Genomic DNA, 57,671 nt, shown 5'->3' with positions numbered 1-57,671 from the left:
CAATACTAACATTCCAACTTCCATCAATTGATTTCTGAATCATTTTCCCTATCCATTTATTTACAATAACTCCAAATTTATTATTGTCAATATCAGGTTCCTCAGCATCTATAATTTCTGCAAGTTCGACAATATCTTCATCTTCAACACCAATTTTCTTTAGTTCACTTGTTAGATCCTTCTTTGAATTTTTTTTAATTTTCGGCGAATTTTTTATCTGCACTTTCGTACCTGTATTAAGAACATTACCGTCCCCTTGAATAATCGTATTATTTACTATTGACTTGACTTCGTCTTTTTTCATTTTTAAATCTGAAATTGTAGCTAGATCTCCAAATTTCCCGTCAATTGCTAGCATGAAATCTAGTAATTTGTTTCTAACATTATTAATTATTTCTACAATGGAATTTTTTGACATTTCCTTGTAGACAGAAATGATTTGTAAATAAGGATTACCCATATTCTGCCAATTATCTTCTATTATTGCAGCAATTTCTGCTCGAACTGGAGAAGTAAGAATAGATGATTTTTCAGATTTTATGAGCTTTTCTAGAGAAGAAATACTCATCATAAATTCACTAGTTCTCAATTGACTTTCGAATTCCTCTTCCAATCCAACAGTAGGAATTTGAGTATTCACATACTTCATTCTTCCATTCAAAAAATTACCCTTTAAATCATTGAAAATATTTTTTCTATAATCAGGTAAATCTTCATATTTTTTATATCCTGATAATTCACTGTTTACCCAAGTTAGAAGTTCGCTATTTTGGATTCTGCTTGCAAGGACTTTGGTTTTTAGAAGAGCGGAATTTAATGATTTTTCATCATCAATTAAGTCATTTATTATTTGTTGAACTAATTCCATATTATATTTTCAATTTAGCAAATAAGTGCCTTAATAAATCCCATTATAGAAAACTGTAACAGCCTGCATTTAATCGGGGGAGAATACCAAATATATCACTTTTTCACTTTCTCACACACTTATGCTGGAAAACTGTATGTAGCACACTCATAAATAATTAATTACATTTAAAAGATTATATTTACCGCTTATAAATTTACTATGGAATCTGATTTATTAGATAAAACCGTGAGGGAGTTAATGCATAAATTTGGAGCTGGTAATCATAAACCTGGTTCTGGAAGCGCGGCTGCATTTCAGGGTATGGTCTCCGCAAAATTAATCTCGACTGTTATTAGTTTAACGGCTGAGGAAAAAAGAAGACATATATATGCTAATAATATTTTTGAACTTTTAGATATTCAAAAACAGATAGATTCAAGAATATATCCTTCTCTAGAAGATTTGTTCCAATTCGATTCGGAACAATTTGATAAGACAATTAAGTTAAGAAAGGCTCGAGACAACGAAGAAAATGAAATCAAGAAAAATCAATTAAGAATTGAGGCTCTTAGAGAATTAAAAATTTCTATCTCTATACCCTTTCAAATCGCATCTAATTGTAAAGAACTAGCAGAATACGCAGCAATAGTTTTTGATAAGGGTTTCAAGTCAGCTCGAGGTGATTCACAAGTTGGCTTAAGTGGCTCGATATCTGCTATTTCGGGTTGTATATCTATAATTAGACTAAATGTTTTATCTTTTAATTCGGATGAATATGATTATACAAATTCAGTTGTAAATAAAGTAGATCAATTAGATATTGATTACCAAGAACTTAATAATCTCGCCACTTCAAAAATAGAAGTACTAAAAAATGAATTTAACCAGAAAATACCACTCTTTGAAGGTATAAATTTAATACTTAAAAAGTATCGAAATAGAAGTTATATTGATGTGGAGGAATGTACGAGGGAATTACAAAATTTTATATGGAAAAATAGAAAATTAATATGGAGAAATAATACCCCAAAAAATCACCTTCAAATATTACACCCAGATATAATTTTAAAGCGAGTACTAGGTTATGACTATTTTTCTTCATCAAATTATGGTGTTCTAACAGAAGATGAGGACATTAATGAAGTTGCGGGTTTAATTGACCAGACGAATAAATTAGTAGTTGTTTCTAAAAAATATTCTAATGAAGTTCAGAGATTTACGGCTTCTCACGAGTTAGGTCATGCCCTTATGCATTCACAGCCCATCATGCATCGAGATATTCCTGCAGATTGTTCACAAAATAGAAAAACTCGTAGCATTACAGAAATCCAAGCAGATAAATTTGCCACGAATTTTCTTATGCCTAAAAAATTGGTTATTATGGAATTCGAAAAAATTTTTAAAACGAAATTTCTTAATTTGGATGACGATACTGCATTTAAATTTAGAGGCCGAAGTGTAGCAGGTATGAAAAAAGAATTCAAAAACCTTCACGAATTTTCTCGAATGGTAGTTTCAACAGAATTATTTGACAATGGAGAACATACCTCTCTATCAAATCTTTTTAATGTTTCCACCGAAGCTATGGCTATTAGGATAGAAGAATTAAATTTAATGAAATATTAATTTTCACCTCTAAAACAAACGCTATCCCCCCCAGTACGAAAAACCGTAACAGCGTGCGTTTTAGCCAGAGAGAATATCAAACATAAGGATTTTTCGCTTTTTTTTTAAAAAACCGATCATTGGCATTACAATGTAACAAAAAACAAAGACGCTTTCCACTTAACCTGCTTCAGTAAGGACAAAAGTGCAATATTGGGGTAAGCGACTCCCTCGCCAATAAAGACAATCTGAGAGATTCCCGTCCAGTCAACATGGCATTTTCGTAGGATTCTATATTAAGATCAAATGATTAATTTCTTAACTGTCCCAACAGTTATTTACTCTTCTTAGGTGATGGTGGTGGTTTCGTTTCCACTCTTGAAATTGTTGGTTTAGGTTTATTTGAGCTATTCTTTGATTCGCCCTGTTGTCCATTACTTTTGTTTGGTTGCTTTTTGTCCATTTTCTTTTAAATTTGCTATTTCTATTATTATTTCATGTTTATTTAAAGATAAATATATTTCACTAACTTCATACAGAAATTTAGAATCAGAATAATTGTAAATCGCCACATCTGCAAGTCGGATTTCGGAAACACCGTCATTCTCAGAAAATGATTTTACCCATCCGTGATAAGTAAGTTGATTTTTTATATCTCTTAAATATATAAACTGCACATTTTTGGAGTTGAGAAACATAGAGTAAAGATTTTCATCACCGTATTTTGCCGAAATTCCGAAAAAACCTGCAACCCTATTTATCACTTTTCTATTCTCAATCATTGAAGCTATTAATGCAATTAATATTGAGACGATTGATGCAAAACCTACCTCTTGATATGGAATTAGTGTAGCATTGTTTAAAGTACTCCAAATTGTCAAATCGTGTAAATCAACAAAGTAAAAAAGATTCAATCCGTTTATAATCAACTGTAAAAATAAATATGAAATAATTCCGAAAAGAATTGAATATAGTACAAATCGAAAACTACTCCATTCTTTGTGTAAAATTAACTTACCAAAAATTAAAGTTGCAATTGCCCCAGGAATTAAAATGATTATTAATTTGATAGTTAATTCAGACACTGTTTCGTTTTATTGTTGGATTAATTTCTTTTCAAATATATAACAATCGCAAGCCCAATCATTACTAAAAACCGTAACAACGTGCATTTTAACCGGAGAGATTTTCAGGTAGATTAAAAAACAAAGCCGCTCAAAGCAAGCTATATTAGTTCGGTTTTAAAAAATTATGGATTACAATAGTTACCTTTTTTATATCATGTTTTTGTTATATTCTCTATTTGGTTTTATTAACATTCTTATAAATATCATTGTCAAACCGAAGATAAACTCGACTTCGTGATCGCTCTTGATGTCAATATTGTGCTTTACGTTTTCATTTTGATATTTATTGAAATATTCAATTGTTTTTACAAACGTATTCCGAATTTCGATTCCTATTCCAAGTTGGTCTTGGTACGCTCCAATTCCTCCAAGTTGATTTTCCAAACTTTTATTATTTTTTAGAATGTCTTTAATCAATAATTCCAATGATAACCTCAGATTATCTAAGCAATCCCTGCGATCTTCTCCTTTTTTAAATAAATCCGTAGCTCTTTTAAACCTATCTTTTACTTTGGGAAAGCTGTCAATCCAATAAAAAGTTTCGGATAATAGGTCTTGTGGCAAGTTGTAACTTGGGGAATATGTTCTAAGTGATTCGAAATTTTGATATTGTTCGGAATCATCAAATACGTAGGGAGAATGGGTGTATTTTTGTGCTAATTGAATTTTTTCAAGTTGAGAGTCTTTCCATTTTTCATAAACCATTTTATTCTCTGAGTTTATTTTCTTGATTCCATCTTCCTCATAATAATAAATGGTTTTGTTAATATTTTGTATTAGCAGTTCCGAAAATAATTTTGTTCGAAAGAAGAATATTTCGGAGGAAAGTCGCGCGGAGATTTTTGCTAACTGAATTTCTAATTGAGTAAATCTCGCAGATTGAACAAGGTCTTTTATCGAAATGTTGTACAGAATGCAAAATTCATCAATTTGCTCGGTAGATTTGAAATAGTCAGAATTTGCTTCGAGAATATAATTTCTTATGCTTTCATCGGTGAGAGTTATGGTTATCTCATCTGTTCTTGGATCATTAATCAGAAACTTCCATATCTGAGCAAGCCATTCAGTACAATGAAAATTGGCGGCAAATGCAATTTCTCCAAGTGTATAATCAACAACGTTTAAATAGTATTGCCCTTGAAAAAGTTTTGTTTCCAAATCAGTTTTATTTTCATCTATTTTATGAATGAAATTTTCTTTAATAGTTAAGGGTGCAACAGATGCACTGATAGGAATGAGAGAGATACCTTTGAGGGTGCAAATGACTTCACCTAAATCTGAGATTGTCGTCTCATTGTAGAGGGCTTTAAATCTTATTGATTGTTCATTCAGTAGAAATTTTGCATCTTCTTGCATTTAATTCTATGGAGGTGGGATTGCATTTCTATATACTCAATCTCAAATTGCATATACCGAACTTGTTCCTAATTATATATAAATTCAAATATAAGGTAATCCACGATAACTACATTACAGAAAACCGCAAGTACATGCTTTTTAATAGACCAACCTTCACATAAAGCTGTGGTGCCAAAATGGAGAATACAAAATAAACAATTCTTTCGCTTAATAAATTGTAAGAATCTAATAGACAAATTATCATAATTGAATATCCTCCCCATTTAAAGATTATAAACGACAAAAAAACAAAACAATATTTAGTGGTGGCCCAACATTTTTATTTCTCACCTCATTTTCTGTCGATGTATCTGAAGTATACATCTGCAAAGGCCCAAAAAATAAAAGATAGCATTATAAAAAAAACTGTAGAGGTCTTAAAAATTGTTCGACAGATATTTACTCTGTTTCTTTGAGTGACGCAAAGAAGGGTGGTCGGACACTTTGTGGATGGGAAGATTAGTTATATTAAGTTGAATGCAAGTTTTATATAAACTTTATTTTGGTTGCACATAGTATTTTAATCCTTTAAGGTAGATGGTAGGTAGATAGTGCAGCAAAACATAAACCCTACTTTAATCTTTTGACAAAGAATTAAATTTGGCTGTAATTGTTGAACGTAGTGTAAAGTAGTAATCTCTTTTGACCGTAGTAAGTTTTTCCTCAAGACTTAATGATTCGTCAACAATGTTCAATAATTCCTCTTTACTCTTCAAAACAAATAAATCAAAAAAGTTGATTTCTAATTGTTGACTTATACAATATATTTTATTCCAACTACTTTCATTTTCGAATCGTTCAACCCTTCCTACCATAGTTGGATTTGTACCTATTATTAGGGAAAGTTCATGCTGAGACAAATTTCTCTTTAGTCTAGCCAATCTTATAACACAACCTATTTGAATATTTATAAGATTGAGTTCTATTTCGCTATACTTTGTCATCCAGTAAAATTTGAAAAAAACTTATTATTTGTTCGATACATATTTGTATTGAATAAATATTTTTATTATATTGCACTCAATTATTTAAATTTGCGATTCTTCTAAGAGCAAAACATTAGAAGCTTTCGCTTTGAATCTCGTACTAGAAAACTGGTAATTTTTGTGCAACGAGACGATAAGCAGATTGCTCACGACCCGGGCGTGGGCTCTCTTATTGTTGCACGGTATACCAGTACCTCTAGTACAATAAGTTGAGTTCCGCGCCCACTTTTTTCTATGGGTTTTTAAAACCAGATAGTATTGTGGTGTAGTTTGATTCAACTGCCTTGTTAAGAAGGTAAGACGGTGCAGACAGCGCTGGAAAAATTCATTCCCTTAAAAATCGCAATGCTATGCCTAAGGGTACATCACATCTCAAAAAATTAGCGGAGTATAGATCGTTCTTTGATGCCCTCTATCCACCTCTTTGCCTATTTGCCAATAAGTATCTCAACGATATGGATACTTCTAAAGACATCGTTCAGGAGGTATTTATTAAAATATGGGCGAAGCAGCCAACATTTACACACCACGACACTACCAAAGCCTACTATTATACCACCGTTAAAAACCATTGTCTTAATTACCTAAAAAGCAAGCACTATAAAACTATAGTCAATGCCGCCCCCCTAGACTTGTCCATACAACAGTCCGAGGACTATTTTTTTTCGGAAATGGTTACTGCAGAAACCTATGCCCTACTCTACAAGGCTATAGAAAAGCTACCGAAAAAATCTGCAAAAGTGATTTCGCTCTCGCTAAACAAGTATACCAACAATGAAATTGCCGAAGAACTCAATATCACCCCAAGTACGGTAAGAACTCAAAAAAGCCTGGCCTATCAAAAATTAAAGATCCTACTGGCCCCTTTAAAATATTTATTTTCAATTTTTCCAATTTAATTTTAGACACTTCAACATTTTAATTGTTTTAGAGGTATAAAGATACCACGATGACAATCTACGAACGTCTGTTTGCCTTGGCAAACAAATTGGCCAAAAGCCATTCCATAGGTGAAGAGTCTGCCGCCTTAAAGGAGGTAGATTATTTAAATAAGGAAACCAAGAACCATATTCGGAAAAATCTCTCCGAGCCAGCCGTAGAAGAGCAACTGGGAAAATTGAAAGAAATTGATGTTGAGAATGACTGGGCAAAAGTGGCTGAAAGATTACAAAAACCGTCAAGAACCCTAATGCCAAGACTGTATAGGGCGGCCGCCATTGCCTTATTATTGTTTTCTGTCTCATACCTCACCTACAACAACATTCCAAAAACTGAGCAAGAAGCTCCAGTGCAGCTCGCTATTGAACCAGGAACTGATAAGGCTCTTTTAATTCTAGAAGACGGAACTCAAGTAGTCTTAAGCCCTGAGACTACTTTCAAAAATAAAGTTGCACAAAGTAAGGGGGATAGATTGGAATATAAACAAGAAAACGCTCAGCTACACACCGTATTTAATTATTTGGCCGTGCCGAGAGGAGGGCAATATCAATTAAGACTTGCAGATGGTACTGAAATATGGTTAAATGCGGATACCAAGATAAAATATCCCATCGCCTTTCGGCCTGGTGAAACACGAGCTGTGGAATTGCTATATGGCGAAGCTTATTTGGTTGTTTCCCCCAGTTCTGAACACCAAGGAGATGCCTTTAAAATTATCGCGAAAGGACAAGAAGTAAAAGTGATCGGTACCGCCTTCAATCTGAAAGCATATAACGATGAAGAAAGAATATATACCACCTTGGTGGAAGGAAAGGTGCATATAGCAGCCAAGGATAAACATGCCGAACTACATCCCGGAGAACAATCTGTTTGGGATTATAGCACCAATCAATTGTCAAAGTACTCCGTGGATGTAAATCACGACACTGCATGGATTAGGGGTTATTTTTACTTTGAGGACAAGCCGTTAAGTGAGATTATTCAAGTCTTGTCCCGATGGTATGATGTACAGATTTACTTCGGCTCCCCAGAACTGCAGAAAGTAAAATTCAGCGGACTTTTAAGTAAAAAACAAACAATAGAAGAAATATTGAACGGAATACAAAAAACTAACAGTATAAACGCCTATGAGATAAAGAACAAAACCATAACCATTAGATAAAAAAGAAGGGAGAAGAGCGACTACCTGGAAAGTATAAAACTCAACTCCCTATATAATTGGATTATTAACCAATCAATTTACAAATTTATGAAAATTAAATTAATAACGGTGCTTGCATTTCAAGCGAGGCACCTCCCGAAAATTATCTTAAGAACCATGCTATTCTTAAGCTGTACAGCCATCTTTGGTTTCTCATCAAATTCTCTGAATTCTCAAAATCCAAAAATCACAATTGATCATGACAGGACTGTTAGCATTTATGAGGTCTTTGAAATAATTGGAAAACAGACCGAATGTACCTTCATCTACCAGTCGGATATTTTTAAGGACCTGCCCAAAATAGAGTTAAAAAAGGGCACCATCAAGGTAAGTGAGCTATTAGAGCAATGCCTTCCCCCATCCAAGTTTAATATTACCGCAACCAAAGATAATTACCTGACCATTACCCGCCGAATTAGCAAAGCAATGCCCCAAGGCAAAATACAGGGAGTTGTAACAGACTCCCTAGGTATTGGTTTGGCTGGTGTAAATATTTTGGTGAAAAACACTTCACGAGGGACTCAAAGTGATATGGATGGGCATTATGAAATTAGCGCAAACAATACTGACACAATTGTGTTTAGCTATTTGGGGTATAAACTGCAGGAGCTTGCCGTGGGCAATAAAACCATACTAAATGTTACCATGCTACCTGATGCCACGGCTTTGGACCAGGTGGTTATTAATGCGGGGTATTATAAGGTTACTGATAGGGAAAAGACGGGGAGTATTTCCCGGATTACTGCTGAGGATATTGAGAACCAACCCGTTAATAATCCGCTAGAAGCGATGCAGGGCAGATTATCGGGAGTCGACATTACCCCAACCTCTGGAATTCCGGGCAGTGGTTTCAATGTTCGCATTCGGGGCCAAAACAGTATTATGGCAGGTAACGAACCTCTTTATATTATTGATGGTATTCCATACGATTCACAAACCCTCGGATCAGATCTTTCCTCTGGGGCAATAATTCCTCGGGGAATCATAAGTCCCCTCAATGCCATTAACCCTGCTTCTATTGCATCCATAGAAATATTAAAGGATGCCGATGCAACAGCTATATATGGCTCCCGTGGGGCAAATGGCGTTGTTTTGATAACCACAAAAAAGGGAAAGGCCGGTCGTACACAGTTCTCCTTCGGTAACAGCACTGGCATCGCACACATCACCAAAAAGAGAGCGCTGCTCAAAACAGAGCAATATATTGAAATGCGCCGTGAGGCATTTGCCAATGACGGGATTACAACCTATCCCGAAACGGCATACGATATAAACGGAACCTGGAATATAAATAGATATACCGATTGGCAGGAAGTGCTTATCGGAAATACCGCAAATTCACAAAAAGTACAGGGCTCCATTTCGGGAGGTTCAGAAAGAACATCTTTTTTGCTGGCTGGAATTTACCAAAATGAAACTTCGGTATACCCAGGAAATTTTAATTATGACCGCATCTCATTCAATACAAACATTCAACACAGAAACGCGCGGAATAATTTTAAAATGGATTTTAATGCTGTGTTTTCACTAGAAGACAATCTACTACCCAGCAACGACTTAACATTTAATGCTTTAAAGTTAGCGCCAAATGCTCCCGCCCTTTACGATGAAGATGGCACCCTAAACTGGGAGGACGGTACATGGACCAACCCCGTGGCTCCACTTGAGGGTGAATATAAAAATGATGCCCTGACTCTGTTTTCAAGTCTCGTGCTATCGTATGAAATAACCAGCGGTCTTGAGCTAAAACTAAATTCGGGCTATGGCATCAACCAGCTAAAAGACCATGTAACTTCTCCGCATACTGCATTTAACCCAGCCTATGGTATGACAAGCGCCAATTCCATGGTCACCATAAATGAAGGGAACAAGAATAACTGGATTCTAGAGCCACAACTGCATTGGGAAAGAAAATTTGGAAATGCAAAGTTAAATATACTCTTGGGAAGCACCTTTCAAAAACAACAATACAATAAGCTCGGTATTTACGGCATAGGCTTTCAATCTGATCGTTTTATTAACAACTTAAGTGCCGCTACCACGATCTTGGTTAATAGTGAAGAAAAAACACAGTACAACACCCAATCCTGGTTCGCAAGAATAAACTATGCTCATAAAGACAAAGTTTTCCTGAACCTCACGGGAAGGCGCGATGGATCTAGCCGTTTTGGTCCCGGTAACAAATATGGAAATTTTGGAGCCCTAGGGGCAGCTTATATTTTTTCGGAGGATCTGCAAATTGACTGGCTGAGTTTCGGAAAACTTCGCGGCAGCTATGGCATTACAGGTAATGACAAGATTGGCGATTACCAATATCTACAGACCTATACAATTACCGGTCAATCCTACGATGGTAATATTGGGTTGGAACCATCCAGATTGTACAACCCAAACTTTCAATGGGAACAGAACAACAAAAGTGAACTTGCATTAGAAACTGGCTTTTTTAAAAATAGCGTAATGCTTTCAGTTGCACATTACAACAACCGTTCCTCCAACCAGCTCATAAACTATTCCTTGCCCACCACTACGGGTTTTAAATCCATTTTGGCAAATCTAGATGCGAAAGTCGAAAACAAAGGATGGGAATTTGACCTAAAGACAGTTCCCTTTCAAACAGCAGATTTCAAATGGACCACTTCCCTAAATCTTTCCCTATTAAAAAATAAGCTCCTCGAATTCCCAGGGCTGGAAACCTCTCCCTATTCCCATAAATACGTTATCGGAAGTCCTTTGGCAATCGTAAAACTTTATAAGCTTACGGGCGTAAACCCCCAAACGGGTCTTTTTGAATTTGAGGACTACAATAATGATGGGCAGATAACGGCAAGTGAGGATAGAGAATATATAGCCGATTTTACTCCCAAATATTACGGCGGCTTCTCAAACTCCCTCAGCTATAAAAATTGGGATCTCGACATTTTCTTTCAGTTTGTAAAGAAAAAAGGTTACAATCAATACCGAACTACCGAACCCGCAGGAACCCTATCCAATCAACCCGCAACCGTAATGGATAGATGGCAGCAAGATGGCGATCTTGCGAGTATGCAACGTTTCACCTCTGGAGCTGATCCCGAGGCATTTCTTGCCTATTACCAATTCCTCCAAAGTAGCGGTACTATATCAGACGCGTCTTTTATCCGTTTAAAATCAATGACAGTTGCATATACCCTTAATATGGGTAAGGAGAACAATAGCTCGTGCCGCCTATTTCTTTCAGGTCAAAACCTGCTCACATTCACCAAATTTAAAGGTGGAGATCCTGAACAAATGGATGGCTTCCTCCCGCCTTTAACCCGCTTAACCTTAGGTTTTCTGCTGAACATATAAACTAAAAAAAAAACGAATTATGAAAATAAATACAATTAAAAATAGGGTAACTCCCCTAAAGCTAAAATCGGTTTTTTTGCTCCTGTTTCTCTCTGTGGCCTGCCCCAGCTGTGAGGATTTTTTAGAAGTGGATGATCCCTCTGAACAAATACCTCACGAGGAAGTATTTACCGATGAAGCCACCGCCACAGCAGCAGTAACAGCACTATATGGAAGGTTAAGAGATGAAGTTATGGTCTCTGGTTCCAATACTGGTATGGGCGTACTTATGGGACTTTATGCAGATGAACTAGATTTTTACGGTATGCCTTGGGATACCTCACAAACATTTTACTTCCACCAAGTCCTACCTGCAGATTCTGCTGTGCAGCGCATTTGGGACAATGCCTATAGCCTAATCTATATGTGCAATGCAGCGCTTGAAGGCTTAACTAACGCAGAGCAACTTCCAGTGGAACTTAATCAACAACTAAAGGGTGAGACTCTTTTTATCAGGGCTTTGGTGAATTTTTACCTAGTCAACCTATTTGGCGAGATACCCTATCCCCAGACCACTAATTACCAATTGAATACTCAAATAGAAAAAATATCCATAGCAATGGTCTACGATACCTTATTAGACGACCTGAACCAATCAAAGCTGCTCTTGGGCGAAAATTATCCTACAAGGGAGCGAACACGCGCAAACACTTGGGCGGTCTCTGCCCTGCTCGCTAGGGTTTACCTATACATGGGGCACTGGCAAGAGGCACAAACCGAAAGTAGCAGGATTATTGACCATAGCTCTTTGTTCAATCTGGAAATGGATCTAAACAAAGTGTTTTTAAAGGAAAGCAGCTCTGCCATCCTTCAGCTAAAACCACAAACTCAGGGCTCCAACGCCCTTGAAGGCTCAACTTATATTTTTGTCTCCACTCCCCCACCTTTTGTCGCACTTTCAAACACATTGGTAGCGAGCATGGATCCCAACGATCTCAGAAGAACTAACTGGGTGGGCGAGATCAGCGACGGCTCGCAGACTTGGTACTTTGCCAATAAGTACAAACAGTTTCTCAACACTGGCAGCAGTATGGAATATTCCATTGTATTTCGCTTAGGGGAACAATATCTTATTAGGGCTGAAGCTCGGAACAATCTAAACAACACTTTGGGGGCACAACAGGATCTCAATGCCATTCGTCTGCGCGCAGGGCTGGATAATACACAGGCCAATACGTCCGAACAATTAAAACAGGAAATCTTGAAAGAAAGACGTTTTGAACTGTTTGCGGAACATGGCCATCGGTGGTTTGATATTCGCAGATTTGGGGTGGCAGATCAAATACTAGCCCCAATAAAGACCGGATGGCAAACAACGGACGTATTGCTTCCAATTCCCGAAACGGAACTATTATTGAATCCAAATCTGGAACCTCAGAACCCTGGTTATTAATCCAAAAATTAAGATTCAAATGTGTCACATCAAAATAATATTAAAGACAGTGATCGGAATCCTGTTTTTTGTAGTAACGGTATTGCACGGCCAGCAAAAACAAAATGATCACTACAATGAAAATAATTGGTACAACACCTTTTTAATTAAGGCATCCAACAACGGCCAATGGGCGCACTTTACCAACTCGTATCTCGATGGAAGAGGAGTGGCCTGCGTAAAAAATTTGAAAACCCACGATACTTTCAGTTTTGCTGATGGATATTGGGGAAATTTTAGTAACAATAATGAATGGTTTGCAATTCACTCAGAGTCCAATTCTTTAATCGTTGCCAGTCTGAACGAGGGTCTGACGGATACCATACAGAATGTCAAAATCAATTATTTTTCCTACGATGGTAGGCATTTGATAATACAGTCCACGGAAGATTCCCTCTCTTTTATTGCGCTTGACTCCAAGAAAGTTTATAACGCTGGAAAAAGTAGAATAATTGAAATGAACCCCATAAAAGCCATAATAGCAGCGGTTATTGTATATGACAATAAAGAAGCGCTTCATCTTTATGATATTAAAACATCTAAAAGTTTGGAGATTTTAGGGGAAGAAAATATACGTTTCGAAAAGCTTGCTTGGAACGTCACGGGGGATAAGCTTGCTTTTTTATATAGTAGTGATCAGGAAAAGACCTATAATCTGGGCCTTTTCGACCTTAAAACCCACCAAACCCAATTCTTAAGTGCAGAAGAATATTTATTAAAAAAAGGTGTTTCAATAGCAAACGTCCAGCTTTCCATTTCAGATGTGGGTGACAGGGTGTTTTTTTATGTCAGTCCTGATACAGAGGAGGCAAAGGAACCTGAGGGGGTTGAGATATGGGATACGTTTGAAACTTCATTTTATCCACGGCGGAATTTTTTCAGTTCCGGGAAACTAGGACCATGGTTAACCGTTTGGTACCCCCATAATGGTAAAATAATACCGTTAGGATCAAAGGAAATGCCGCAAGTAGTTTTTAATGCAAATACGGATTATGCCTTAAACTTTGATGCCCTTGCTAGAGAGCCTCAATTTCGCTCAAATACTTTTGTGGATGTCTATACGATTAATCTAAATAACGGTACAAAGGAATTTGTTCTTGCTAACCAATATATTGGGTTGAATTTTATCCATTTCTCTCCAAATGGAAAATATCTTACCTATTTCAAAAAATATGATTGGTGGCTCTATGATATTCAAAAACGAAAGCACATTAATTTAACGAAAGATCTTCCGACCGATTTTTATAATAGTAAATCTCCTAGCACTACTACCCCAGATCCTTATGGGTTAGCGGGCTGGACATCGAATGATGCCGCTCTCTTTCTTTACGACGAATACGATGTGTGGAAAATTAGCACCGACGGTTTAAAAAAAGAAAAAATAACCAAGGGCAGAAATGATATGACCCTATTCAGAATTGTTAAAAGAGCAAATGATAATATGACTAACTATGGTTCAACGGGGTTTAATACTTATAGTATTGATGATAGAAATGGTCTATTGCTCAGCGCCAAAAACCAGAAAAATCTTCAAATGGGATTTTACCATTGGACTAGTAAAAATAGTATGCGCCAAATTACTTGGAAGGATAAACGCCTATCACAATTGTTGCAGGTGGATCAAGACAGTTTTCTGTTTGAAGAGCAGAGTTTTACACAACCTAAGTCAATTGAACTGACGAATCTAAAGACAAAACTCTCGAATACAATCTTTCAAAGTAACTCAGAATGGGACAAGTTCAAGTGGCCACAAAGAAAACTTATTGAATACAATACTGAAATAGCGGATTCGCTAAAAGGGGTCTTAATCTATCCTCTCAATTACGATCCAACCAAAAAATACCCCATGGTGGTACATGTATATGAGGAACAGTCCTCAAACTATCATCGGTTTACACCTCCTACCAATTATAATGAAACTGGGTTCAATTTTATGAATTACGCCCTAGATGGTTATTTCGTGTTACTGCCAGATATTGAGTTCAAAAACAATGCACCTGGCATTTCGGCTACGGTTTGTGTAGAGAAAGCTGTTAAAAAAGCAATAGAAGCAGCCACTATTGATGAAAAAAGAATTGGGCTTATCGGGCATTCCCTAGGTGGTTATGAAGCGGCCTTTATAGTTACCCAAAGCGATATGTTTGCCACGGCGGTATCAGGTTGCGGTATACATAATCTAGTGAGCTATTATTTTGATATATATAAAACCCAGGGGTATTCCGAAATGGCGCGGGTGGAGCAATCAATATTTAGAATGGATAACTCTTACTTTGAAAATCCCGATGCATATTTGGCCAATTCCCCCCTGCAACATGCTAAAAACATTAATACACCACTTTTTATATGGGCAGGCAAGGAAGATTCAAACGTGAATCCCAGCCAAAGCCTGCAAGGATTTCTAGCCTTAAGACGGCTAAGAAAACCAGGAATGCTTTATTACTATGAGAATGAAGGCCATATTTTAAACAAAAACACAAATAAATTAGATCTTTCAAAACGTATAAAAAAGTGGTTTGATTCCTATTTAAAATAAAAAACCCTCCAATACATAAGTGTTCGTATTGGAGAGCCCTTTTAATTAATTGCTCCAATGATACAATTGAGAACCACATTGGGTCTCATTGATCTTGGTACGGGCAACAACACCGTTGGACATACACAGCGGACCTGGAATGTCACTGCAAACGGTTACGTTCTCACATTTTCCGTTCTTAAAAATGTAGCCGCTCAACAATGCATCATCTTCCGATGGCGTTTTAGAGTTGGAGGCAAAAGCAAACACTATTGCCAATAAGAATGCCATCAAGGGCATACCGAATTTTAAAATTTTTGTTTTCATGATATAAATTTTATGTAATTAGCGACCTACTTTTTTCTACAGGTGTTCGGTCTTAGTCCTGATACTGCGCAGTATGTGTTGGATTGTGGCCAGTGCTAAAATACGCTGGCTTCAATCTATATAGCCACAGTTTATCTTCAACAATGGCTATTAATAAATTTTTATGAACCTGAAATTCCGTTAGTTTTTTATCCCGCTGATGGAATAGATAAAAGCTAAAGGCATAACTATGGTTGGTTATATTATATACATCAATGATTGAGGAAGTTTTTAATATTTTGTCATTTTCATAATTACCCAATCGGTCACTATGTATAAGTAAATAATCACCGTTGGTCGAACTTTGCCTGTTTACCATCACTGATTTCCCGCCAAGTCTGAATTCATCACTTTTTGTGAAATGTGCTACATCGAGTATAGGCGTTCCAATTGTGTCAATGGTCTTGCCCGTATTTTTATAATTAAGCATTTTATCAAAAATTTTATAGCGGTTACTATAGAAGTATAGATAGATAAATTTTTCATGATCGGCATTCCAGAGAAGTTTACCATCTGTTTCAAATTTTCCGTTTGTACCTTCACTCAGTGTCATTGTATCCAATTTCAAAGCTTCTTTTTCATATTGTTTATTAAAAAGTCCAAGTGCATTTGATCCTGTATTACTACTTGTTGTGATAAAACCAATTTTCAGGGAATCTGCAACATTATATTGCGTAAAATAAGCTTCTTTGTAGGAAATCGGAATGGCATTCCAGTTTTTAATATCTCCCTGGAATAGGATAGGTACTGTACCATCCCCTAAATAGAAAAAGGGAGGTTTCACGGATATTTTCACGCTTCTATAGGGTAAGTTGGTATTTGATATAGAAACCGTAAAATCTATAATATGATTTAGATTGGTGTCTACCGACTTTAAATAAAGTGGTGCACCATAATTACCCAGATAGATGGTGCTTTTGTTTATTCCCGCAATATAATAGGAGTTAGCTTTGAGGTCATATTCACCAATTTTTTCAAGGATATGTGGTATATACCTTCTCTGAAATGCGTTGTTGCGATGCATCTTTTCTTCCGAAAATAAAAACAATACCCCTACCGTCGCAATTCCTATAATGGTTAGCGATGGGAGTAAGAAAAATGTCCTTTTAATCACTTTTGTCCGATCTAATAGAATGGCTATTGCAGCCAAAATAATAAAGACTATATTAAATATCAGATGCTGAGACCAGCTCAGGTTTTCAAGTACACCACCACAAGAACAGGGTATAAAGTCAGAAAAATTCAGGATTATAAAAATATAGGAGGTGAACATGACCATCAATAAAAATGATCCATACAATGCCATAGTTCTGCAACGAGGTATTATTAATAATAAGGCGATAAGTAATTCTATCCCTGGAACCAACCAAGCAAAAATTACTGCATATGCACTCAGAAGTGGTGACTGTGCCAACTGCAATACAAATGTTTCAGAATCCAAAAGCTTACTAGATGCTGCATATACAAAAAGCAACATATATAGAAATGTGATTATCTTAATTGTAATTAGCTCCGAGACTTTAGTGCGTATCATATCATTTGAATTGATATGATAAAATTCGGTATTAAAATTTGTGCATTTGGCAGTAGTTCTTGCCTGAGAAGTATTACTTTGAAAATCTTATAAAAAAGCTTCTATTTATCATCAGAAGATGACTTTTTTCTAAGTTCTGTTGGGGTATATCCATATTGTTTTTTAAAAGTACGCGAAAAATGGGGTACACTTTTAAATCCAGTCATGTGGGCAATAGTTTTGAAAGATCTATCGCCATATTGCACCAACATCTTGGCCTTTCTTAGGCGTTCGTTCCTTAAAAATCGATAAACACTTATTCCATAAAGTTCCTTAAAACCATATTTTAATTTAAACGTATTTGTGCCTAGTTGGAGAGCAAACTCTTTTAATGATGGAAAATCCTTTTCAAGATTGTTGAGCATCAGATTACCAGCTTCCCTCAATTTTCTAATATCTTCATAACTCAATTGAACTTTTTGTTTACTTGGTTGCGCGGAAGTTTTTTCCAATTGATCTTTAGGAGCATTAGTTGATTGGACGAAACCTTGCTTTAGATCCAATTCCGGATCAAAATTATCTTTGGAATGTTTTACCACTGTTAAGAGCGTATTTCCTTTAGCCCCATTTTTTCCAATAAACGTTGTTATATAACAGGCACTGGGAACCAACAAATCCTCTTTTGTTTTAAAGGTAATGTCTAGTGAGGTGTCATAAAACTCTTTTCTCTGTAATTGCTTCCATGATTTTTGCCACTTCTTCAAGGAAGGGTCGTCCAAAAAATTTTCAAAAGGTTTTCCAATAATATCCTTGCACAGATATGATAAAATTATGCAAGCTCGCTGAGTGACCATTTCAATATAAGCGCGGGAATCAAGAACAAAGCTCATTAAAACTATATGTTTTATTGTTGCGTTCGCATTTACATAACCTTGATGCACCATAGCCGCTTCGAATTCCTCAGCCACCATGTTTAAATTGGCCACTACCGTTTCAACATTATCATTTTTTACAGAACGTTCCACTTTATAAAAAAAGTTTCCGGAACCCATTTCTATAAGCATCTTCTGGATCTGCTTGAACCGTTTTTTTTTAGTTTGGGACATAATTTTATTGTTTTTTGTTATAATATTCAAAGACTCAAAATGAATAATATAAGCGGAGAATATAAATTATCGATATTCATCTAAAAACACTTTTGCCTCTTCAATTGTCAGGAAAGCCCTGGTAGGTACTGGAGGTTTATTTGCTTTAAGATAAAATTTAGTCATAGTGCCTGAAAGCGGATTGTCCACAATAAATGCAACCGCTTTTACGAACAATGAACCTTCTAAGGCCAAATAATCTCTGGCGGATTTATTAATTTCTTTTACACCACGAATATCACATAGTACAGGAAAACTTTCTCCTTTCTGGAGAGTAAGTCGATCCTCCACAATTTTGACTGCCGCCTCTATATCTATTGTTACCTGGATATGATATCTTATATAAACGATATTATCGTTCAATCTATAAGAAGCATAGTTATTTTCGATATTATTCAACATAATTCAAAATCAAAAACTGGTTTAATTATATAAATTTACAAAATATTAAATGGACTATTTCATTCTGCAGTTAAAGTGGCTTCGGAATTCATAGTTTTTCTTGCCTATTGAGTAATAACTCTTATCCGTAAAGTATTATAACAACTTTGCATTTTTATATTCCATCAAATGCCGCTAAATTCTATGTTCTAAAACATAGAGACATGGCAAAAATAAAACATCACAATTTTTTGGACACCGTAAATGAGGTATTCACAGATGCCAAAAAAGAAGGCATTATACATTTATATGCGGATGGCGACGAGTTTTCCGGGAGAACCATTGGGGTTAAAAACCGCCAATTATTTCATTTTGGAACTACTGGATATCTAGGGCTTGAACAAGATGTTCGTTTAAAAGAGGCCGCTATCAATGCAATAAGGAAATACGGGACGCAATTTCCATTATCCAAATCCTACATCTCCAACCCACTTTACAAGGAATTAGAGGAGAAGGTTACGCAGATGTACGAAAACCCCATTATCATAACCAAGAATAGCACTTTAGGACATCTGGGGGTAATTCCCAGTGCGGTTAAGGATCAGGATGCTATTATTTTGGACCATCAAGTACATTGGAGCGTACAAAGTGCAGCAAAAGTATTAAAAAACCGAAGTGTGCCGATTGATATGGTGCGACATAATGATCTAAATATGTTGGAGGATAAAATAAAGTCCTATTCCGATAAACGGAAAAAAATCTGGTATATGGCCGATGGGATCTATTCTATGTACGGTGACTTCGCCCCTGTTTCAGAACTCCGAACCCTTAGTCTAAAATACCCCCAATTGAATTTTTACTATGATGATGTCCACGGTATGAGCTGGATAGGAAAAAATGGTACTGGCTATGTTCTGAGCGAGCTAAAGGAACTTTCTGAAAACATTCTCTTGTTCGGAACCTTGAGCAAGACTTTTGGTGCAAGTGGTGCTTTGCTGGCATGTTCCAATAAAAAAATGCACCATGAGTTAAAGACTTTTGGAGGGCCATTGACTTTCTCGGCACAATTGGAACCGGCTTCCGTGGCTGCTGCAACTGCATCTGCAAAGATTCATCTCTCCCCCGAAATATATATTTTACAACAAGAGTTGAGAGAACGAGTGGATTACTTTAATGAACTACTCCAGCAAACAGATCTTCCCTTGGTTGACCAGAACATTTCTCCGGTTTTCTATATAGGAACGGGAACACCTAAAACCGGTTATAATTTTGTAAACCGATTGATGAAAGAAGGCTTTTATGTGAACCTGGGGCTCTTTCCTGCTGTTCCAGTCAAGAATACAGGGGTTCGAATTACAATTTCTCGTCACAATCAAAAAGAGGAAATCAAAGCACTGGTGGAGGCAATGGAATATCATTTCCCAAAAGCCCTTGAGGATACCCACACGAATTCTAGACGGGTTTTTCAGGCATTTAAATTAGATTTAAAACTAAAAACAAAATCGCCTAAAAATGAAATTATAAATTCCAATGTAAACATACAGCTGGAAGATTCTATTTTAAAAATAGATAAACAAATTTGGAACGCTTTGGTTGGTAAAAATGGAATATACGACTGGGAAGGATTAAAGTTTTTGGAGCAAACATTTAGCAATAATAGTTTGAAGGAGCACAATTGGGAATTTAGATATCTTATTATTTATGATCAAGGGAAACGCCCCATTTTGGCAACTTTTTTGACCAACTCCCTTTGGAAGGACGATATGCTTGCCAATGTTGGGGCATCGCAGACCATAGAAGCTCAACGTAAATCCGATCCCTATTATTTAACGTCTAAAGTTTTAAGTATAGGTTCCATTTTTACGGAAGGGGATCATTTATTTCTTGATACCAAACATCCATTAAAAAAAGAGGCTTTAACCGCAATGCTTCAGACTTTGGAGAATATTGAGGAAACCTTAAAATCGAAAATGATTGTGCTACGCGATTTTTCGAATGATCAAACATTGCATTCCTATCTTCAGGGACAGGGTTTTGTCAGGATTAAAATGCCTGACTCTTCAGACATTGATCTAAATGGGATAAAAGATGTTGAAACATTTGTATCTCAGCTTTCTTCAAGAAATAGAAAGCATTTTAGAAAAGAAATTTTGAAGACGGAGCCGTTGCTCAAAATAGTAGTTTTAGACCATTGTACAAAAGATCAATTAAAGCAGATTGAAGAACTGTATTCCAATGTCCATCAAAATAATTTGGGATTGAACACTTTTTCATTTCCGGTAAAACTCTTCGAAAACATATCCTCACACCCCAACTGGGAGTTTATTATAATAAGCTCACTCAAAGATCCCAAAAAATTGATTGGGATTATGCTGTGTTACAAAAATATCCATAGGACCTATATTCCAGCTTATGTAGGAATGAATTATACCTATCTCAACGAATTTCATATTTACAGACAACTCTTATATCAAACTATAAAGAGGGCTATTGAACTGGACTTCCAACATATCGCTTTGGGCCTCACAGCTTCATTTGAAAAGCGAAAATTGGGTGCAAATGTATATGAGAAATTTGCCTATATTCAAACAGCTGATAATTATACATTAGAGCTGATGGGGGTACTGGAATCCAGTTAAGAACGAATAAAAGTTTTATATATGCATGGAATATCAGACGTTCATATCCGAGTTTGAGGCCAAGTTAGAGTCTCTGGAATCTTGTACAGAAGATATTTTATACAGGGCAGAAACCGGTATTTCTTACACAGAAAGATGGATAAAGACACTTCGAGATGAAGTGGCGTTAAACGATTTTAATTCAATTCAGGAGGAGATATTTTTCTTTAAACATATAAAGCCGCAAATCTTCAGCAAACTGATTTATTATGTAAAATTATTTAATATTGAAAGCAAAAGGCCAAGAAGCAGCTCTAAGTTCCAGATCAAATATCTCAACAATCAAATTAACAGGTTACAGGTTTTCTTCAATGATAATCTGGAATTCTACCATTACTACCGACGGGGGGCGACATCACTTGATGAACAATACTTCCTCAGAGGAAAGTCCGATCTTCGGTCGGCTACCGATTTTTTTAATTTTTATGTGGATGAGCAGTTTTCTACCTGCCAGGACGGGACAGTAGCTACCATCATGGCTTATGACATGCTGATTGTGTATTTACAACAGGAAATAGAAAAACTCGAAAACAACAACGACAACCAAAATATTAATTTAATGAAGGATTCATCAAAACTTTTTTGGACAGGCAATAAAACAGAACTGATTGAATTGATTTATGCCTTACAGAGCAGTGGTGCTATTAATAGCGGCACGGCAGATATCAAGGAAATGGCGTCCCTATTTGAACAAATTTTTAATATTGACCTCGGTAATTACTATCACACTTTTATTGAGATAAGGGCAAGAAAAGGCAGCAAGACCAAGTTTATTGATAAGCTAGAAGAGGCATTAACGAGAAGGTTTGAGGAATCCGACGCTTAACCCACCCTCTTCCCAAGTTGGGAAAACAACCTTTACAAAGTTTTCAATTAAATTTAGATCGAATTAATGTCCATGGCTAAATCGATAACCTCCATTTCACGCCAAAACTATCCAAATTTTATTTCCGAAAATCTTTCCCACCTCTGGATTGACTATTGAATTTAATTCAATAAAGACCTCCAAATTTGTAGAACGAAAGTCAAATCGAGTTAGGGACTATCAAATTAAAAGATAATAATTTTTAGTCCCTTTCTTTTAAAACCGTTCTATTATGCCAACAAGTATTATTACCACCGACGATCTTCGAGATTTCAAAATGGAATTGCTCGATGACATTAAAAAAATTCTCAACAAACAAGCTTTCGGCACTTTGAAAAAGTATCTAAAATCTTCTGAGGTTATGGAGATGCTCCGGATAAGTCCAGGCACGCTCCAAAATCTTCGAATAAATGGCACCCTGCCCTATAGCAAAATGGGCGGGATCATTTACTATGATATTGAGGATATCAAAAAAGTGATGACCAAGAATCGTGTTGAATATTCAGAAGAATAATTATGTATGAACTATATAAAACATCTCAATGCTGTGTTTCAGCAGTTTTCAATGGATTCCCGATTGAACCCAACGCACATAAGTCTTTATATGGCCTTGTTTCAATATTGGAATATCAATCGGTTTCCAGATGAGTTTTATATAAACCGGGAAGAGATTATGAAGATGTCCAAAATAGGCTCAAAAGCCACATATCACAGATGTCTAAAAAGTTTGAATACCTGGAAATATATCCGCTATCTACCCTCGCATAATCCATATAAAGGAAGCAAAATCAGGATACCCAAATTTGATACAAGTAGTGAAACAAGCTACGGTACAAATACTAGAACAACTATCGGGACATCTACTGAACAACTAGAGGGACAAGCATTGGTACCTTATACAAACATAAACAAACAAATAACAAACAGAAATAAAGCTAAGCTACCAAAAGATAAAAATGAAGTTTTAATTTTTTTTAAAAAACGAAAATGGCCAGAACTGGAAGGAGAAAAATTCTTCCATCATTATAACGGCATCGGATGGAAAATTGGCGGAAAAATAGAAATCACAGATTGGCATTCAACAGCTGAAAACTGGATGCTAAAATCCAAAGAAATTAAAATGGCAAAAGCAACGTCTCAAAAACGGGACAACCTTAAAACCAGTAAAACCAAAAATTATGGTCAACCCCTCTAAAATAACCGAAGGTGGCATTGAGTATTCGATTGGAAGATTCAATGGGTTTGAAATGTTCTATGATTTTCCGAAGATCTTGATTTATCTGGATGCCAAGGGAAAATTGTTGTTTGGAAAACAGTTCCAAATTTACGAGGACGACAAAGACATCATCTACAAACTCAGCAATTATTTTATAAAGGATACGGAAAAATGCGAAAAGGCAGGAATAGATCCTGACAAAGGGCTTTTGATTTCTGGACCCGTAGGATGTGGCAAAACATCTTTAATGAAATTATTACAATTCATCGTTCCATTGCAGCGCTCCTACTCAGTAATTCCTTGCAGGAATATTGTTTTTGCATTTAATCACCTCGGGTATAAAATCATTGAAGATTATGGAAGTGGTAGTCTTTTCTGTTTTGATGACTTGGGCGTTGAACCCATCGGAAGGCACTACGGACAGGACTGCAATGTGATGGGAGAGATCTTACTTTCGCGATATGAGCTTTTTCTGAAGAGTAAGCTAAAAACGCACGCGACCACCAACCTGAATGCGGAAGAACTGGAGGAACGCTATGGAAACCGAGTACGCAGTAGAATGCGTGAAATGTTTAACCTAATTGCCTTTGATAAAAATGCGAAGGACAAAAGAAAATAAAAACTAAGATTATGAAAATAGCCACCTTTAATGTCCAAAACCTATTTCATAGAGATAGAAGCTTGATTCAAAGAACCGTCGGGAAATGCGTTTCCGATTGGATTATGGAGTTCGACACACTGCTAACTAAAGAAAAATGTTCCACGAATACGGAACGGTTAAAGGAATTATCATTCCTGTTGGATTTTGACAAAACCTATCAAAACCCTTATGTGGTAATGCGAAAGAAGGCTGGAGAACTTTACTTAAAAGGAATGAACTATTCCAAAGAGCTCAAATCAGGAGAACTTACAGATTGGAACGGTTGGATCAAGGTGCGGACTGTACCTATTGATCCAGAATCTACAAACCATAAAGCGATGGTAATTTCGGAAATCAATCCAGATATTTTGGTGATGCAGGAAGTTGAAGATAAAATGTCTTTGGATGAGTTTAATAATTTCATCTTAGCAAAGTTTAGTTGCGAGCCGTTCTCAGAAATTATTCTGATTCCAAATTCTGAAGGAAGAGGCCGCAATCAAGCATTATTATTAAAAAACGGATATCAATTGGAAACCATCAAAATCCATACAATTGATGAAACCGAAACTGCAACACAAGAATTATTGGAATACAAAATTTCAACTCCGAAAGGAAAATGTATCCATTTACTCTCAGCCTATTTCTATGAGAACAAACTCGATAAAGAAAAAGCATTTGAAATAAGAAAAAATCAAGCTTATCAAGTCTCAGTGATATATAAAATGTTACAGATGCAAGCCAAAGCCAATATAGTTATCGCTGGAACTTTGAATGCTCCCTCCTACTGCAACTCCTTGGCTCCTTTACTTCAAGAAACTGATTTAAAAGACATCAGCAAAAACAAAACGTTTAATGTTGATTTTGATGAAGGGAAAGACGCCACTTACTTTCGATTGGGTGCTTACCGAATGGGAGTAAATATTAAGCAAGAAGATTATTTGTTGCTATCTCATGAGCTTTTTTCAAATGTGAAAAGCAGTGGTTTAAACCGGAAAGGAGTTTGGCCAGAGAAGCGGCCTAATTGGAGGATTTATTCAACTATACATAATAAGAACCAGGCGGCTAGTGGGCATCCTGGGGTTTGGGGAAATTTGCAATTTTTGGACAATACTTTATAAAAAACATATCTTTGGAAAGAAAGTTATTAAAAATAAATGTTTTTTACCCATAATTAAAATAATATTGGTTCTATCTTTTATCTATGGTGGTGTTTATTTTTCCCAAAATCCTGGGGAAGAACCATCATTATGGGTTCAGGCCAATGACAATACGCACGAGTTTTATAGTGATTCGGAAACAGCTTTTGTCAAGATGCAGATACTTTTAGAAAAGTCCGTTAAATCAAAAGATGGGAGTGCAGAACTGATTCTATTAAAAAACTACTGTATTTATTATGAGCTAAAAGGGGATTTTAAAAATTTATTACTGGTAGCGGAGCACTATAAAGAAAAGACCGAAGCATATAAGAGTCCCTATAATGAAGCACTCTCTTATATATATATATATATGACTCACTCCTAGGTATTTACTGGCTTAGAAGGCAAGGTAGCGGAGACCCTAAATCAAGGACTCGCCGCTATGGGAAAATCAGATTTAGAATCCCAGCAGAAAATCCTTCTTAAAGGTAAATTTTACACTGAGTTCGCCAATATTCACTATTTAAAAAAGGATCCCAAGGGGCTCGTTTTATGCCGTAACAGCTAGTTTCGTCTTGTTTTGGAATAGAAACGAAGTTCTAAGAAATAAAAATTTACCATATAAATTTTTTGATTTTTAAGAATTTCTACCAATCTAAAATTGCAGCGTTTACTTGCACTTCGCTATCAAATCAATATATGGCTTGTAGTTGAAGATATGTCTTTGGCTTTTTCTCTAAGCTCGTCGTAATAATCTGCTTTTCTATTTGTCCTACAAAGTTATTTAAACTATCACTGAAATATTTGGGAGGAGAATTGAGTATAAGGGCAATATAGCTTAACTATGGTTATGCCTTTTCCTCTGCCGCGAAATGGTAGTTCAATTGATTACATATGCCCCGTATTTTTAACGAAGCCATATTATTTTTGCGCGAAATTAGCTATTAGCTTTTCTTTGTTAAAAAAAGTGCCCAGGCCAAAAGGTTATTAACCAATTTACCTGAGCTTTCTTCTTTTGTTATAATTAATTTAATTCTTCGACTAATTGTGCGACTTGAATATTTGCAATCAGTTTGATATCTTCACCTAACCCCAATCCACCTGTATCAGTGAGTTTATTCCAGGTCATCCCAAATTCTTTTCGATTGACTATTCCAGTTACTTCAAAACCATGTTTTAGGATACCGTGGCCATTATCTTGCGAACCACCATATTCTACATCTAATTTAATTGGTTTCGTGACGTCTTTCATTGTCAAATTGCCAATCATTGAATAATCATTTCCATCTGTTTTTAAAAACGAGGTGGATTCAAAAGTGATATTCGGGTATGCATCTGCTTCAAAAAAATCGCCGCTTTGTAGATGCTCATCACGTTGTGATTGATTAGTGTCAATACTTTTTACATCTATTACAATAGATACTTTTGCATTGTTAAAACCAGTTCCTTCAGTAATAATTTTTCCTTCAAATTTCCTGAACGAACCCGTTACGGTAGAAATAACTAAGTGCTTAATTTTAAATAACACTTCAGAGTGCAGTGGGTCGATTGCCCATGTTGTTGAATTTTTCATGTTTTTTTTAATTTATTTGTAATGTAAAATTAACTAAATTTACTATCTAAAGTATAGTAGTTACCATATGGTAAGTAGTTACCTGTAAGTAAGCACACTAAAAATCAGATAGATATGAGTCAAAAGAAGAAAGCGTGTAAATACAATTTGATGGTTTCGAGAGATACTCTCGAAGTAATCCAGGGGAAATGGAGATTACCAATCATAATTTCATTGATCCATGGCAACAAACGATTTGGAGAAATACAAAGAGACATTTCAGACATTTCTCCAAAAATGCTATCACAGGAATTAAAGGCTTTGGAAATGAATAAAATTATCAATAGAACCCTTTATGATAGTATGCCTGTAACAGTAGAATATTCTTTAACACCACTGGGGTTATCAATGGAAAAAATGTTAGACGAGTTAATAAGTTGGGGCATTCATTTTAGAAATGAGATAATAGGAAAATAAGTTGTTTATTTGAAGGGTTGCAGTGTTTATTCAGGAGGATTCAGATTTGCATAAACGTGTTTGTGTTGAGTAGGAAAAGGGAGTTGAACTTCTTCTCTCACAATACCGTATTCCGAAGAGACTATTCCTCCGTCATCATTGTTTTATTTTTACATTGAACAGCAACCGTCAACTATAACTTTTGATTACAATTTTCTTGTCTTGGGTGGGGGACTCTTCACAAAATATAGTTCTTAGTATTGGAATTGATAAGAACAGAAGTTAATAGTTTCCGAACTTTTTGTTTTACAGAATATATTAATCTTAAGATTGGTAATACGTTATTAGGTGTTGCCCGATGAATTCTTTTGAGAAGTAATGTTAAGATTTCCTATTTGAAAATTACAATTAGCCCCAACCTTGCTAAATTTAAAAAATATGAAAATTTCTAAATTACCTTTTCTGAAGATTTTTAATAATATTCAGTATAACCTTCAACTCAAGCAATAAAGTTTTTAACAAACTCTTCAAACTCTGGAATACTTTATTAAAAAAGTCTTTCATTATCTTTACTCTTTAATGAGATGATTAAGTATTAAGTAAGCATATGAGTCTAAATTTTCAGAATCACATACAAATTGTTTTTCCTCCTTATTACTCAAAAACCCCAATTCTAAAAGTACTGAAGGAAAACAATTAACAGTCTCCCTCAAAACCTGAAAATCAGCAAACTTCACTCCCCTACTCTTAAATCCAAGATTCTCCTTTAACCCCTTTTGAAGATCATAAGCCAGCAATATTGATTCCTGTGAGTATTTGCCTTGTTTCTTAGAAACATAAACTTCTACACCTCTCGCATTTGGATTGTCCGAATGATTGCAATGAAAGGAAATGAAAATATTTGCTTTCAGTTTCTTGGCTAACTTGGTCCTATCCCCCAATGAAATAAGCGTGTCCATATATCGAGTAAGATAAATTTCAAATTGATTATTAAAAGTGGTCTCATTTAGTTCTATGATTTGCTTCGCAATTTTTAGAACTACATCTTTTTCCAGAATACCATTTATACCCACTGCACCAAAATCCTTTCCGCCGTGGCCAGGATCAATTACAATTATCTGCTTTCTAGGCTGGTTTATTTGTGCTAAAACTGGGCTTGGCAATCCAAATAATTCTAAGACTAAAATGATCGAAATTAAAACCTTGAACTGAGTCATAATAACTTCTTGTTTTGAACAAAATTTAAAGATTCATTTCCATTTCTAATAATCTTTCAAAGTTTAACAGCGGTTCACGTTAAAGTTTAAAGATTTTCTTTCCCTCCCTTCTTTTCACAATAGATTTCGCAAAGTTTTAATAACCAACCTATTTTAGGTTTATAAAAATGCACAGTTATGAAAAGATCAACTTTCATTTTAACAGCTCTTTTGTTCACAGTTTCACAAAGCTTCGCACAGATTGGTGGCATCGAGGATTCCGTACAGGATGTTTCCGAAACCATTCGAACCGTTTTTCCTATTATTCTTGGAGTCATCTTTCTCGTTGGATTCCTTTTCAATGCCGGGCATTTTTTCGGCGAGAATGCAGATTTAAAAAAAGGGATTACACGGGTTTTGGTATTCGTACTGATCGCGGGTGCCGTGGTCGGAATCTTTACTTATTTAATTGGAATCGTAGTCTAATGAAACATCTAAGAATAATTTTTAAACACACAGCGGAATATCTATTATGGATGTTCCATCTGTCCTTGAAAAAACAAATATTATAAACAGATGAAACAGTACGAAACCTATAAAAACATCAGGAAACGGGCGGTCATTTTTGGACTGCCCATCTCCCTATTTGCAATAATGATGATTTCTATTATAGCGTCGCTCCTGATTATCATTTTCTCTTTCAGTTTTGGAATTATCATAGGGGTTATCATTTTGAATGTGGGTTTGTTTATAGCACTTATAAAAATCACAAACAATCCGCAATTGTTTCATTTCTCAAAGCCATTCCCTCAAATAATCAGCAACAAGAAACCAACACTTTTCAATTATGAAGAAGATTAATCTGGCCGCATATCATCCAATCGTGGATATTCAAGAGAATGTCATCTTTGCCAATAATGGCAATGTCGTTCTTTGCTATTCTGGTAATCTGCCCGAGATATATTCGCTTTCTGAAAAAGATTTCGAGGATATTCACGGAGCTTGGTTTCAGGCCATCAAATCTCTCCCGACCGGATGTGTAGTCCACAAACAAGATGTCTATCTAAAAAGGAAGTTTTCATCAGAAATTTTGCCGAACAAAACCTTTCTAGAAAAAGCTACACACAATCACTTTAAGGGACGAGAATATATGGAGCATAAATGTTATCTGTTTTATATTCTTACCAAAAACAAGGCGCTCAACAACTCAAAATATATCAACCCATTCAAAAAAGTGACCAAAACCATTGTTCCAGAAATGGACGATACTATGCACAGTTTTCTAGGAGCGGTTAGCGATTCGGTTTCCTTTATAAACAATAGTAGAAAAATGGAATTCACTCCTTTGGATTCAAATGAAATTCAAAGTTTAACGAACGGGTATTTCAATGGATTTAATGAAGGCTTCGACACGGATATCATCCTCGAAAAAAAGGAATTGAACATTGGAGAAAACTATTTTGATGTACTATCCATCAATAGTGAATTATGTTTTGGCGAAAACGTACAGAGCAGCAAAACAAACGAACATTTTACTTCAGACGATTTTGTATTCCACCAAGGCTTTGTTGATGGGCTTGGGCTTACGCTAAACGAAAACCATATCGTAAACCAAATTATCTATTTGGATGACAAACAGAAGTGGCGTAAGATCCTCGACAAGAAAATTGAGGAATTGAACAAAAGTTCCAATTTCGGGTCGCAAAATAAAGTGGTTCTAAAGAAAATCCAATATATCCAGGATCAGATAAATGCTGATGATAATGCCCGTGTGATTCGAGGGCACTTCAATATTATTTATTGGGATAAAGAAGTGAAAAATTTAGAGAAAATCAGTTCCAAAATAAAGACTGAGTTCAAGGAACTGGACATTATCCCCTATTACCCCCGTGGTGAAGAACGCAAGAATTATATCCTCAACAGCTATTGCTGCTTTTCTTCCAATTTTTCAAATGACGATTTATATGTCACAGATTTAAAACACGCTTTGTGCCTATTGGTCAACAATACCAATTATAAATCGGATGGAACGGGGGTTATTTTCAATGATCGGGAGCATAACATTCCAGTTCTTAAAGATGTTTGGGACGATAAAAAGAAACGTATTAAAGCTAGAAACTTCGCCATCTTCGCTCCTACCGGAGAAGGAAAATCCTTTTTGGCCAACAATATCCTGCGGCAATATTTTGAGAGCGGAGTTCGTCTTGTCATAATTGATTTGGGAGGCTCATACACCAAATTTGCAAAACTCTATCCAGAGCAATATACCGTGCTCCGCTATGAAAGTGGAAAGAATTTAGGTATAAATCCTTTTTATATAAGTGATCTCAAAGATTTGACTCCCGAACGTTTGGAAGATCTTTCTGTATTCCTTTTTGAACTATTTGCTTCGGATTTAAAAGTGACCAAAGCGCAATCAGTATCAGTTAAGAAAATTTTACGTCATTATTATAAGCAAATCAAGACCGATCATTCGCTTAGCAGTTTCTATGCTTTTATTGAAGCCAATCAGGATTCACTTTTAAAAAAGTTGAAAATCCATTCTGATTATTTCAACATTACCAATTTTCTCCACATAATGTCAGAATATGTTGGGGATGGCCTATACAGCTTCCTTTTTGAGGTCAGTGAGGATCAAACCTATAAAATTGAGGATAAAAGATTGATTGTCTTTGAACTGGATGAAGTGAAGGACAACAAGGAAATCCTTTCTGTTATGCTGAAACTTATAAAATCAGCCATTCAAAGAACCATTTGGAAGAACCGTGCGGAAAAAGGAATCATTTTATTTGATGAGTTTGCAAAACAGCTCAAATTTGAAAACGTACTGGAAAGCGTAGAATTCTATTACCAAGCTATTAGAAAGCAGAACGGCGCTATTGGAATCATTCTTCAGTCCATTAATCAACTTCCAAACAATTCTACATCAGCAAGTATTTTGGAGAACACACAGGTCATTTATAGCCTTCATAATGAAAAAGGCTACGATGAGCTTCAGAAGCGATTAAATCTCTCTAGCCACGATTTAAATCAGTTGAAATCAATTAAAAACAATCTTTCCGGACCACGAAAGTACACGGAAATGTTTATCAAAATAGGAAAGGAAAGCAACATTTTCAGACTTGAAGTTCCCAAGGAGGTTTATGCGGCCTACTTAACGGATGGGGCTGAAAATGAGGGAATAATGAAGCTTTATGAAAAGCATCACAATATGGAAAAAGCAATCACTGAATATACATCTTAAAAAAACAATTATGAAAACAAAAATTTTAATCCTCTCAATGGCATTACTGTTCAGCCTAAATATAAAGGCTCAAGGAATGCCCGTTTATGACAACACAAGCTTTATAAGCTTGATAAAACAGCTTTTGGAATCTGGCAAACAGACTTCTAATCTCATTAAGACAGTTAAATTTTTAAAAACGCAAAAGGAGAATTTAGAAAAAGTTAACGACGTGGTCAAGCAGCTAAAGGCTGTGCAAGAAATCAATCGAAACAATCAACGATTGATTGACATTGTAAATGACGATCTAAGGGATATTCTGAATTCTCCATTTATCAAACCGGATGAAATTACTCGGATTTCGGATTCCTTCAATTCTATTATCGATACTTCTCTCGACAATCTTGATTTTATAGATCAAATTCTCTCCAGCGATTATATGAAAATGACCGATGCAGAACGAGCAACCATTTTAAAGGATAAGGAAATCCAAACAAAAGAAATGGTGGCTGAAATCACTAAGAAGACCGAACGCTATCAGGATATTATTTCCTTTAGAAAAATGCAGGACAAAGTAAATAACCGAGAAACAGGATATTAAGATGACTGCCGCAATCTCATTGGGAATAGGTTTGGAATACATTGACACGGTTTACCAAACTATACAGAACAGCGACTTTTCACAATACACTATTGGTGGAATGAAAACGCTCGCAGTGCTGTTCTTTCTAATCAATATTCTTAAAAAATATAATGAAGGCGCGGTGGATAAGGATGGATATACTTGGGGACTTAGTCCTGGCGATCTTATTAAAAATTTTGTAATCGTAATCCTGGTTATTTTTTCAACTCAGGTATTGGGGTTCTTTGATGGCATATTGGTAGCTATAGAATCTCAATACCGCAATACGGCTCCTGCGCTCCTCCCGCTCCAAATGCAAGATATTCCATTGGAACAGGATGTGGGCGCATTGGAAGCCGCCAAAAAAGCGATGGCGCTCTTATATGATGCTTTGGTAACTCCACTCTATGGATTTAAAATTTTTGCATTTATCATAAGTCTCTTTCTCTGGATATTAGATATTTTCATTTATCCCCTGTTCTTGGCTGAACGATTCTTTCTTTTGGGAATTATGCGCACATTCTTTCCGCTTGTAATCAGCTTAGCTGTTTTTGAAAAATTCCGCACACTGGCTTACAATTTTTTTAAGCTCTATGCAGCAGTTTATATGTTGGTCCCAGCCTTCTTTCTGGTCAACGTTTTTATCAATGCGATCTATACGGAAATCAATACCAACTTTTGGGTAAATCTTTTTGGGACCGATGTTGGAAGTCGATTTTTTGCACCAGTTGTGGAATTAGGTTCCATAGGGTTTATCGTCTTTCTAAAGTTCAAATTATACAAGCGCGCCACTTCATTCACCCTAAGACTTTTTACCGCTTAAAGCAGATTATAAATTATGAAAACACCATATAAAAATATATACACCGTCCTTAAAACAAATCGTTTCATTGTAATTGCGGTAATAGCTTTCTCATTCCTTTCGAGTGCCATTGCTGTGTATTCAGTTTTTAGTATTAACGATAAAGCTTTAAATAATGCTTTCGCCATAAATACAGATGGATCTGTAATTCCCCTAAAATGGGTTGCTCAAAAAGAAAATCTGAAAGTAGAAGCGTTAGCTCATCTTGAACTGTTCCACTCCTATTTCTACAATATAGATGCTAGCAATTATGAAAAGAATTTAGAGAAAGCGCTATGGTTGGGAAATAGCTCAGTAGATAATCTATACCGACAAAAAAAAGCCGACGGGGTGTATAACAGATTACTTCAATATTCACTAGTTCAGAAGGTATTGAGCATTGAATCACAACTTGACCTGCAGAGCGTTCCCTATGAATTCCAAACCAAGACCATCTTTGAAATTAATCGTGGAACCATCGTGGACAAATATGAATTGATTTCTACAGGTAATTTAATAATTGTAGATCGAAATTTTCCAAAAAACACTCACGGACTTTTGATTACCAATTATTTTGAAAAATCTCTTAAAAAACTGACAAATGAAAATTGAAAAAAATAAAATAGTATTTGGTTCCGTGCTCGCGGTAGTATTGATCTTTATAATTACATATTCAGTAATGGTAATGTCTGGCGACGAAAACGAAGTAGAGAGTCTAACTCAGACTGCCGTACCAGAACTGGATGAAAACCAGAAAGAGTACAAAACTAAACTGGAAGCCATTGATGCCTTAAAAGAAGTTAGAGAACGAAATGCACCGAGTATCTACGATGAAAAGAATATCGATTCCCTAGGTTTTTATGATCCTAATTTTGGTGATAAAGAGAAAATCAGAATTGTAGATAGTATCTACAAGCACAACAAGATCAATTACACCGAAAGTAAGTATGTAGTTCCCGAACGTTACCGTAAAAAGAAAAAGGTTGAAGAAGATTCTCTCCCTACCAAAAAAAAAGTAACTATTGAACTTAAAGAGTTGGGGCTGGAACAGCAATTATTTTTTGCCTCAGATCCAATAGCCAATCCGAAGACAAGTCTTGCAAACACTGACACTGAAATATATGTGGAGGTTGACGGAAACCAAGTAGTGAAAACTAATTATCGCTTACGGATGCGCCTACTTAAAGATGCTCTAATAAATGGAGTAAAAGTTCAAAAAAACACACCAATCTTCGGTTTTATTAGCTTCAAGCCAAATCGTGCAATGATTGAAATCGAAAATATTAATCACCGACCTGTAAAATTAAAGGCATTCGATCTTCAAGACGGAAGTGAAGGAATTTATGTGGAAAACAGTTTCAGAGCGGATGCAACTCGAGAAGTTGTGGATGATGTTGTTGGAGATATCAATATTGCAGGAGTACCACAAGTAAGCGGGATCCAAAAAATATTTCGAAAAAACTATAGAACGGTCAAAGTAACCGTGACCAATAATTACAAACTTATCCTAAAACCAAGCTTATGAAAAATTCAATTCTATTGGCCAGTGTAATTCTTGCCAGCTTCTTCGCAGAGGCTCAAAGCAACTCGTCACTTGACACTATTTTCGCAAACGATCAAAAGAACGTTTCTCTATTTTTTCCCAATCCAATTCGTCAAGGTATAGTAGGTTCGGAGAATTTCGTTTTCACTTACAACCGGGAAAAAGAACAGTACTTTGGGTTGCTACAGGCTAAGCCTGGAAACGCAAGTAGTTTACTCATAGTCAACTCAGATGGTTCGATTTTTTCGTATATTGTAAGTTATAAAGAGCAACTAGAAAAGCTAAACTATTTCGTGCCTCAATCGCAGAGCATTGGTTTTGAACAACCAAAATTTACAGAGAAATCTGATTCTACCAATGTTGCTAATCTGTTCACAGACAAAACGTTTTACTACGAAAGGTTTTGCTCTTTTCTGTTGAACAGAAAACAAAGAATCGGTAGTATTCAAAAACGTAAGAATGGCATTGTTCTAAGTTTGGAAAATATTGTTTTCGATAAGGAAGAGCTTTATTTCGTCATCAAAATTGAAAACAAATCTACGTTGGACTATGATTTGAACTTCTTGGATATTTCGGTACAGACAAGGAAACAGGGTAAAAAGAAGTCATTACAACGAATTTCACAGCTTCCAAATTTTAAATTTAATCTACCGAACAAAGTTGTCAAGAAAGAGATAAAAAGAATGGTTTATGTTCTTCCTAAGTTTTCATTAGGTAATGATAAAATGGTCATTTTAGAACTGAATGAAAAAAATGGGGAGCGAAATCTAAAATTGAAAGTATCAAATAATTTTATCAATAACCCAAATTGAAACTGATATGAAAAATCTAGCCTTAATACTCCTGCTTCTTGTTGGTGCCGCCTGCTCCCAACAAGACCTGTCCCCTACTGAAACTGTCAAGGTTGTTGTGGAAAGTTTTTATAATAAAGACAATCAAAAATTGAGAGAACACACTACTCCTGAAAGTTTTGAATCTTTTTTATCCATACAGGATATAATGACCGCCAACACTTCTGGCAAATCCAATTTTAAAGTTTTACAGGAAAAGGTGGATGGGGATATTGCTTGGGTTCAGTTTTCTACTTCCTATGAGAAAAAGCCTGAGACTTTCAAGCTTATTAAGAAAAATGGCCAATGGAAAGTTGCGGAGAAGGGGTTGCGGGAGAAAGGGTCTTTTTAAAAATAATTTATTTGAAATACTATTAGAGAGTTCAATATAAGATTGTTTTAGATCAAAAGTTGGCTATCAATAAACTTCATTAGATAGATTCTTTATTACCTATTATTTTCAATATAAGTGTGAAGGTGGAATCAATTTGCCTTCAAGTCTTTTTTGGAAAAAATCTTGCTCGGTAATCGTTTTGGAAAGTCTACACATTTTTATGGCGTACTATTTCTTCGAAACGAGTGACTCGAGCTTTACAGGATGATAGCCGCCAATGTTGAGAAGCTAACTAGTCTTGTTGCCATTTTATTATATTGATTATCTGATATGCTTATTCAGTTATTTTATTCATAATTTCTGTTTTAGGAATAATTTCTTCATCATAAGTCAATATTTTCATACGGGAAGAAAGTTCACATAATTCCAAGTTTTCTTCGCCAAAACGAATAATAAATTTAATCTTGTCTTTTGGGATTTTTAGATAATTACATATTTCGTTTAGGGATTCAACAATTTGTAAATCTATTTTATGCATCCAACGAATTATATTTCCTTGTAATGTAACAACATCGTTACCGTGACCAGAAGTCATTCTGCCCATACCGGGGCTAAAATATACTTTTTCTCTTACTTTGGTCATACCGATTGTATAGCCTTTGTTCCATAGCATTTGCCTTTCTTTCGCATTTACCTTTGGATAAATATCTTTCCAATTTTTCATTTCAAAGGGCTTAAGAACTTTAGGGAAATAATCTTGTAAAATTTCAATCCATTTTGTGTCGGCAAAAATACCTGGGGTGTGTTTAGCCAGACCTAAAAATAATATTTGCTCATCATCTATATAAGCAAACAACAATTCATTTCCACGACTCTCAAGTTTTGATTTGCCAACTTTTTTAAGAGATAAATGAAAATGATGAATATTCCATTCATTTAATAAGTGGTCGTGAAATCGAGATTCAAGAAGTTTTTTACTTTGAAATCTATTCAAGTCTCCTCCATTTTTTGCAATGTTAAAAATGGATTCAATTTCTTTTCGTTTTGGATGTGTGAAAAAATCATTCAACAATGGTGGACTCATTATCGCAACTCTTGGCCTTTTATCGATGAGTTTCATACGAACCGTCAAAAAATCAAGAAGTGTATCGGTGAACGATTTTGATGCAGAAATTTTGAAACCTATCTTGGCTGCCTCTCTATGAATTTCTTGCTTAAATTGATTTTCAAAAATGTAGTTGTTCATTTACTTATTTGATAGGGATGTTTTAAATTATCGAATGCTATTTTGCGAAATTCCAAGGTTTCGGGTGTTGGATATTTATTGATGTAATTGTAAAAAGCTATGGCACTTTGTTTCAAAAACCTATTGTATTTTTTCTTTGGAACAAAGTATAATTTTCCTGAAATGTTTGGTTTGAAAATAATTCCTTGAAAAGATAAATGCTCTCCTTTCCATTTGTAGGCTTGAAAAATTGTAGTATTGTATGAGTGAATGTTAGTGACTGGATGGAATCCATCTGCTAAAGCATTCAAATCAGAATTTTTTCTGAATCTTATTTTTTTTCCTTGTTGACTTATATGAAGCAATTTGGTTTCCAAGACCGAAACTGGCAAATGAAAAATCATAAAACCATTCTTCTTTAATTTTCCAAGACTGGTTTTTGATTCCCGAATTACCTTTAGATGGTTGAAATCATAAAGTTTTTCAAACCGATTTATTAACAGGAAAAATCTAAAGGCTGACATTACTAAAATAAAATTATATCTTTTTGCACCACTTTTCTTAATATTATCATCTGTAAAATGGATATTGAATTCCTTACTTTTATTGTTAAATGCAATTGATAAATGAACGTTTTTTTCTGAAGTAGGAATTTGGCAAGTAAATCCTTTCTCATCATTATAATTATATCGAATAAAGAAATTTCTAAAATTTTTATCCATATTCAAAGATATGTTTCTTTGGCAGGTAATCCAAGGCGCAAGCCAACTGCAAGTTGAGCAAGGGTGTCGTGAGTGGTTGCCTATAATGAGTTGTTTAATTTAAGTACTGCATTTCAAATTAATTATGGATTTTATTGTGTGGCGAATGCAAGGCGCTCACGGCTATTTTTAACACAGGGCTGGCGCATTTGTTGAGCAGTTGGCATTTGAAGCAAAATTTTTATGAATTGGACGAATTTTAACGTTTATAGAAATGTGATCAATGTGGTAACTGACTTGAGAGAACTTATCTTTTATGGGCTGGCAAGGTTCGGCTATGCTGCAGCTTAAACTTAATTACTTTAACATTCCAAGATGCGATTACTCAATATATATTCAAATATTAATGCAACTCTATTGGCCATATCATAGCTGAACCTGTGTGTGCAATTGCTCATAAAAGCGGAGTTTAGAACGAAACAAATGAATGAGGGAAGTGCCGTAGATGGGGAATGTCTTGCTTAAACTACTTTATTATAGTTAGGTTTTTAAAAGATAACAACAACTCTACATCGCCATCAATATCATCCCAATCACTGATATTGTCAAGGATTTTTATTATATAGCTATTGTATTTTTCCTTCAACCATCGATTTTTAATTAAAACATCTTTATTTTTAGATCTCAAACCCTCCTCAATAAGTTTTTTAAGATTCGTTAAATAAGGTATTAAATCATAATTGTGTTCATCCAGTTCCTCTACTGTACTTTCAATATAATCGATGTAATAATAACCATCGCTATCCAAATTTAAACAACCCATTAAACTTTCCATCTCCTCTTCAGAGGAATTTATTCGCAAAGGAAAGTTTTTTGCAACTTCCATTACATCAGGATCAAGTATTATACGAGGAAAATTGGCGATTTTAGATTCTAATTTGTATGCACTGACTAATGCTGGTCCAAAAACATACTTATCAGTATGGAGAAGTTTTCCAACGCTAATTCCACCTCGGGTTAAGTATCCTTTATTGGCAAATTCAAAAGCAATATGCAGAAAATCCAAAATTGAATAAAACACTTCGCTACGTTCTTCTATCTTAAATGATACTACAAATGAATCAGAAAATTGCGTTACCATTTTTGAAGTAGAAAGACCGCTGTCATATTCTATTAAAATTGATTCGGCTATATCGATTACCCTTTTTATATTATTAATTTTCTCAACTACATCTTTTTCATCCTCGTCGATCGTAGAATTTATGTGATTACTAAAGCCTAATATATCAATAAAACAACAGATTCGATATTCATAATTCATAAGAAACAGTTTATTTTGTTACCACACTTAACATTTTAGCTATAAGTTCTTTTGGTTTCGGCCTATGGAAAGTGTTATCGATTTTATTGTCGAGGTAATGTGCAAAAGATGCGTAGCTTTCACTTATCATTTCGTCGGCCTGTTGCTGACTTTTGATATTGTGTTGTTTTAAATCCAAGTTTAGATAATTATGGTGGTATTCCAATAAACAAACGTCCAAGTCCAATTTACGTGTTTCAAAAAAATGACTATTATAAATTAACGTATCCATATCAATGATTACCAAATTTTTAATGTTTGCTATATATAAACCTTTTTCCTTAATCTCTAAAAGGGCTTTCGTAAACCATCCATTAATGATTTTATTAATGCCTGGCGTATTGAACATTCTATAGTGTACTACTAATATTGGATAAATTATGGCTTTTTCAGAAGGTGCATTCACATCAAATGCAAGAGATTTTGTCAATATATCTTCGATTGTATCAATCAATTGTAATACTGCTTTTGGCTTGCCGTTCTCATTTTCTACGAAAGTTATTTTAAGCTTTTCCAGTATTTCATTATACTGTGTGGATTGCTTTATTTCTTTGCCCAATAGAACATCCTTTGATTCGAATAAAAAAATCTTTTTACCATTACGAACGTAATAATCTGGTGCACCTTTAAAATTTGCGTCCAACTCTTTTCCAGAACGTTGCATAAATCTATTACCAAATATTTTTTCAAGTGTTTGGCTTAAGAGGTATTGTTCTGAAAATTGAAGGTTTTTTATACCATATAAATTTTTTAGCTGTTGATCTTTTGGAAGCACCTCATTTCTATCCTTAAAACGAAAATAAAGACCCTTATAAATCATTTCTACTGCGAACAATGGATAGATTATTCGGTATTTTCCTTCTTCAAACTTATAAAGTGGATAGCTTCTGGTTTTTGTGAAATCAAAATCGGATAGTCTTTCGGCGTCCTTTTTTATATGTTTTTCGATAAATAAAGAAAGTTCTTCCTGCTTGTCCGCATCAAGATGGATTTCAATATGCGCCTCCTTTTTGGCTGTTAACACAGGATAAATAATCCCTAATAATTTATGAAGATATTCTTTAAAGTCTGCTACTTCATAATAATGGTAAAAAGATTTTAATAAATGGTTACTGCCTTCAAAATTAACCGAAAATTCGAAAAAGCTGTATGCCTTTAGAAATTGACAAAGAAAAACCTTGTTTATTTGATAGTCTGTTATATCAAAACTATGCAGATGGTTTCCAACGAAAAAATTATCAAGTGTGCTATCGATATTATATTCTTCGAAATTTTTGGCTAAAACCTTACCTCGTTCTGTAATAGTTTGTTGGTTGAAAATTGTATAGGCCTTAAAGAAATTAATTTCAATATCTAAAAATTCTTCACTACTGTATTCTTTATTGTCAAATTCAGCAGGATTGTCATAAACATATTCAAAATAAACAAGGCTACTTAGTGGATATACTACTTCGAAAGTATCAATCTCAAAATCATTTTCTTCTGCATAAATTATTATACGTTTATGTACACTTTGGGCAAAGGCATAATTGGCCTGTGAAAAATACTTTGGTAGGAAACCGGACAGACCAGAAAATTCAGAGCCTCTATTCTTTATGCCTAATAAAAAAGACCCCATTAATAAGCGCATATCCTTAGCCAAGTCTTTCAAATAATAATCAATTGGTTTTTGCTCTTCATCCGGAAAGCAGATTTCAAAAGTCAATGGCATCTTAATTGTTACACCCATAATTTTAAACAATTTTATTTCGTGAGTTTCCAGTTTAATAATGTAAATGAGCTTTGATAGAGTAACGTCTATATGATTTTTATCATTACTGGTCAGATTAGATCGTATACTGTTTGCTCATTCTATTGCTACTTTTAGATTTTCCATTTTATCTCTTTTAGCCTTGACCCAATCATCCTCAAAGATTCAAGCACATCCTTTTCATCAGGCAATTCTCCGGTAAGCAAATCCTTAAACGAGCCGGTATAAGTCTTGCTTACAGTATCCCATACTTTCTCCGTTTCACTGAAGAACAACGATTCTGATGGGTGTTTGGACAGCCATTCTTTGTCATTGGGTATCGCTTTATCATCATCTTTTCCAACTTGTATAAGCATCGTTTCAAAATCATCTAATTTTAAAAATGAAGAAATTCTCTTTTCCTGTAGCAATTGATGCAAATCGTAGGTGTGACGGACTTTATTAGCCAAATCGTCCAAAGGGTTTTCAGTATATGAAAACCTGACCAGGCTTATTATCTTTTCGCAAAAAGTACGCTCGATACTGATTACATTTACCTTAAAAGGTTCAAGTTGGTATTCCTTGATAAGATCTGGATTATTGGTTGTGGCAATAAATTCTGTAATCATTGAATGTATTTCGACTTTTTCAGAAGGATGTGAATTACCAAGACTTGAAACTTCCAATACAATTTGGTCCCTCACTTGGCCATACGTTCCTTTAACTCCTACTTTATCATAACCATAGACTATCTTTCTAATTTTTCCACGTTTGTTCTCCAATGGATGATTGGGAATTACCGTCATAACTGTTTCTAAAACACTGGTTACTTTTTTTAGTTTTCGTTTTAAAGAATTATCCGTTTCGTCTTCTTCCTTGATAACCACTATATCAATATCTTCTGAAAAACGGTCGATAATACCGAAGCATTTGGAAAGAGAAGTTCCACCTTTAAAAACTGCGATTTCCTTGGAATTAGCATTCGTAAAGATTTGCTTGAGTGCGAAAGTTACCCAGTAATCTTTTTCGATATAGACTTCGGAAATTTTAAAATGTTGTGCAGTTGCTACGATAGCACCCTCAAAGGCATCTTTATAGTTGTGTAATTTCATTAGGTGATGTTCCAGTTTGAGATAGTAGACAGTGTTTTTTGAGATATTCCAAATTCATAACTGCTTAAATAATTAATGGTTTCTTTTAGGGATTCGCTCAATTGGTCAAGTGAAAGAACTTCAAGAATTGCTCCCAACAAAGCCCTAACCTTTGGTGGGTATGCTTTCGCAAAACTGGTCAGCTTTTCTTTATCTTCATCCGAAAGGTTATCAATCTTTTTCTTTAGAAAATCAATCCCTACCTTTTGATCCATATCTGGAATGTTCTTAAAATCCTTTATTACGTCCAAGAGCTGCAATAATGGTACAATCTTTTTCGTAACAGGAACGTAACTCTTGGCAGGTTTTATAATAAGGCTTCCAATTTTTGTCTTTATCTCTTTATCCTTACTTGCCAATCTCACAACGTTAGGAACCTGAGTGGTTAGGCCAAGTTGATTGTATAATCGAACTCCGGTTATATAAGCAATTTGTTTATCGTTTTCGAAGAGGTAATTTTTCAGCAATACATCTTCTCTTGGCTTTAGTTCTCCAAAAACAGTTTGCTTGGGTTTATAATACATCCCATTTTTATATCTCTTGATAACCCCATTAGCAACCAATCGGCTTAAAGCTTTAGCTGCAGCAGAAAATTCACTTTGAGGAATAGACAAAGTATCGTATGTAAATACCTCTCCAGTATCTATACGAGCAACTTTAGTTTTTATGGATGTTGTTATATTCATAATTCTAATAGTACAAAGATAATAATTTTAAGTATTATTTGTCAAGTTTTTTCCATTATTTACTTGACTAATAGAAACAATAACTGTTTCATTATTAGTTTCTCTATGTACATTATTAGGTCTTTATACTGTTGGAAAGTTATTAGTTAAAGAAAGAAAAGGTTTGTCTACATCTTAATCTTCTTCGCTATTCTTTATACCTTCAATTGTTTTAAGAATTGCATCTAAATCATATCCTTTGTCTGCATAGATTAAAACGCAATTATGTTTTTCACAAAGTTGCTTTTTTCTTATGTCTCTTTCTACAGTTCTTTCAAAGGCTTCTTGACCACCAAAAATTTCAATTGGCTCATAATGTTGAGCACCTTGATATTCAATTCCAATATTCAGCTTTGGAAGATAAATGTCCAAATGCTGGCGACCAAGCCACTTCGGTGAAGCGTGATGTATAACTTCTTCCGCTTTAAAATAATCTGAGATTTTATAAAAAAGTTCTGTTTCGCTAATCCAACCTTCCCCTACTTTTGGCATTCCTATTTCTTCACGAAATACATCTTCTGCTTGTTTCAATATCAGTCGGAATTGATTAAAAATCGATTTTTCAACTACGTGAGGTAATGAATTGATATAACCGGATTCTGCCTGATAATCATCTATCCCCTTGTAATGCTCATATTCTGCATTGGACAAAAAGAAATTTTTATAATATTCAGAGCTGTACTCATAGATAAATTCTGACTTTTGCTTTTTCAAAAAACTTAAAAGTGATTTTTTTGGCGCTAAGTCAACTTCCTTTTTAATTTTAATAGGCTGGCCATTTTCAAAGAATAAATCGAAAAACCTACTTCCTTTTTCCTGTTTATACAATTCAAGCTGCCTGCCTGCAAATGGTTTGATGTCTTTAATATTGTTTTGACCGAATTCGGTTAAGTGACTATATCCACCAAGTTTAGTTATAAGTTCGCCATTGAGAAGTTCACGATTAAGTTTCTGTTCATATTCAAGTATCGTTTTGATACTGATATATTCATTTTGATTGATCAGCTCCCAAGATTTTTCATAATTATCAGCACTTTCCAATTGTTCAATTATTGCAGACTGCCCATACGATTTGGTTATTGGATAATACTTTACAAGATTATCTAAATGGTTCTGCACCTCTTTAGTGTTAGAATTATGGTTTTGCAACAAATCGAAAAAGAGAATAAACGTGTAGTTATCATTTCCTTTCACATCAATGTATTGATGATTAAGAAAATGCTGCTTGTAGATTCTGTAGAATTTTGCTTGTCCGGGATTTGCTTCCCTTATCTCGTTGTATGAGTAAATATATTTATGATTCCAGTGTGGAATTGGACTTTCATAATCATAAAATCCCATTTCGCTTTTTGGAACTAATTTTTCTCGTTTTTTACAGTCATTCCAAAATTTGACTTTTCCTTTTACTGTTACTTTTGAAAGGTCAACTTCTTTCTCAATCCTTTTTGGCAGATACAAATCTCCGCCCACAAATTCCAATGAGCCTAAATTTTCAATTTTGGTGTCTCTTAAACTTACTTTTCCACCGACTTTTTTTAATGCACCCAAGTCTTGAATATTTGAGTAGCGTAAAATCATATCTCCACCTACAAATTCTAACTCATTCAATGATTTGAGGTTAGAATATGTGGTAAATGAGCTGATGAAAAAATTATTTTTGACCTCTTTTAAAGTTCCGAGACTTTCAATGCCTGCATCACTAAATCCAAGAAACCCGTTTACTTTTTCTACATCATCCAGACTTTTAATAGTTTCGCCTCTAATAATAACGTCCTCATTGATTTCATTCGATTTGATGATTTTCTTCAGTTCGTCGTATGTAAATATATCAGTGGGATTGTAACTCATTGATTTTATTCAATCTTGATTCGTGTAATTAACTGGTTGACCTGCTTGCTTAAAAAGACTCCTTTTTAAGTTGTTGAAAACTTACTTGGAGCGGTCTCCATTGTATGTGGTGCTTTCACAATTTATTATTTCATTCAAATATGCCAATAACCAAATTGTAATTCCAGTTTTAACTTTTAGACTTCTTACTTGATTTTCGGTAATACCAATATTTGGTTGGTGAACGTTACATAAAATTGAATAGCAATCACATACATATTTTATTTCATTTTTAGTAAAGTCCTCCAACATTCCAAATTGAAATTGTGATGTAAAGAACTCAATTTTTTGTTCTCTATTTATTCGGACGCGGATTAGTTTTTGTTTGCCATTTTTGTATTTACGAAATTCTTTTTCAAACATTTCAGAATCTTTCAATATCGCAATTGGTGCCAAAACATCGTCGATTAGATATTCTAAAATTGTTCGCAAAGAAATTAGACAATGTCTTAACCTGTCAGGATTTGAATTACTTTCAAGGGCATAATTTGCGCCGAACCAAAGATTTTCAAGTCCAAGTTCTTGTAAATATGGAATGAGATTTTCACTCAAAATTTCTTCCTTGGCATTTATATCTTCATCGGTCAAATCACAAACTAAACTCGCTTTAAATTCCTCGGCAGATTTCAAATTTAGAATTTCCAAATCAGTTATAAATCCAAATTGCAATTCAGGATTATTTCTTAATCGCTCGCCAATTTTTCCGATTTCCCTTAAACTTTCAAGAAATTCAACATTCATAAATGGTTTAAACTCTGGAAAATCAAATTTTGGGAAATTGTATGTAGGAATGTCAATTTCCGGAAGAAGGGCTTTGAATTTGTTTTGTGTCTCAATCATTTGGTGCAAACTTTAGGGTATAACAAATCGGTTGGATATTTTTGTCATTTCCGATAGCTTTGAATTCATTCCTGTTAGTTTTGATATTTTATCAAAAGTGGTTTCTTGCATTACTTATATTTATATATATCCAAACAAATATAAGTTTTTATAACCCCATTTTAAAGAAAAAATTATTGACAATTGTTAGCACTGAATTGTGCTTTATCTAAAAATCGACCGATCCTCATTATAAATCCGTTCAAAATTTCCTTCTAAATCAGCCTCTGTATAAGTATGAATTTTGCTAGGTAATTTCCTTTCAATTTTTGAAAGTTTAAACTGGACCTTTTTATCCTTTCCATCGGAATAAGTAATAAACTCTCCCTGCTTCAACCGAAAAAAGATATCTGCTGGAATTTTTGGAATCTCCTTCTCTCCTGTCGTAATTCGTGTATCAAAATCGAGCTTATGGCCCCGACTTATACTTTTGGTTGGATCTTTAACAATCTCAAAAAAGCGTTCGTAATATTTAGCAGTGTCCGGAGCCTTGACTTTACGGGAGAATTGATAGGAAAGGTTACTCAATTTTTTCAAAATTGAGATCGCAATTTAAAATTCACTGATTTAATTGTCTATTAATTTCAATGCTCATTTAATCATCTCAATTGGGTTCAACTTGTAAAACAATGTTTTTTAAGAATGTAATTTACTGGCTTTTACTTTTAATTCTATCTAATAACTTAAAGACTTCGCTTTTATAACTAATACCAATAGGTATTTCAAATTTATCGACCATCAAGTGGTTTCTATTAAATGAGGTTATTCTTCCTTCATTCACAATATATGATTTATGTACTCTACGAAACGGGTGCTTATTTAGCCTTTTTTCAAAATCTCCTATCTTATATTTTACAGTATATTTAGTTTCATTCACTTGAATATCTATATAATCCTTAAAGCTTTCAACAAATAAGACTTCAGAAAGTACAATCTTAATATGATCATTGCCCGATTTTAAAATTATATATTCGGATGAATTAAGGTTAGTTGTTTCATCATTATTGGTTTTCAACTTACTACTGAAACGGTCAATTGCTTTTAGAAACCTTTTAAAGGTTATTGGTTTTAGCAAATAATCTACAACATCCAGTTCATAGCTTTCAGCCGCATATTCTCGATATGCAGTGGTTAAAATGATTTTAGGTGGATTTTCTAAACTTTTCAGAAAATCCAATCCACTCAATTCAGGTAAATTAATATCTAAAAAAATTAGATCAACCTGTTCTGTTTTCAAAAATTCAAAAGCCTCAATTCCAGAATCACAAGTTCCAGCTACTTGAAAAGTTTTGAATTTGGATAAATGATTTTCTATTAGTTTTATTGCCAAAGGCTCATCATCTACAATTAAACATTTAGTAGTCATAAATTTGTATCTATGGTTAATTTAACTCGGTATAGGTCACACATATCTTCAAACTCTATTTCAGAATTTGAACCATAAGTTAAACTTAATTGTTTAATCAAGTTTTTATTTCCTAACTCACTTTTTTTTATTTTCAAATCTGATCCTTTCGTATTCCATATATTGAAAAGTATTTTACTCCCAGAAGATTTTAGTTCAATTCCAACAGTAGAAATTGTCCCTTTTTTAGTTGCTGAATGTTTGAAAGCATTCTCAACTAACGACAGTAAAAGCAAGGGTACAACTTGTAAATTTTGAGATACATTTTTTTCAAAAGTAACTTTTAAAGATGGATAACTCAATTCTTTCAACTCGATAAAATTTTCAATTAGGTCAATTTCCTTTTTTAAGGGTATATATTTTTTTTCACCATCATAAATAATGTAATCAAGGATTTTCGAGAGCTTTTCTAAGGCAATCGGAGCTTGGTCTGATTTAATTAAGGCCAAAGAATATATATTATTGAGCGTATTAAATAAAAAATGAGGGTTGAGTTGCATTTTCAACATTTTTAGTTCGGTTTCTATTTTAGCTTTATCTAACAATAAGTTCTCCTCCTTTTGCTTTTTATAATCTAAAAAGTATTTTATGAGTAAAAATATGAATACAATCTGATATAATCTGATTGTATATTTAAAGAATAAGAAGGGTACGTTAATAAGGATTTCAGTGATTGACTCTTTGGAAAAGGGTGGAGTTCTAATAAGTGGTTCTGTAAGATGAACCATTGTGATTCTTAATGTTACCGACAATATATAAGCACTTATAATAATTATAGTTGCACCCCATAAATATTTTTTTTTGAGTATGAATTTTGGGATAATGATGTATGCAATTAGATAAGTAGCGAATATCTGAAAAGGTATGAAGGTAAGTGCATAAAAAAAAATTCTCCTAAATTTATCTACTAAAAATTCATTCACAACTGGAAAGTCCTCTAAAGGTACAGTTCCGGTTATTACCATACTGAAAAAAGCAAATAACCAAAAAAGGATATGCTTTTTAAACCTTGAAATGTTTGTTAGTTGATAAATACCATAAGTTTTAAAACGTTTAAAATAATTTATTTTTTACAATGGATTGTGCTTTTGAAGACGAATTCGTTGTTTCTCCCTATGAATAAAACAACAAAGATGACAAATTTAACAAGACGCAAAGAACCGCCAATGTATAAGTCAAAAGGTCTATTTTGTAGCTTTTGATTAGAATATCAAACCCTTTTTGCATTTTTGTTATAGAAAATTAATCATTATGATTTCAACTATCTTAATAAATCTACGTGTTTTACTAATCTCATTTATTTGCTGTATAAGTATCTATAGCTCAGGAATTGCCCAAAATTCCATTGTTAAGACCGAATTAGATTCCATACTAACCGCTGAAAATCAAAAAGGAAACCTGAATGGTAGCGTGTTGGTAGTTAAAAACCAAAAAATCATATTTGAAAAATCTTACGGCTATGTGGATGGTTCAAAGACTCAGGTTTTAAACAAACACTACCGGTTTAATTTAGGTTCTGTATTTAAAGAGTTTCCAGGTGTAGCGATAATGCAATTAGAAGAAATGGGGAAATTGAAGTTAAGCGATCCTATTAATGAGTATCTAAAGGAGCTTCCTGATTGGTCAAAAGATATAACCGTAAAAAACCTGCTCCAATATACCAGTGGATTGCCAAATGTAACTTGGGGAAATATATTTGAAAATAATACTGTGGTTAAAGAAAAGCATCTAATTAATTCGTTGTGTTCTATAAAAAATCTTGAATTTAAACCCGGCACAAATTACCTATACTCAACATACAACCCAGTACTGCTTATAAAAATTGTGGAAGCCATTTCGGGTCAAAAATTTTCAGATTATGCAGAAAAGAATTTATTGGCTCCAGCAAAAATGGAGCAAACCGTCTTTAAATCAGAATATCCATATATAGATAGGACTAAAATGGCAATTCCCTTCAATTCAGAGTATAAAGAAGATCATTACAATATAGCGATTGACTTTGTTTTGTTGAGTAGTACTCCTAGAGATATTTATAATTGGTTTCATCATTTAGAAAATTTTAAAGTCATAAGTAAAAAGTCTCTAAAAACGCTTTCTAAAGAGTTTCTCGATTTACCTGAAATTAACACTCAATCTCCGTTAGGTCATTTAAAATGGAACGGTAATAAAATCGAAAGTCATATTCATCATGGCAACTCAAATAATTATGAATGTATCATCAAGAGTTTTCCGCAAGAAAAACTAACAATCGTAATTCTTACGAATCGAGAAGCAGGCGAAATTCATAATTTAGCCGATAAAATCCATAAAAGAATTTGAAGATTAACAAGATTATGTTTCTCGCTTTTAACATAACTGTTATCTCTTTAATTCAAGACATAACACATTTTAGAGAAGAAAAAAAACTTATTAATTTAGAAAGGCATTATTATTCTTTTGAGGAATTAAAGATAGACCTTGCCTCCTCATAAACCCGTTCAAAATTATCCTCCAAGTCTGCCGTAGAATACTCCTTCACTCCCTTTGGCAAACTTCTTTGAATCATCTGTAACTGAAACTGTACCTTTTTATCCTTCCCATCCGCATAAGTAATAAACTCCTGGAAGGCTATTCCGGAGTAATGGAAGCCAACCCTTTCTTTACTGAAGTACATAATGTAAAAAAACGGCAACCCTTTGTTCTGGATGAAGGTCTTTATGACGAATGGTTTAATTCTAATCTAAATGAAGAAAATGTACTGGAATTAATCGCGAATGGCTTCACTTCAAAAGAATTCAATGCCCATCCCGTGAGTACCGATCTTTATAGAAGAAGCATCGATACCAATAAAGCTTATATTCTTGAAAAAACGCCGCCTCCAGGTTTGTTGTTTTAAAGTTTTAAAAAAAAATCTCTAGACTTGTCAATCCTAAAATTGTAATAAAACAGTTTAGCTTTATTTCTCAACTATTTCAAAAATGGATTGAAAACTCTCTTCAATTGATAAAATCTCTTCATCTGTAAAGTCATCAAATTCTTTTTCCCTTTTATTCTTTGAGAGATTGCCTTTATTCTGATTTAGAAGCTTAATTAGCAAATCAACTTTAGTGTCAGGCAAGGATAAATAACTGTTTATATAATTGGTCATTCGATCATATTTCTCCAAGTAATCCAATTCGGCTGGTATTATTTTTTCAATAGTTTCCGCTACGCATTCATATAAAAATTCTGCCTGTGCAGTGAGATCGTAATACCGGTATAAATCAATAGTGTCATTTAAAATCTTAACGTTATGATCTTTCGTTGGTTCCCATTCTACTATATCTATTCTTTGCGATGAGTACGACTCCAAGATTGATTGATATTCATCAATACGATTTAAAATAGCCGCAGAAACAGGAAAAATCATCCCTCTTCTAGTATATCCCATCCTAATTAGGATATGATGGATTATATATCTGTGTAAACGACCATTACCATCTGCAAAAGGATGAATAAACACAAATCCGAATGCCACTGTAGCAGCAACTAAAACAGCATCATATTCAGACTCTTGTAGGAGATTGTTTGTCTGCAATAGTCCTTTCATTAAAGAAGGCAAGTCCACGACCTTGGCAGAAATATGATCCGGTAATGGAGATAGAGTTTCCCGATCGTGCTCCCCGATAAATCCTTCCTCCGTTCTCAGGCCCATGTTGCTGAGCTTTTTAGCGCCCATTACAATATCCTGAAGCCGTTCCAGTTCTTCGAGCATCAGTTGTTTTTTACCCGCTTCCCCAATAGCTTTCCCCCAATTCCTTGCCCTGACGTTTGGAGGGTATTCCCCTTCAATAGCGAAAGAAGCCTTGGAGTCTTTCAATAGTAGAAATGCCGCAGTTCGTCTGATGAGATCTTTATCCCTACCATCCAAACCTTTCTCGATCAAACCTGATAAATCTCTAGCTATAAAACCTTCGATCTTTTCGGTTTTTCTTATCATGGGGCAGAATTCTACAGTTCCCGGCAAGTTGTTTTTGACCCTATGACGGGTAGAGTTTAAGGAAGAACCAACATATTGTAGTTTTGGATTGACAATTTCAACATAGGTTCCTGTCTTTAAATCAGGTATCTCAAGGGTATCACCTATTAGCCATTCATATAAAAACCATATCCTTCTACTGTATTGGCTCGTTGGCTGGTTATTTAACATATTGATTATGGGCTCCTCTTTCGTGAACTGGAAGAGCTTCTTCAATATGTACAGATCGACACCCTCATACTTTAAAGCAAAGATTAAATGGCTCACAAGGTCCTTATCGGGTCGATGTCTTGTTGTAAATACTTGCCATTGGGCGGTATTATAACGTTGATGTTTTTCCGTAACAATGGAAAGTATATCAGGTAATGGGATGATTATGTCAGTATTTACCTCAATTTCCGCTATTAAAAAGGCGTAGCCAGCCAGAAATCCAGATTCAGGAGTAGATCGTCCGTGAAATACATTTATTTTATGTGAATATTGATTACTCATGATTCTATTTTATGAAATACAGTTACAAATATAGTATGAAAATCAATTACTTTGTATGAATTTCGGTTATTTACAAACATTAAACGCGAAAAGTATTTACAAGGATACTATTGAAAAAATGTTCGTTAAGGCACATAGTTTAGTATAACCGCAGTTACGGGTTGATATGCAATAATTTTCGGTTTAACACAAGCCGAATTTTTAAATTTTACTTATTATTTTTTTTCTCAATAAGCCAAATTTAAAAATTTGGCGACCTCGAAAATATGCCCGAACCCTCGTGTTGGCAACGACTCACACTATATTTTATATACGGCTTAAGTTTGATTTCTATTTAAAACACTAAATTAAGGCATATAAATAAGAAAGAACAAAAGAGCGGAATAAGGTTATTATATACGCAGAGACCTAGATCTCGTCAACATTGAAAATCCCTGCTCTTTTCTACACAGATTTCGTACAGTTCTATGAGGCTTTGGACCTCGATTTTAAGTCGTTGAAACTCGCGTAGCTTGTCCTTTCAAAAAACATTTACCTATGAATAAAGATATCAATTATTTTGGAATTGACATTAGTCACTTAGTCTTTGATGTTACAGACTCCAATGGCAATTACAATCAGTTTAAAAACAATCCATCTGGCTTTAAAAAGTTTGCGAAACTCTTGGACAAAGAAAGCCATTGCGTGATGGAGGCGACAGGTTATTATCACTATCAGCTAGCCTATTTTTTATTGGAAAACAACATCCAGGTTTCGGTAGAAAACCCATTGGCGGTAAAACGATTTATCCAGATGAAGCTCTCGAAGATCAAGACCGATAAAAGTGATTCAAAACTTATCTGCGAGTATGCCCAACAGGTGGAATTGAAACCTTGGCAGGGTAACTCAAAGCATCAAATAGAATGCCTGCAAATGACCAGGCTCCTTGCTGTATATACAAAACAGAGCACGATGTTAAAAAACAAACTGCACGGAGAGACTGTTTTGGGAAACCCAAGCAAAGCGGTTGTAAGTTCTTTAAAACGAAGTTTAAAACATGTTAAAAAAGAGCTGGAAACCATAGAGACAAAACTATTGCTATTGGTAAAACAAGTGCATCAGGATGTTCTGACACGTATAAAAAGCATCCCTGGGATCGGTGACAAGACAGCTATAATGTTAGTGGTTTTAACAGATGGATTTGATCGTTTTAAAAGTGGAAGTGAATTGTGTAGCTATGCAGGTCTGACCCCAATAATCCGGCAAAGTGGAAGCAGTGTAAAAGGACGGCCCCGAATAAGTAAGATAGGCAATCAAAAGCTTCGGAATTTATTGTTTATGTGCAGTTTTAATGCCTGTAAATACAACAAGGCTTGCCGGGAAATTTATGAGCGAATTGTAGCCAAGGGAAAAAGCAAAAAACTGGCATTGATTGCTGTCTGTAATAAGCTGCTAAAACAAGCTTTTGCAATAGCAAAATCAGGGTTAATATACGAGGAAACCTATAGAAGTACTTTAGTGAAAAATTAATCCTTTTTTACTTGTTTTTTACCACAGTACTTTGTTAGGCACAGTTTTTTTAGTATTCTCTTCTCTTATTCCAATCGTACTTATCTTTGTTTTGATTATTTTTTTCTGCTAATTCAGATAGCATATTGTCAATCCATTCTTTGTTCACCCATTTACCATTGACAAAAACACCAGATATTTTTCGTGTATTATTTATATTGTCTAACGGATTAGCGTCAAGTAAAACAAGATCTGCAAATTTTCCGACTTCTACTGTTCCAATTTTATCTTCAATTTCAAGCCAAGTAGCTGGTAATCTCGTAGCCGAAACTAATGCTTCTTCTTCTGTAAGACCTGCATTAACTAAAAGTTCAAGTTCATTGTGAAGTGAAAATCCCCAAACTATTCCCGAGGTTCCTGAATCTGTACCTGCAACCATTGGCACACCAGCATTTTTAAGAGCCTTTACTATACTAATATGAAAATTGACCAGAGAATCAAAATAAGCTACTCGTTTGGGTGATGTACCTTTATAGTATTGATTTGACACTATCCATTTACTTTGCATAAGTGGATGCACATATTTAAAACTCGGTAAATTCCTCACACTATCAAGTGAGCGTGCTTGTTTTGCTATATATACTAAATTTGAAAGGTTTGGTATCACCCAAGTGTTATTGTCTTTAGCTAGTTTTGCAAACTCTTCAGCTACTTCAGTTGTATACTCGTCAGTCTGACTTGAGAATTCCTCTGCGTGTGCAACCATTCCAAAATGAGGTACAAAAGCCTCTTTAGTGTTTCCTTTAAAGATTGTTGGAATATGACCAATAACTTTCATATTTTGTTTACTTGCCTCATCAACAATAGCTTTATAAGTCTCAATATTTAGATTAGAATAAACTTTAATAAATTCATAGCCTTGTTGTTTAGCAAGTCTTACAGTTTGTCTTCCATCATTAGGCGTGTTTGCAGTATTTCCAGAGTCGCCACCATCTACTAAATATGCTAAAGCAATTCGAGGTCCTATGACTTTACCATTGATAATTTCATTTCTCTGTCCGAAATGTTCTACTCGACCACTAAGTTCAAAAGTCGTAGTAACTCCATTCGCAACGTAGAGCAACATAAAATCTTGGTTATCTATAAATAAGGTAGCACCTTTTGTAGGATAATTTGAACTCATTCTTATGTCCGCAAGATTATGAACGTGCATATCAATAAGTCCTGGAATTAACCATTTTCCAGTTCCGTCGATTATTTTAGCATTTGGTGGAATTGTATCATTAATCGAAATAATTTTTTGATTTTGAATTACGACAGTAGCTTTTTCAATGACTTTATTGTTTTCTGTCATTGGAATTATGTTCACATTTCTTATGACATATGTGATATTCTCTTGTTCATTTGTATCTAATTGAGATTGGTTTTGTGCGTTTAAATTGAAGTTAATAGTGACAATTAGAATTAGAATTTTTAGGTATTTCATTATGATTTTTGATTGATGATTGTCTTTAGATGACGATAAAAATGAGACTTTGTTACAATCTTGGTCAAATTGTGCCTAACGGCAGTTTGTCTAATAACCTATCGCCATTTTATATATTTCTACTAAAATACAGTTTTTCGAATTAGTTATGCGCTACGACTTGTTTTTTTGATTTTAGTTCGCAGCATACTTCTAAACGTATTAGAATTGATTCTACAAACGTAATAAAGGCCGTGTAAGCCTCGAAAACAGACGAGTTAGCTTCTTTAAGGATATTCCATATCCTTGTCAAGTTATAGGCGATGAATATAAGCCCTACATCTGCACTGGCCCTTTGCATGGTTTTTTTGGTGATGATGTGGTCAAAACTCCACTGTCGTTTGATAGTGCCATAGGGATGTTCAACAATAGCTTGCCGTTTTTTATAAGCATCCGGGCTCCGTAATACTCTTTGTGCATTGGCTTCTATATATTGGTGGAACTCGCTTCGCTGTATCACCTTTCCATTTACTTTGGAGGTTGTGCACAATGCCCTCACCGGGCAGGTTTTACATTTGTTTGTTTTATATTGTTTGAAGCGATAATTGCGGCCTTTATAGGTACTGCCATTACTTTTAAGTGTGTTTCCCTGCGGGCAGGTATAGGTGTCGTTTTCTTGATTGTATTTAAAATGTTCTGAGTTGTAATTGGGATCAGGTGCCTGTGATGCCCTGCCTATACCTGGAATGGCAACGAGCGTTTCTATGCCCAGATTGTCTGCTGTCCTAAATTCACTCCCTGTATGGTATCCCTTGTCATAGAGCGCCGTAAAAGTGTTTGTTCCCAGAATGGTTTTGGCCCTCCGTAGCATCTGTCCCATCGCCTTGGAGTCGTTCTTATTGGTGACCAGATAATCAAAAGGGATGTTGTTCTTTGCATCCACGGTGGTCTGGACACAATACGCTACTTCAGTAATGTTGTTGCGTATTATTAAATGTTTGCTATCGGGGTCTGAGGTCGAGATCTGTGTTTCCCCAGATTCCTTGAGCTCTTTTTCAAGTTGTTCATATTGTTTTCTGCGTCCTTGGTGAGTATCAATATCTTTTGTAATCTCCTCTTTTTCATCATCACGCTCGCTCTGCTCCAATGCCTTGTTATACTGTTCTAGTTTGTTGTCGATATAATCTAGGTGCCGTTGTATTTTCTTTTGGTTAAAATTGTTCTTCTTGCTGTTCTGCGCTCTTAACTTGGTACTGTCGCCAGCTATGAGTGTTGCGCCAATAAGCCCAAAATTACGGGCAATCTGTACGGTTGCGAAAAACACTTTTTTAATTGCCTTGGTGTTGTCTTTTCTAAAGTTGCTAATGGTGTTGTGGTCGGGAGCTAGCGATTCCAGAAGCCACATCACTTCTATGTTTCTGCGGCATTCCTTTTCTAGTTGGCGAGAAGAACGCACACGGTTCATATAGCCATAGATATACAGTTTAAGTAAAATGGCGGGATGGTATGCCGGGGGCCCGTTTTCGGTGTAAACTGAACGAAAGCCAAGCTCGGCCAGATTGAGTGAGTCTACGAATTGATCAATAGCCCTGGCACTGTTGTCCATTTCTATCGAATCTTCGAGGGAAATGGGAAAAAGGCAGGTCTGTCTTCGGTCTTTTCCAAGTATAAATTTCATAGCATGAAGATACGGAAACCTTAAAAGATGACCATGAAGTTATTTGGAAAAGTATCAAGAAGTTATTAGACAGTCTGACGGTCTAGTATAAAAGAAGTAGGGCTGTAAATAAGCAATTACCATTCGGATTATCTACAAGCCAAATCTTTTGCATTTTGTTTTATATTTTTGTTTTAAAAACCAAATCAAAAGATTTGGCGACCTCGCAAATGTGCCTGAAACATTGGGTTTAGCACTTACTTGCCCTATTTTTTTTATACATTGTTGGCAACCGTAATTCATTCATACTCTAAACGATAGACAAACTTAATTTCGTCATTTATTGTTTTTTTAATTTCTTTCAATTTATCATTCTCATAATTAAATTCAAGGAGTTTGTTATTATTAGAATTAATGAAATCAGTTCTAATAATACTTGGCTTTATGCCTTTTTCGATTGTTGTCCATATTTCTTTTGGTGGGATTTTATCCCAATATGTTACAAAATATTCTTTAGTTTTAATGGTTTTATCGCCCGAATATTCAAAACTCTCAATCCACCGTAACGGTTTTCGTTTGTATCCATATTCTCTTATCTTAATTAATTGAGAATTTCGGTCATAATTAAACAGCCAAGTTCTTGGTTCCATTTTCCATTCATAAGGAACTTTCACTTTAGTTAAATTACCATTTTTATATTTATATTTCTTTTTCTGTCTGATAGTCCATTCTCGATATCTTACAATATCCTCTTCCGCAGGAATACAACCAATTGAACTATCAATGCCATAATCTGGCGCGCCCTCTCTTAATTTAGATTTGCGTTCATATTCCCAACTAATTTTCTTCTTTAAAAGTCCAGAGGTATTATACTCAAAAATTGTTTTTAAAGTGTCCTCATTTATGTTAGTGTAAAATCTTTCGTATGGATTATTTAAGTCAGAATACTTGTAAGTGTAAGTTCCATCAATTTTATGTTTTCCTGAAATTGGCATATAATTGCTAAAAGTTTCTTTTGTAATTCTACCAGTACTATCGAAATATATAACTCTGCGAATAGAATCAGTCACATTGTCGAGAAACTTAATAATAGTAGTTTTTCTATTGTTACCAAAGTCAACATAATCAGGATAGATTTCCACGTTTTGAGAAAAGCTATTCTGAAGACAAGAAAATAAAAGAGTTATTATTATGTATTCGTATTTCATTTTTTATGTTCGTTAAGGCACATAGTTTACAAAGTTAAAGTCACATGCTTTACACTAGATTCTGACTTAGTCTAATTGATACTTGTTTATCTCTTATTTTATTTTCATTAAAGTAACCTAAAAATACGTCTCTATAAAATACTCTCCAAATTCCGTTTCCTTGATCTTCAACTCCTACGTATTTGCCCTTAAGTCCAGCAGTTAAATATACCCAATAATATGACTTCCACCGCAGGGATGCATTTTGGCATACTTTCATCACTTTCATGGTTGATGGATAATCATATGTTGGAATTTTCTCAGGGTATGGTCTATTGGAAAAATCATGGCAAGCAGCGGGGGTTTT

Annotated in this window: 51 protein-coding genes and 2 pseudogenes (1 of these 53 running past the window's edge); 26 read left to right on the top strand and 27 right to left on the bottom strand. The window is 34.8% G+C overall.

The annotated features are described in order from the left end of the window. Positions 1-868 carry the 5' portion of an AbiTii domain-containing protein gene (locus G440_RS0111650; protein ID WP_026451471.1) on the bottom strand. 53 nt of this gene lie to the left of the window's left edge, so 868 of the gene's 921 nt are visible here — the first part of the coding sequence; the start codon lies at positions 866-868; the stop codon falls past the left edge of the window. A gap of 201 nt (positions 869-1,069) precedes the next feature. Between G440_RS0111650 and G440_RS0111645 the strand changes: the two genes are divergently transcribed. Then, positions 1,070-2,476, top strand: coding sequence for a cyclodeaminase/cyclohydrolase family protein (locus G440_RS0111645; protein WP_026451470.1), 1,407 nt, complete (start codon positions 1,070-1,072; stop codon positions 2,474-2,476). Positions 2,477-2,889: 413 nt separating this feature from the next. On the opposite strand, the gene G440_RS19895 is transcribed toward G440_RS0111645, so the two are convergent. The 3 genes from G440_RS19895 to G440_RS0111625 all read right to left on the bottom strand — a co-directional run bounded on the left by G440_RS19895 (position 2,890) and on the right by G440_RS0111625 (position 5,924). Then, positions 2,890-3,540, bottom strand: a complete 651-nt coding sequence (locus tag G440_RS19895; protein WP_051285323.1) for a hypothetical protein — start codon at positions 3,538-3,540, stop codon at positions 2,890-2,892. A 189-nt stretch (positions 3,541-3,729) separates the two neighbouring features. Continuing rightward, on the bottom strand, positions 3,730-4,740 hold the full coding sequence (locus tag G440_RS20720; RefSeq protein WP_157417956.1) for a hypothetical protein: 1,011 nt from the start codon (positions 4,738-4,740) through the stop codon (positions 3,730-3,732). 815 nt (positions 4,741-5,555) lie between these two features. Further along, positions 5,556-5,924 (bottom strand): helix-turn-helix domain-containing protein, encoded by a 369-nt coding sequence (locus G440_RS0111625; protein ID WP_026451469.1) that lies wholly within the window; start codon positions 5,922-5,924, stop codon positions 5,556-5,558. Positions 5,925-6,316: 392 nt separating this feature from the next. Between G440_RS0111625 and G440_RS19885 the strand changes: the two genes are divergently transcribed. The 5 genes from G440_RS19885 to G440_RS0111600 all read left to right on the top strand — a co-directional run bounded on the left by G440_RS19885 (position 6,317) and on the right by G440_RS0111600 (position 15,440). Beyond that, positions 6,317-6,865: an RNA polymerase sigma-70 factor gene (locus G440_RS19885; RefSeq protein WP_034259444.1), complete on the top strand. Its 549-nt coding sequence runs from the start codon at positions 6,317-6,319 to the stop codon at positions 6,863-6,865. A 50-nt stretch (positions 6,866-6,915) separates the two neighbouring features. Then, a complete protein-coding gene (locus tag G440_RS0111615) occupies positions 6,916-8,067 on the top strand; it encodes a FecR family protein (RefSeq protein ID WP_026451468.1) in 1,152 nt (383 codons plus the stop codon). 87 nt (positions 8,068-8,154) lie between these two features. Beyond that, positions 8,155-11,436: a SusC/RagA family TonB-linked outer membrane protein gene (locus G440_RS0111610; RefSeq protein WP_034259442.1), complete on the top strand. Its 3,282-nt coding sequence runs from the start codon at positions 8,155-8,157 to the stop codon at positions 11,434-11,436. A gap of 127 nt (positions 11,437-11,563) precedes the next feature. After that, positions 11,564-12,868 carry a RagB/SusD family nutrient uptake outer membrane protein gene (locus G440_RS0111605; protein WP_051285348.1) on the top strand — a complete coding sequence of 435 codons (1,305 nt, stop codon included), beginning with the start codon at positions 11,564-11,566 and terminating at the stop codon, positions 12,866-12,868. 19 nt (positions 12,869-12,887) lie between these two features. Next, positions 12,888-15,440, top strand: a complete 2,553-nt coding sequence (locus G440_RS0111600; protein WP_084426728.1) for an alpha/beta hydrolase family protein — start codon at positions 12,888-12,890, stop codon at positions 15,438-15,440. A gap of 45 nt (positions 15,441-15,485) precedes the next feature. Here G440_RS0111600 and G440_RS0111595 read toward each other — a convergent pair whose 3' ends face one another. The 4 genes from G440_RS0111595 to G440_RS0111580 form a co-directional block, all read right to left on the bottom strand. Further along, positions 15,486-15,746: a DUF6520 family protein gene (locus tag G440_RS0111595; RefSeq protein WP_026451464.1), complete on the bottom strand. Its 261-nt coding sequence runs from the start codon at positions 15,744-15,746 to the stop codon at positions 15,486-15,488. Between the two features lie 52 nt (positions 15,747-15,798). Then, on the bottom strand, positions 15,799-17,319 hold the full coding sequence (locus G440_RS19880; protein WP_157417952.1) for a MauE/DoxX family redox-associated membrane protein: 1,521 nt from the start codon (positions 17,317-17,319) through the stop codon (positions 15,799-15,801). A gap of 101 nt (positions 17,320-17,420) precedes the next feature. Beyond that, the gene (locus G440_RS20710; protein ID WP_026451463.1) at positions 17,421-18,404 is read right to left on the bottom strand and encodes a helix-turn-helix domain-containing protein; all 984 of its coding nucleotides are present in this window, start codon (positions 18,402-18,404) and stop codon (positions 17,421-17,423) included. A gap of 66 nt (positions 18,405-18,470) precedes the next feature. Continuing rightward, positions 18,471-18,845: a DUF7793 family protein gene (locus G440_RS0111580; protein WP_026451462.1), complete on the bottom strand. Its 375-nt coding sequence runs from the start codon at positions 18,843-18,845 to the stop codon at positions 18,471-18,473. A 203-nt stretch (positions 18,846-19,048) separates the two neighbouring features. Between G440_RS0111580 and G440_RS0111575 the strand changes: the two genes are divergently transcribed. The 7 genes from G440_RS0111575 (at position 19,049) to G440_RS0111545 (ending at position 25,744) form a co-directional block, all read left to right on the top strand. After that, on the top strand, positions 19,049-21,463 hold the full coding sequence (locus tag G440_RS0111575) for an aminotransferase class I/II-fold pyridoxal phosphate-dependent enzyme (protein WP_026451461.1): 2,415 nt from the start codon (positions 19,049-19,051) through the stop codon (positions 21,461-21,463). 25 nt (positions 21,464-21,488) lie between these two features. Further along, on the top strand, positions 21,489-22,328 hold the full coding sequence (locus G440_RS0111570; protein WP_026451460.1) for an RteC domain-containing protein: 840 nt from the start codon (positions 21,489-21,491) through the stop codon (positions 22,326-22,328). A gap of 271 nt (positions 22,329-22,599) precedes the next feature. After that, positions 22,600-22,881, top strand: coding sequence for a helix-turn-helix domain-containing protein (locus G440_RS0111565; RefSeq protein WP_026451459.1), 282 nt, complete (start codon positions 22,600-22,602; stop codon positions 22,879-22,881). A 6-nt stretch (positions 22,882-22,887) separates the two neighbouring features. Next, the gene (locus G440_RS0111560) at positions 22,888-23,562 is read left to right on the top strand and encodes a hypothetical protein (RefSeq protein ID WP_026451458.1); all 675 of its coding nucleotides are present in this window, start codon (positions 22,888-22,890) and stop codon (positions 23,560-23,562) included. After that, entirely contained in the window at positions 23,546-24,202 is a 657-nt protein-coding gene (locus tag G440_RS0111555; RefSeq protein ID WP_026451457.1) for a P-loop NTPase family protein, read from the top strand. The genes G440_RS0111560 and G440_RS0111555 overlap by 17 nt, the downstream gene beginning before the upstream one ends. Before the next feature lie 11 nt (positions 24,203-24,213). After that, positions 24,214-25,341, top strand: a complete 1,128-nt coding sequence (locus G440_RS0111550; protein ID WP_157417951.1) for an exonuclease/endonuclease/phosphatase family protein — start codon at positions 24,214-24,216, stop codon at positions 25,339-25,341. 64 nt (positions 25,342-25,405) lie between these two features. Further along, entirely contained in the window at positions 25,406-25,744 is a 339-nt protein-coding gene (locus G440_RS0111545; RefSeq protein WP_026451455.1) for a hypothetical protein, read from the top strand. 639 nt (positions 25,745-26,383) lie between these two features. On the opposite strand, the gene G440_RS0111540 is transcribed toward G440_RS0111545, so the two are convergent. Next, positions 26,384-26,932 carry a YceI family protein gene (locus tag G440_RS0111540; protein ID WP_026451454.1) on the bottom strand — a complete coding sequence of 183 codons (549 nt, stop codon included), beginning with the start codon at positions 26,930-26,932 and terminating at the stop codon, positions 26,384-26,386. 114 nt (positions 26,933-27,046) lie between these two features. Between G440_RS0111540 and G440_RS0111535 the strand changes: the two genes are divergently transcribed. Beyond that, positions 27,047-27,388: a winged helix-turn-helix transcriptional regulator gene (locus G440_RS0111535; RefSeq protein ID WP_026451453.1), complete on the top strand. Its 342-nt coding sequence runs from the start codon at positions 27,047-27,049 to the stop codon at positions 27,386-27,388. 548 nt (positions 27,389-27,936) lie between these two features. Here G440_RS0111535 and G440_RS0111530 read toward each other — a convergent pair. Continuing rightward, positions 27,937-28,584, bottom strand: a complete 648-nt coding sequence (locus G440_RS0111530) for an N-acetylmuramoyl-L-alanine amidase family protein (RefSeq protein WP_026451452.1) — start codon at positions 28,582-28,584, stop codon at positions 27,937-27,939. 177 nt (positions 28,585-28,761) lie between these two features. On the opposite strand from G440_RS0111530, the gene G440_RS0111520 reads away from it, so the two are divergent. The 9 genes from G440_RS0111520 (at position 28,762) to G440_RS0111480 (ending at position 35,974) form a co-directional block, all read left to right on the top strand. Next, positions 28,762-29,049, top strand: a complete 288-nt coding sequence (locus G440_RS0111520) for a hypothetical protein (protein WP_026451451.1) — start codon at positions 28,762-28,764, stop codon at positions 29,047-29,049. A 90-nt stretch (positions 29,050-29,139) separates the two neighbouring features. Continuing rightward, on the top strand, positions 29,140-29,424 hold the full coding sequence (locus G440_RS0111515; protein WP_026451450.1) for a hypothetical protein: 285 nt from the start codon (positions 29,140-29,142) through the stop codon (positions 29,422-29,424). After that, positions 29,411-31,807 (top strand): TraG family conjugative transposon ATPase, encoded by a 2,397-nt coding sequence (locus G440_RS0111510; RefSeq protein WP_026451449.1) that lies wholly within the window; start codon positions 29,411-29,413, stop codon positions 31,805-31,807. Before G440_RS0111515 ends, G440_RS0111510 begins: the two co-directional genes overlap by 14 nt. A 10-nt stretch (positions 31,808-31,817) precedes the next feature. Next, on the top strand, positions 31,818-32,387 hold the full coding sequence (locus G440_RS0111505) for a coiled-coil domain-containing protein (protein ID WP_026451448.1): 570 nt from the start codon (positions 31,818-31,820) through the stop codon (positions 32,385-32,387). A gap of 1 nt (position 32,388) precedes the next feature. Beyond that, a complete protein-coding gene (locus G440_RS0111500; protein WP_026451447.1) occupies positions 32,389-33,231 on the top strand; it encodes a hypothetical protein in 843 nt (280 codons plus the stop codon). Between the two features lie 15 nt (positions 33,232-33,246). Continuing rightward, positions 33,247-33,861, top strand: coding sequence for a conjugal transfer protein TraK (locus G440_RS0111495; RefSeq protein WP_026451446.1), 615 nt, complete (start codon positions 33,247-33,249; stop codon positions 33,859-33,861). After that, complete coding sequence (gene traM / locus G440_RS0111490; protein WP_026451445.1) at positions 33,851-34,774, top strand: conjugative transposon protein TraM; 924 nt, start codon at positions 33,851-33,853, stop codon at positions 34,772-34,774. The genes G440_RS0111495 and traM overlap by 11 nt, the downstream gene beginning before the upstream one ends. Continuing rightward, positions 34,771-35,604: a DUF4138 domain-containing protein gene (locus G440_RS0111485; protein WP_026451444.1), complete on the top strand. Its 834-nt coding sequence runs from the start codon at positions 34,771-34,773 to the stop codon at positions 35,602-35,604. The genes traM and G440_RS0111485 overlap by 4 nt, the downstream gene beginning before the upstream one ends. Positions 35,605-35,611: 7 nt before the next feature. Continuing rightward, positions 35,612-35,974: a DUF4878 domain-containing protein gene (locus tag G440_RS0111480; protein WP_026451443.1), complete on the top strand. Its 363-nt coding sequence runs from the start codon at positions 35,612-35,614 to the stop codon at positions 35,972-35,974. 316 nt (positions 35,975-36,290) lie between these two features. Here the strand turns inward: G440_RS0111480 and G440_RS0111475 are convergent, their stop codons facing one another. From G440_RS0111475 to G440_RS0111425, 11 genes and pseudogenes are all read right to left on the bottom strand, one after another. After that, a complete protein-coding gene (locus tag G440_RS0111475; protein ID WP_026451442.1) occupies positions 36,291-37,202 on the bottom strand; it encodes a hypothetical protein in 912 nt (303 codons plus the stop codon). Beyond that, complete coding sequence (locus G440_RS0111470) at positions 37,199-37,903, bottom strand: hypothetical protein (RefSeq protein WP_026451441.1); 705 nt, start codon at positions 37,901-37,903, stop codon at positions 37,199-37,201. Before G440_RS0111470 ends, G440_RS0111475 begins: the two co-directional genes overlap by 4 nt. A gap of 505 nt (positions 37,904-38,408) precedes the next feature. Then, positions 38,409-39,203 (bottom strand): hypothetical protein, encoded by a 795-nt coding sequence (locus G440_RS0111465; protein ID WP_026451440.1) that lies wholly within the window; start codon positions 39,201-39,203, stop codon positions 38,409-38,411. Positions 39,204-39,213: 10 nt separating this feature from the next. Beyond that, the gene (locus G440_RS0111460) at positions 39,214-40,971 is read right to left on the bottom strand and encodes a hypothetical protein (protein WP_026451439.1); all 1,758 of its coding nucleotides are present in this window, start codon (positions 40,969-40,971) and stop codon (positions 39,214-39,216) included. 134 nt (positions 40,972-41,105) lie between these two features. Then, complete coding sequence (locus G440_RS0111455) at positions 41,106-42,083, bottom strand: nucleotidyl transferase AbiEii/AbiGii toxin family protein (RefSeq protein WP_026451438.1); 978 nt, start codon at positions 42,081-42,083, stop codon at positions 41,106-41,108. Beyond that, positions 42,083-42,808, bottom strand: a complete 726-nt coding sequence (locus G440_RS0111450) for a DUF6088 family protein (RefSeq protein ID WP_026451437.1) — start codon at positions 42,806-42,808, stop codon at positions 42,083-42,085. The genes G440_RS0111455 and G440_RS0111450 overlap by 1 nt, the downstream gene beginning before the upstream one ends. Before the next feature lie 174 nt (positions 42,809-42,982). Further along, complete coding sequence (locus G440_RS0111445; protein WP_026451436.1) at positions 42,983-44,695, bottom strand: hypothetical protein; 1,713 nt, start codon at positions 44,693-44,695, stop codon at positions 42,983-42,985. A gap of 81 nt (positions 44,696-44,776) precedes the next feature. Continuing rightward, complete coding sequence (locus G440_RS19870) at positions 44,777-45,574, bottom strand: pPIWI-associating nuclease domain-containing protein (RefSeq protein WP_211228196.1); 798 nt, start codon at positions 45,572-45,574, stop codon at positions 44,777-44,779. A 204-nt stretch (positions 45,575-45,778) separates the two neighbouring features. Beyond that, positions 45,779-46,141, bottom strand: a pseudogene (locus G440_RS0111435) (type IV secretory system conjugative DNA transfer family protein); the annotation flags it as partial. A 121-nt stretch (positions 46,142-46,262) separates the two neighbouring features. Beyond that, entirely contained in the window at positions 46,263-46,979 is a 717-nt protein-coding gene (locus G440_RS0111430) for a LytR/AlgR family response regulator transcription factor (protein WP_026451434.1), read from the bottom strand. Continuing rightward, positions 46,976-47,983: a sensor histidine kinase gene (locus tag G440_RS0111425; RefSeq protein ID WP_051285313.1), complete on the bottom strand. Its 1,008-nt coding sequence runs from the start codon at positions 47,981-47,983 to the stop codon at positions 46,976-46,978. The genes G440_RS0111430 and G440_RS0111425 overlap by 4 nt, the downstream gene beginning before the upstream one ends. A gap of 286 nt (positions 47,984-48,269) precedes the next feature. On the opposite strand from G440_RS0111425, the gene G440_RS0111420 reads away from it, so the two are divergent. Continuing rightward, the gene (locus G440_RS0111420; protein WP_026451432.1) at positions 48,270-49,337 is read left to right on the top strand and encodes a serine hydrolase domain-containing protein; all 1,068 of its coding nucleotides are present in this window, start codon (positions 48,270-48,272) and stop codon (positions 49,335-49,337) included. A 109-nt stretch (positions 49,338-49,446) separates the two neighbouring features. Here G440_RS0111420 and G440_RS21495 read toward each other — a convergent pair. Beyond that, positions 49,447-49,617, bottom strand: a pseudogene (locus G440_RS21495) (type IV secretory system conjugative DNA transfer family protein); the annotation flags it as partial. A 21-nt stretch (positions 49,618-49,638) separates the two neighbouring features. Here G440_RS21495 and G440_RS0111410 point away from each other — a divergent pair. Beyond that, positions 49,639-49,893, top strand: coding sequence for an SOS response-associated peptidase family protein (locus G440_RS0111410; RefSeq protein ID WP_026451430.1), 255 nt, complete (start codon positions 49,639-49,641; stop codon positions 49,891-49,893). 60 nt (positions 49,894-49,953) lie between these two features. Here the strand turns inward: G440_RS0111410 and G440_RS0111405 are convergent, their stop codons facing one another. Next, positions 49,954-51,507 carry a Fic family protein gene (locus G440_RS0111405; RefSeq protein ID WP_026451429.1) on the bottom strand — a complete coding sequence of 518 codons (1,554 nt, stop codon included), beginning with the start codon at positions 51,505-51,507 and terminating at the stop codon, positions 49,954-49,956. Positions 51,508-52,044: 537 nt separating this feature from the next. On the opposite strand from G440_RS0111405, the gene G440_RS0111400 reads away from it, so the two are divergent. Next, entirely contained in the window at positions 52,045-53,016 is a 972-nt protein-coding gene (locus G440_RS0111400; protein WP_026451428.1) for an IS110 family RNA-guided transposase, read from the top strand. A 49-nt stretch (positions 53,017-53,065) separates the two neighbouring features. Here the strand turns inward: G440_RS0111400 and G440_RS0111395 are convergent, their stop codons facing one another. The 4 genes from G440_RS0111395 to G440_RS21405 form a co-directional block, all read right to left on the bottom strand. Then, on the bottom strand, positions 53,066-54,481 hold the full coding sequence (locus G440_RS0111395) for an amidohydrolase family protein (protein ID WP_026451427.1): 1,416 nt from the start codon (positions 54,479-54,481) through the stop codon (positions 53,066-53,068). 142 nt (positions 54,482-54,623) lie between these two features. Further along, positions 54,624-56,138, bottom strand: coding sequence for an IS1182 family transposase (locus tag G440_RS19865; protein WP_245574855.1), 1,515 nt, complete (start codon positions 56,136-56,138; stop codon positions 54,624-54,626). A gap of 278 nt (positions 56,139-56,416) precedes the next feature. After that, positions 56,417-57,325 (bottom strand): hypothetical protein, encoded by a 909-nt coding sequence (locus G440_RS0111385; RefSeq protein ID WP_026451426.1) that lies wholly within the window; start codon positions 57,323-57,325, stop codon positions 56,417-56,419. Between the two features lie 49 nt (positions 57,326-57,374). Beyond that, the coding region (locus tag G440_RS21405; RefSeq protein WP_026451425.1) for a hypothetical protein at positions 57,375-57,671 on the bottom strand (297 nt) is incomplete at its 5' end.

Origin of the sequence: Aequorivita capsosiphonis DSM 23843 (assembly GCF_000429125.1) — a bacterium.
Classification (GTDB): domain Bacteria; phylum Bacteroidota; class Bacteroidia; order Flavobacteriales; family Flavobacteriaceae; genus Aequorivita; species Aequorivita capsosiphonis.
This window is presented reverse-complemented; position numbering and strand designations above follow the sequence as displayed.

Bases quoted from the DNA above. Each gene is read 5' to 3' on its own strand.
- G440_RS0111575 (WP_026451461.1), top strand. From the start codon at position 19,049: ATGGCAAAAATAAAACATCACAATTTTTTGGACACCGTAAATGAGGTA.
- G440_RS0111420 (WP_026451432.1), top strand. From the start codon at position 48,270: ATGATTTCAACTATCTTAATAAATCTACGTGTTTTACTAATCTCATTT.
- G440_RS0111445 (WP_026451436.1), bottom strand. From the start codon at position 44,695: ATGAGTTACAATCCCACTGATATATTTACATACGACGAACTGAAGAAA.
- G440_RS0111465 (WP_026451440.1), bottom strand. From the start codon at position 39,203: ATGAATTATGAATATCGAATCTGTTGTTTTATTGATATATTAGGCTTT.
- G440_RS0111385 (WP_026451426.1), bottom strand. From the start codon at position 57,325: ATGAAATACGAATACATAATAATAACTCTTTTATTTTCTTGTCTTCAG.
- G440_RS0111395 (WP_026451427.1), bottom strand. From the start codon at position 54,481: ATGAAATACCTAAAAATTCTAATTCTAATTGTCACTATTAACTTCAAT.
- G440_RS0111570 (WP_026451460.1), top strand. From the start codon at position 21,489: ATGGAATATCAGACGTTCATATCCGAGTTTGAGGCCAAGTTAGAGTCT.
- G440_RS0111530 (WP_026451452.1), bottom strand. From the start codon at position 28,584: ATGACTCAGTTCAAGGTTTTAATTTCGATCATTTTAGTCTTAGAATTA.
- G440_RS0111495 (WP_026451446.1), top strand. From the start codon at position 33,247: ATGAAAACACCATATAAAAATATATACACCGTCCTTAAAACAAATCGT.
- G440_RS0111520 (WP_026451451.1), top strand. From the start codon at position 28,762: ATGAAAAGATCAACTTTCATTTTAACAGCTCTTTTGTTCACAGTTTCA.
- G440_RS0111455 (WP_026451438.1), bottom strand. From the start codon at position 42,083: ATGAAATTACACAACTATAAAGATGCCTTTGAGGGTGCTATCGTAGCA.
- G440_RS0111625 (WP_026451469.1), bottom strand. From the start codon at position 5,924: ATGACAAAGTATAGCGAAATAGAACTCAATCTTATAAATATTCAAATA.
- G440_RS0111510 (WP_026451449.1), top strand. From the start codon at position 29,411: ATGAAGAAGATTAATCTGGCCGCATATCATCCAATCGTGGATATTCAA.
- G440_RS0111550 (WP_157417951.1), top strand. From the start codon at position 24,214: ATGAAAATAGCCACCTTTAATGTCCAAAACCTATTTCATAGAGATAGA.
- G440_RS0111475 (WP_026451442.1), bottom strand. From the start codon at position 37,202: ATGAACAACTACATTTTTGAAAATCAATTTAAGCAAGAAATTCATAGA.
- G440_RS0111450 (WP_026451437.1), bottom strand. From the start codon at position 42,808: ATGAATATAACAACATCCATAAAAACTAAAGTTGCTCGTATAGATACT.
- G440_RS0111515 (WP_026451450.1), top strand. From the start codon at position 29,140: ATGAAACAGTACGAAACCTATAAAAACATCAGGAAACGGGCGGTCATT.
- G440_RS19880 (WP_157417952.1), bottom strand. From the start codon at position 17,319: ATGATACGCACTAAAGTCTCGGAGCTAATTACAATTAAGATAATCACA.
- G440_RS0111645 (WP_026451470.1), top strand. From the start codon at position 1,070: ATGGAATCTGATTTATTAGATAAAACCGTGAGGGAGTTAATGCATAAA.
- G440_RS0111610 (WP_034259442.1), top strand. From the start codon at position 8,155: ATGAAAATTAAATTAATAACGGTGCTTGCATTTCAAGCGAGGCACCTC.
- G440_RS0111485 (WP_026451444.1), top strand. From the start codon at position 34,771: ATGAAAAATTCAATTCTATTGGCCAGTGTAATTCTTGCCAGCTTCTTC.
- G440_RS20710 (WP_026451463.1), bottom strand. From the start codon at position 18,404: ATGTCCCAAACTAAAAAAAAACGGTTCAAGCAGATCCAGAAGATGCTT.
- G440_RS0111405 (WP_026451429.1), bottom strand. From the start codon at position 51,507: ATGAGTAATCAATATTCACATAAAATAAATGTATTTCACGGACGATCT.
- G440_RS0111540 (WP_026451454.1), bottom strand. From the start codon at position 26,932: ATGAAAAATTCAACAACATGGGCAATCGACCCACTGCACTCTGAAGTG.
- G440_RS0111615 (WP_026451468.1), top strand. From the start codon at position 6,916: ATGACAATCTACGAACGTCTGTTTGCCTTGGCAAACAAATTGGCCAAA.
- G440_RS0111480 (WP_026451443.1), top strand. From the start codon at position 35,612: ATGAAAAATCTAGCCTTAATACTCCTGCTTCTTGTTGGTGCCGCCTGC.
- G440_RS0111470 (WP_026451441.1), bottom strand. From the start codon at position 37,903: ATGGATAAAAATTTTAGAAATTTCTTTATTCGATATAATTATAATGAT.
- G440_RS0111410 (WP_026451430.1), top strand. From the start codon at position 49,639: ATGGAAGCCAACCCTTTCTTTACTGAAGTACATAATGTAAAAAAACGG.
- G440_RS0111595 (WP_026451464.1), bottom strand. From the start codon at position 15,746: ATGAAAACAAAAATTTTAAAATTCGGTATGCCCTTGATGGCATTCTTA.
- G440_RS0111580 (WP_026451462.1), bottom strand. From the start codon at position 18,845: ATGTTGAATAATATCGAAAATAACTATGCTTCTTATAGATTGAACGAT.
- G440_RS0111555 (WP_026451457.1), top strand. From the start codon at position 23,546: ATGGTCAACCCCTCTAAAATAACCGAAGGTGGCATTGAGTATTCGATT.
- traM (WP_026451445.1), top strand. From the start codon at position 33,851: ATGAAAATTGAAAAAAATAAAATAGTATTTGGTTCCGTGCTCGCGGTA.
- G440_RS0111400 (WP_026451428.1), top strand. From the start codon at position 52,045: ATGAATAAAGATATCAATTATTTTGGAATTGACATTAGTCACTTAGTC.
- G440_RS0111430 (WP_026451434.1), bottom strand. From the start codon at position 46,979: ATGACTACTAAATGTTTAATTGTAGATGATGAGCCTTTGGCAATAAAA.
- G440_RS0111425 (WP_051285313.1), bottom strand. From the start codon at position 47,983: ATGGTAATAACCGGAACTGTACCTTTAGAGGACTTTCCAGTTGTGAAT.
- G440_RS19865 (WP_245574855.1), bottom strand. From the start codon at position 56,138: ATGAAATTTATACTTGGAAAAGACCGAAGACAGACCTGCCTTTTTCCC.
- G440_RS19885 (WP_034259444.1), top strand. From the start codon at position 6,317: ATGCCTAAGGGTACATCACATCTCAAAAAATTAGCGGAGTATAGATCG.
- G440_RS0111560 (WP_026451458.1), top strand. From the start codon at position 22,888: ATGAACTATATAAAACATCTCAATGCTGTGTTTCAGCAGTTTTCAATG.
- G440_RS0111535 (WP_026451453.1), top strand. From the start codon at position 27,047: ATGAGTCAAAAGAAGAAAGCGTGTAAATACAATTTGATGGTTTCGAGA.
- G440_RS19870 (WP_211228196.1), bottom strand. From the start codon at position 45,574: ATGATTGAGACACAAAACAAATTCAAAGCCCTTCTTCCGGAAATTGAC.
- G440_RS0111500 (WP_026451447.1), top strand. From the start codon at position 32,389: ATGACTGCCGCAATCTCATTGGGAATAGGTTTGGAATACATTGACACG.
- G440_RS0111505 (WP_026451448.1), top strand. From the start codon at position 31,818: ATGAAAACAAAAATTTTAATCCTCTCAATGGCATTACTGTTCAGCCTA.
- G440_RS0111600 (WP_084426728.1), top strand. From the start codon at position 12,888: ATGTGTCACATCAAAATAATATTAAAGACAGTGATCGGAATCCTGTTT.
- G440_RS0111460 (WP_026451439.1), bottom strand. From the start codon at position 40,971: ATGGGTGTAACAATTAAGATGCCATTGACTTTTGAAATCTGCTTTCCG.
- G440_RS0111565 (WP_026451459.1), top strand. From the start codon at position 22,600: ATGCCAACAAGTATTATTACCACCGACGATCTTCGAGATTTCAAAATG.